General features: G+C 62.0%; 50 protein-coding genes and 3 pseudogenes (1 of these 53 running past the window's edge). 23 read left to right on the forward strand and 30 right to left on the reverse strand.

Annotation, left to right across the window (positions count from 1 at the left end; all coding sequences use genetic code 11):
• Nucleotides 1–403: 403 nt before the first annotated feature.
• From gspM to BT116_RS14605, 24 genes are all read right to left on the reverse strand, one after another.
• A complete protein-coding gene (gene gspM / locus BT116_RS14485) occupies nt 404–850 on the reverse strand; it encodes a type II secretion system protein GspM (protein WP_072344905.1) in 447 nt (148 codons plus the stop codon).
• On the reverse strand, nt 850–1,953 hold the full coding sequence (gspL, locus tag BT116_RS14490) for a type II secretion system protein GspL (protein ID WP_072344907.1): 1,104 nt from the start codon (nt 1,951–1,953) through the stop codon (nt 850–852). Before gspL ends, gspM begins: the two co-directional genes overlap by 1 nt.
• Nucleotides 1,950–2,798, reverse strand: a complete 849-nt coding sequence (locus BT116_RS14495; protein WP_072344909.1) for a type II secretion system protein GspK — start codon at nt 2,796–2,798, stop codon at nt 1,950–1,952. Before BT116_RS14495 ends, gspL begins: the two co-directional genes overlap by 4 nt.
• Nucleotides 2,795–3,328, reverse strand: a complete 534-nt coding sequence (locus tag BT116_RS14500; protein ID WP_072344912.1) for a type II secretion system protein GspJ — start codon at nt 3,326–3,328, stop codon at nt 2,795–2,797. The genes BT116_RS14495 and BT116_RS14500 overlap by 4 nt, the downstream gene beginning before the upstream one ends.
• Entirely contained in the window at nt 3,321–3,707 is a 387-nt protein-coding gene (gspI, locus tag BT116_RS14505; RefSeq protein ID WP_072344915.1) for a type II secretion system minor pseudopilin GspI, read from the reverse strand. The genes BT116_RS14500 and gspI overlap by 8 nt, the downstream gene beginning before the upstream one ends.
• Nucleotides 3,700–4,167: a type II secretion system minor pseudopilin GspH gene (gene gspH, locus BT116_RS14510; RefSeq protein ID WP_072344918.1), complete on the reverse strand. Its 468-nt coding sequence runs from the start codon at nt 4,165–4,167 to the stop codon at nt 3,700–3,702. The genes gspI and gspH overlap by 8 nt, the downstream gene beginning before the upstream one ends.
• Before the next feature lie 2 nt (nt 4,168–4,169).
• Nucleotides 4,170–4,625 (reverse strand): type II secretion system major pseudopilin GspG, encoded by a 456-nt coding sequence (gene gspG, locus BT116_RS14515; protein WP_072344921.1) that lies wholly within the window; start codon nt 4,623–4,625, stop codon nt 4,170–4,172.
• Between the two features lie 3 nt (nt 4,626–4,628).
• On the reverse strand, nt 4,629–5,837 hold the full coding sequence (gene gspF / locus BT116_RS14520) for a type II secretion system inner membrane protein GspF (protein ID WP_072344924.1): 1,209 nt from the start codon (nt 5,835–5,837) through the stop codon (nt 4,629–4,631).
• A 4-nt stretch (nt 5,838–5,841) separates the two neighbouring features.
• The gene (gene gspE / locus BT116_RS14525) at nt 5,842–7,314 is read right to left on the reverse strand and encodes a type II secretion system ATPase GspE (protein WP_072344927.1); all 1,473 of its coding nucleotides are present in this window, start codon (nt 7,312–7,314) and stop codon (nt 5,842–5,844) included.
• Complete coding sequence (gene gspD, locus BT116_RS14530; protein ID WP_072345145.1) at nt 7,311–9,233, reverse strand: type II secretion system secretin GspD; 1,923 nt, start codon at nt 9,231–9,233, stop codon at nt 7,311–7,313. The genes gspE and gspD overlap by 4 nt, the downstream gene beginning before the upstream one ends.
• A gap of 8 nt (nt 9,234–9,241) precedes the next feature.
• Nucleotides 9,242–9,766, reverse strand: coding sequence for a type II secretion system protein N (locus BT116_RS14535; protein ID WP_072344930.1), 525 nt, complete (start codon nt 9,764–9,766; stop codon nt 9,242–9,244).
• A complete protein-coding gene (locus tag BT116_RS14540) occupies nt 9,763–10,308 on the reverse strand; it encodes a cytochrome b (protein WP_072345147.1) in 546 nt (181 codons plus the stop codon). The genes BT116_RS14535 and BT116_RS14540 overlap by 4 nt, the downstream gene beginning before the upstream one ends.
• A 68-nt stretch (nt 10,309–10,376) precedes the next feature.
• Nucleotides 10,377–11,843 (reverse strand): N-acetylglucosamine-binding protein GbpA, encoded by a 1,467-nt coding sequence (gene gbpA / locus BT116_RS14545; protein ID WP_072344933.1) that lies wholly within the window; start codon nt 11,841–11,843, stop codon nt 10,377–10,379.
• 335 nt (nt 11,844–12,178) lie between these two features.
• Nucleotides 12,179–13,246: a uroporphyrinogen decarboxylase gene (hemE, locus tag BT116_RS14550; protein WP_072344936.1), complete on the reverse strand. Its 1,068-nt coding sequence runs from the start codon at nt 13,244–13,246 to the stop codon at nt 12,179–12,181.
• Nucleotides 13,247–13,466: 220 nt separating this feature from the next.
• Complete coding sequence (locus BT116_RS14555) at nt 13,467–14,885, reverse strand: FAD-dependent oxidoreductase (protein ID WP_003196992.1); 1,419 nt, start codon at nt 14,883–14,885, stop codon at nt 13,467–13,469.
• Nucleotides 14,886–14,918: 33 nt separating this feature from the next.
• On the reverse strand, nt 14,919–19,367 hold the full coding sequence (gltB, locus tag BT116_RS14560; RefSeq protein ID WP_072344939.1) for a glutamate synthase large subunit: 4,449 nt from the start codon (nt 19,365–19,367) through the stop codon (nt 14,919–14,921).
• Between the two features lie 350 nt (nt 19,368–19,717).
• On the reverse strand, nt 19,718–21,298 hold the full coding sequence (locus BT116_RS14570; protein WP_072344942.1) for an AAA family ATPase: 1,581 nt from the start codon (nt 21,296–21,298) through the stop codon (nt 19,718–19,720).
• A 9-nt stretch (nt 21,299–21,307) separates the two neighbouring features.
• Entirely contained in the window at nt 21,308–22,408 is a 1,101-nt protein-coding gene (gene aroB, locus BT116_RS14575; protein ID WP_072344945.1) for a 3-dehydroquinate synthase, read from the reverse strand.
• Between the two features lie 178 nt (nt 22,409–22,586).
• Entirely contained in the window at nt 22,587–23,105 is a 519-nt protein-coding gene (gene aroK, locus BT116_RS14580; protein ID WP_003196983.1) for a shikimate kinase AroK, read from the reverse strand.
• A 4-nt stretch (nt 23,106–23,109) separates the two neighbouring features.
• Nucleotides 23,110–25,200 carry a type IV pilus secretin PilQ gene (gene pilQ / locus BT116_RS14585; RefSeq protein ID WP_072344947.1) on the reverse strand — a complete coding sequence of 697 codons (2,091 nt, stop codon included), beginning with the start codon at nt 25,198–25,200 and terminating at the stop codon, nt 23,110–23,112.
• A 13-nt stretch (nt 25,201–25,213) separates the two neighbouring features.
• Entirely contained in the window at nt 25,214–25,741 is a 528-nt protein-coding gene (locus BT116_RS14590; RefSeq protein WP_072344950.1) for a pilus assembly protein PilP, read from the reverse strand.
• Nucleotides 25,738–26,361, reverse strand: a complete 624-nt coding sequence (gene pilO, locus BT116_RS14595; protein ID WP_003196977.1) for a type 4a pilus biogenesis protein PilO — start codon at nt 26,359–26,361, stop codon at nt 25,738–25,740. Before pilO ends, BT116_RS14590 begins: the two co-directional genes overlap by 4 nt.
• Nucleotides 26,358–26,924: a PilN domain-containing protein gene (locus BT116_RS14600; protein WP_072344953.1), complete on the reverse strand. Its 567-nt coding sequence runs from the start codon at nt 26,922–26,924 to the stop codon at nt 26,358–26,360. Before BT116_RS14600 ends, pilO begins: the two co-directional genes overlap by 4 nt.
• The gene (locus BT116_RS14605; RefSeq protein WP_072344956.1) at nt 26,924–27,988 is read right to left on the reverse strand and encodes a pilus assembly protein PilM; all 1,065 of its coding nucleotides are present in this window, start codon (nt 27,986–27,988) and stop codon (nt 26,924–26,926) included. The genes BT116_RS14600 and BT116_RS14605 overlap by 1 nt, the downstream gene beginning before the upstream one ends.
• A gap of 208 nt (nt 27,989–28,196) precedes the next feature.
• On the opposite strand from BT116_RS14605, the gene BT116_RS14610 reads away from it, so the two are divergent.
• Nucleotides 28,197–30,641, forward strand: a complete 2,445-nt coding sequence (locus BT116_RS14610) for a penicillin-binding protein 1A (RefSeq protein WP_371856173.1) — start codon at nt 28,197–28,199, stop codon at nt 30,639–30,641.
• Between the two features lie 302 nt (nt 30,642–30,943).
• On the opposite strand, the gene BT116_RS14615 is transcribed toward BT116_RS14610, so the two are convergent.
• From BT116_RS14615 to rpmE, 3 genes are all read right to left on the reverse strand, one after another.
• Entirely contained in the window at nt 30,944–32,212 is a 1,269-nt protein-coding gene (locus BT116_RS14615) for a malic enzyme-like NAD(P)-binding protein (protein WP_072344961.1), read from the reverse strand.
• Nucleotides 32,213–32,396: 184 nt separating this feature from the next.
• A complete protein-coding gene (locus BT116_RS14620; RefSeq protein WP_072344963.1) occupies nt 32,397–33,179 on the reverse strand; it encodes a thermonuclease family protein in 783 nt (260 codons plus the stop codon).
• Between the two features lie 41 nt (nt 33,180–33,220).
• Nucleotides 33,221–33,445: a 50S ribosomal protein L31 gene (gene rpmE, locus BT116_RS14625; RefSeq protein WP_053117645.1), complete on the reverse strand. Its 225-nt coding sequence runs from the start codon at nt 33,443–33,445 to the stop codon at nt 33,221–33,223.
• A 289-nt stretch (nt 33,446–33,734) separates the two neighbouring features.
• Between rpmE and BT116_RS14630 the strand changes: the two genes are divergently transcribed.
• From BT116_RS14630 to BT116_RS14675, 10 genes are all read left to right on the forward strand, one after another.
• Nucleotides 33,735–35,954, forward strand: a complete 2,220-nt coding sequence (locus tag BT116_RS14630) for a primosomal protein N' (RefSeq protein WP_072344966.1) — start codon at nt 33,735–33,737, stop codon at nt 35,952–35,954.
• 181 nt (nt 35,955–36,135) lie between these two features.
• Nucleotides 36,136–37,872 carry an arginine--tRNA ligase gene (gene argS, locus BT116_RS14635; protein WP_072344968.1) on the forward strand — a complete coding sequence of 579 codons (1,737 nt, stop codon included), beginning with the start codon at nt 36,136–36,138 and terminating at the stop codon, nt 37,870–37,872.
• A 1-nt stretch (nt 37,873) separates the two neighbouring features.
• On the forward strand, nt 37,874–38,569 hold the full coding sequence (locus tag BT116_RS14640) for an SPOR domain-containing protein (RefSeq protein ID WP_072344971.1): 696 nt from the start codon (nt 37,874–37,876) through the stop codon (nt 38,567–38,569).
• A 305-nt stretch (nt 38,570–38,874) separates the two neighbouring features.
• Nucleotides 38,875–39,405 carry an ATP-dependent protease subunit HslV gene (gene hslV, locus BT116_RS14645; RefSeq protein ID WP_003196958.1) on the forward strand — a complete coding sequence of 177 codons (531 nt, stop codon included), beginning with the start codon at nt 38,875–38,877 and terminating at the stop codon, nt 39,403–39,405.
• A 50-nt stretch (nt 39,406–39,455) separates the two neighbouring features.
• Nucleotides 39,456–40,793, forward strand: coding sequence for an ATP-dependent protease ATPase subunit HslU (gene hslU / locus BT116_RS14650; RefSeq protein ID WP_063323313.1), 1,338 nt, complete (start codon nt 39,456–39,458; stop codon nt 40,791–40,793).
• Between the two features lie 79 nt (nt 40,794–40,872).
• Complete coding sequence (locus BT116_RS14655) at nt 40,873–41,250, forward strand: gamma-butyrobetaine hydroxylase family protein (protein ID WP_072344974.1); 378 nt, start codon at nt 40,873–40,875, stop codon at nt 41,248–41,250.
• 278 nt (nt 41,251–41,528) lie between these two features.
• Nucleotides 41,529–43,208: a class II poly(R)-hydroxyalkanoic acid synthase gene (gene phaC, locus BT116_RS14660; RefSeq protein WP_072344977.1), complete on the forward strand. Its 1,680-nt coding sequence runs from the start codon at nt 41,529–41,531 to the stop codon at nt 43,206–43,208.
• A gap of 98 nt (nt 43,209–43,306) precedes the next feature.
• Nucleotides 43,307–44,161 carry a poly(3-hydroxyalkanoate) depolymerase gene (gene phaZ / locus BT116_RS14665; RefSeq protein WP_072344981.1) on the forward strand — a complete coding sequence of 285 codons (855 nt, stop codon included), beginning with the start codon at nt 43,307–43,309 and terminating at the stop codon, nt 44,159–44,161.
• A 112-nt stretch (nt 44,162–44,273) separates the two neighbouring features.
• The gene (gene phaC, locus BT116_RS14670; protein ID WP_072344984.1) at nt 44,274–45,956 is read left to right on the forward strand and encodes a class II poly(R)-hydroxyalkanoic acid synthase; all 1,683 of its coding nucleotides are present in this window, start codon (nt 44,274–44,276) and stop codon (nt 45,954–45,956) included.
• 61 nt (nt 45,957–46,017) lie between these two features.
• Nucleotides 46,018–46,638, forward strand: a complete 621-nt coding sequence (locus tag BT116_RS14675; RefSeq protein ID WP_072344986.1) for a TetR/AcrR family transcriptional regulator — start codon at nt 46,018–46,020, stop codon at nt 46,636–46,638.
• 164 nt (nt 46,639–46,802) lie between these two features.
• Here the strand turns inward: BT116_RS14675 and BT116_RS14680 are convergent, their stop codons facing one another.
• The 3 genes from BT116_RS14680 to BT116_RS14690 form a co-directional block, all read right to left on the reverse strand.
• On the reverse strand, nt 46,803–47,684 hold the full coding sequence (locus BT116_RS14680; RefSeq protein ID WP_072344989.1) for a phasin family protein: 882 nt from the start codon (nt 47,682–47,684) through the stop codon (nt 46,803–46,805).
• 10 nt (nt 47,685–47,694) lie between these two features.
• Nucleotides 47,695–48,117, reverse strand: a complete 423-nt coding sequence (locus tag BT116_RS14685) for a phasin family protein (RefSeq protein WP_003196940.1) — start codon at nt 48,115–48,117, stop codon at nt 47,695–47,697.
• Nucleotides 48,118–48,378: 261 nt separating this feature from the next.
• Entirely contained in the window at nt 48,379–48,654 is a 276-nt protein-coding gene (locus BT116_RS14690; protein ID WP_063323320.1) for a polyhydroxyalkanoic acid system family protein, read from the reverse strand.
• 155 nt (nt 48,655–48,809) lie between these two features.
• Between BT116_RS14690 and ubiE the strand changes: the two genes are divergently transcribed.
• The 12 genes and pseudogenes from ubiE to BT116_RS31835 form a co-directional block, all read left to right on the forward strand.
• A complete protein-coding gene (gene ubiE, locus BT116_RS14695) occupies nt 48,810–49,580 on the forward strand; it encodes a bifunctional demethylmenaquinone methyltransferase/2-methoxy-6-polyprenyl-1,4-benzoquinol methylase UbiE (RefSeq protein ID WP_003196937.1) in 771 nt (256 codons plus the stop codon).
• Nucleotides 49,580–50,204 (forward strand): annotated as a pseudogene (locus BT116_RS14700) (SCP2 domain-containing protein). The gene ubiE and the pseudogene BT116_RS14700 overlap by 1 nt, the downstream one beginning before the upstream one ends.
• Nucleotides 50,201–51,805 carry a ubiquinone biosynthesis regulatory protein kinase UbiB gene (gene ubiB / locus BT116_RS14705; protein ID WP_072344992.1) on the forward strand — a complete coding sequence of 535 codons (1,605 nt, stop codon included), beginning with the start codon at nt 50,201–50,203 and terminating at the stop codon, nt 51,803–51,805. Before BT116_RS14700 ends, ubiB begins: the two are co-directional and overlap by 4 nt.
• 81 nt (nt 51,806–51,886) lie before the next feature.
• A complete protein-coding gene (gene hisI, locus BT116_RS14710; protein ID WP_063323322.1) occupies nt 51,887–52,285 on the forward strand; it encodes a phosphoribosyl-AMP cyclohydrolase in 399 nt (132 codons plus the stop codon).
• On the forward strand, nt 52,278–52,610 hold the full coding sequence (locus tag BT116_RS14715) for a phosphoribosyl-ATP diphosphatase (RefSeq protein ID WP_003186671.1): 333 nt from the start codon (nt 52,278–52,280) through the stop codon (nt 52,608–52,610). Before hisI ends, BT116_RS14715 begins: the two co-directional genes overlap by 8 nt.
• Before the next feature lie 24 nt (nt 52,611–52,634).
• The gene (locus BT116_RS14720) at nt 52,635–52,922 is read left to right on the forward strand and encodes a twin-arginine translocase TatA/TatE family subunit (protein WP_072344995.1); all 288 of its coding nucleotides are present in this window, start codon (nt 52,635–52,637) and stop codon (nt 52,920–52,922) included.
• A 10-nt stretch (nt 52,923–52,932) separates the two neighbouring features.
• Nucleotides 52,933–53,352 (forward strand): Sec-independent protein translocase protein TatB, encoded by a 420-nt coding sequence (gene tatB, locus BT116_RS14725; RefSeq protein ID WP_072344997.1) that lies wholly within the window; start codon nt 52,933–52,935, stop codon nt 53,350–53,352.
• Nucleotides 53,349–54,143 (forward strand): twin-arginine translocase subunit TatC, encoded by a 795-nt coding sequence (tatC, locus tag BT116_RS14730; protein ID WP_072345000.1) that lies wholly within the window; start codon nt 53,349–53,351, stop codon nt 54,141–54,143. Before tatB ends, tatC begins: the two co-directional genes overlap by 4 nt.
• On the forward strand, nt 54,140–54,847 hold the full coding sequence (locus BT116_RS14735) for a 16S rRNA (uracil(1498)-N(3))-methyltransferase (protein WP_072345003.1): 708 nt from the start codon (nt 54,140–54,142) through the stop codon (nt 54,845–54,847). The genes tatC and BT116_RS14735 overlap by 4 nt, the downstream gene beginning before the upstream one ends.
• Before the next feature lie 238 nt (nt 54,848–55,085).
• Nucleotides 55,086–56,018: pseudogene (locus BT116_RS31825) on the forward strand (methyl-accepting chemotaxis protein); the annotation flags it as partial.
• Between the two features lie 198 nt (nt 56,019–56,216).
• Nucleotides 56,217–56,921, forward strand: a complete 705-nt coding sequence (locus tag BT116_RS31830) for a methyl-accepting chemotaxis protein (protein ID WP_371856174.1) — start codon at nt 56,217–56,219, stop codon at nt 56,919–56,921.
• Between the two features lie 150 nt (nt 56,922–57,071).
• Nucleotides 57,072–57,671, forward strand: a pseudogene (locus BT116_RS31835) (methyl-accepting chemotaxis protein) (its annotated part continues 399 nt past the right edge of the window); the annotation flags it as partial.

Here is a 57,671-nt window from a genome sequence, read left to right on the forward strand (position 1 = left end):
CTTGCCTGATCGAGCGGTTGATCGCAGAAGGCGAGCATTTTTCCCCTGAGCCAAAGGAAGAGCTCACAAAAAAACGAACGGGAGCAGGTGGATCTGCGGCGCTCTCGCTGGCGTGAGATGGCGTTTGTCCTTTGGCTGCTTTGTGGCGCAATCGGTCCATGTTTGTCGCTATTCGATTGCCTTGAGCAATGGGATTACTTTAGCAATGCTTTACGTGAGTCCCCGCGAAACACGCGGGGATACCAGCGAGACGGGCTACGGGGCGAGGGGTTTGGTTAGCGCCTATGGGATAAATCCCCTCGCCACAGGGCTTGTTTCTTGCGCGACAGCGCAGCGTCGAAGATGCGGCGGCCACTCCCTCGCCCCCCATGCTTCAGGCCAAAATGGCTGTGTACTCCATCGCTCATTGACGCAACACCACCCGCGCCTCCAACACACTATTACGTGCTTCCAGAGTCAACGACTGCAGCGTCGCACCCTCCCGCTCTTGTTGATCCAGCCACTGGAGCAATTGATTGGCATCGCCACTGACGGCCAGTCGCAACGAATCGCCATCGACCTCCATTTCAGCTATTTCCAACCCCGTCGCGGCCGCACTGTCATTGACGCGCACCGACAAGGGCCGTGTGGCGGTGGTTAGATCCCGGGCGGGCTCGGCGCGCTGGATTCGTGCGTGCAGCTCGGCCTGTTGGCGATAATGTCGCTCGGCAACATCCAGCCGTTGCCGGACAGGTTGCCAGATCGTTGTGTAGACCACGACCACCAGCAGCAGCCCGACAAGGCCCAGCAACAATTGTTGCTCACGGCGTGACAGCCTCCCCCAGGCCTGTATCAAGCTATTGAAGTTCATCAACTGTTCTCCAGGGTGAGGATGGCCTGCACGCGGTTGTCCTGCTTGCTGGCGCTGCCCAGGGTGACGGGCAGTCCGGTTTGCTGCCCCCGCTCGCGCAGTTGCTCAAGCTCGACGAAACTGGTGGCGGTGAGCTGGATTTTCCAACCTTCGTCTTCACGAAAATCGATGCGCTGCACTTCGACGCTGCTCGCACCAATGACCTGCTCCGTCAGACGGACCAGACGAGCGACCTGTGTGTCCTGGCTTCGCCCACGACGACTTTGCAGCGCCTGGAACTGCGCCGCCAGGTCGACGATCCGGGTTTGCTCGGGATACAGCGACCTGAATCGCTGCTCGCCCTGGACATACAGATGACGGCTTTCGCTTTCAAGAAATCGTATGCGACCCTCGCTGAATGCCCAGGTGAGCAATAGCAATCCCAACGCGGTAACCGCCACACCACGCCACGGCAGCGGCTGGCGGCGTCGACGGAACTCACCCTGCATCAGGTCGATGGGATGTCCGCCAGCGCAGAGCAGCCACTCATCGATGCCTTCACGATCGCGTCCCTCGTCCAGCCAGTGAATCTCTTCGGGCAAGTCCGGCTTGAGCGTTGCCAGGGCTCGGGCCGACAGCGACACTCGCGCCGGCAATGCCCCGCCCAACAGCCAGCGACCGAACCAACGCACCGCAAAAGCCTTGTCATTGGGAAGCAGGTCCGCGTCGACATGCATTGCCCGTACATCGACGCCTTGCGCAGCCAGCAGCGCCAGCAGTGCCTGGAACCGGCCTCGCTCGGTCACCATCAGCGGGTAGCGCTGTTGTCGGTCCCGCGCGCCAACGCTGATGTGCAACGTCTCCAGATTTTCACTCAGCTGTTCTTCGATGGCGAATGCGAGGGCCTGGGATCGCGGCTGGCGTCCCGAGGGCCACGGATCGCTGCGCAGCCAACTGCACATTTCCATCGGCAACAGCACGTCGACGACTCGCCCATTCAACTCGCGGGCGGCTTCATGCAAGGGCAGGCTGCGTCGTTCGCCCTTGGGCGACCACACGCAACACGGCCAGTTGACGCAAGGCGCATCCATGCCGTCGGCTGTCAGGTAAAGCCAGGTTTTCATCTCAGGGACTCGCTGGGGCTGATGGGTAAAAAACGACGCTGAGCCACCGTCCAGCGTCCGCTAACGGGGTCGCGCTCGATGTCCGAGGCCAGGCGCAGACGGCTATCGGCACGGGTCACGCTCACGGTGATTCGGAACCAGCGGCTGCTCACGCCCAGGCCATGGCTGCCGATGCCCACCCCGGATAAAAGCGGGTCATTGGTGAAGGCCTGCACACTGGCGTATGGCTGATGGCGACGCTGGTTGATCAACACCTTGGCCACCTCATCCTCCATGCCGTCCAGGCTCATCAACACTGGCAGCGGCGCGGTATTGATATTCACCAGGGCGTCCCTGGGCAACACCACCACCCAAGGCTCCAGGCGCCGCAGCGTCTGACCGTCGATGCCCGGCAACAGGCGCAGTTGACTCAACTCCTGCACCGAGCCGACCTGGGGCAATGAAAGCGCGGGTAGCTCCAGCAACGCCAACAATCGCCTCCAGCGACCGAGGGTAACTTGATCGATCTGGCCCTGAGCCAGCAGCGCATTAAGGTTCAGGCGCCCGGACAAATCCTCGATATCGATGTGAACCTCGGCGTCCTCCATCTCGAATGCAGGTTTGAGCCGAGCCCAATCCTGGCTCAGGTCTACCGGCCCGGACGAAGTTATCGCGCTACCTTCCAACACCGCCTGCGCCCAGGCTTCAGCGGCCAGCCCCAATTGACGCAGTTGGACGTGCTGCAACTGCTGAGCGCTGCTCTGCAACAACAGGCGATGACTGCGCAGCATGCCAGCGGTGAAAAGCAGCGCCAGGCTCAGGACCAACAACACACTGATCAGCGCCACGCCTCGTTGCCGGCTCACGGCAACGCCCCCGGCAACAACAGCACGCGGCGGATCTGCTGGAAACGCCCTGTGGAAATCACCAGCTCCAACGCCAGTGGCGCGTTGCCGCGCACGGTTTCGTCATGCCAGCCTCGTTGCGCATCGAATACACGCCAGCTCAGGCTGCGTACGTCCTCGAGCAGTTTCTGCTGTTGCACGATGACCGGCCCTTCACCGCGACTGTCGCGCCACAACACCGCTGCCTCTAGTCGATAGTTCACCGTTTGCCGCTCGCTGCGTGGCTGGTCCAGCGGATTGGGCCAATGGCTACGCTGCAATTGCAGGCGCCCTGACGCGAGTACGATGGAACCGGCAACGGCCTGCCACACATCCCGTTCGATCACCCCCACCGCACGCTGCAAGGCCCTGACTTCCCGCTCATGCTGGCCGGCGCCCTGCTGGGTACGCACCACGCCGTCGAACAGGCGCCAACTGGCCAAGCCGAGCAAGGCAAAAACGGCGATGGCAATCACCAGCTCCAACAAGGTGAAGCCCGATTGTCTATTCATGACGATCGCGGACCCATCCCGTGGTGCGGTGCACGACTGCTGGGCTGCCGGCCCGGCTGACCTGGATCTCGACCCGGAGCAGACGCGGGTCGCGGGCCGCGGCGACACGCTGTTGCAAAATCCAATCGCGCTGATCCAGGCGCCGGGCCAGGCGCTGTTGGCCCAGTGGCGTAGCGGCCTGCAGACGGAGCTCGCTGAGCTGGTTGTCCGCCAGCCAGGCGCCGAACAGACGGTCCTCAAGCCCGGCGCTTTGCTTGAGCACGAACTGACTGGCCGACAGCACCGCAGCCGCCAACGTGGCGAAAATAGCCAGCGCGACCATGACTTCCAACAAGGTGAACCCCTGGCAATCGGCGGCCAGCCCGCGAGCGTCAGCCATCGATCAGCGGCTGCGCCAAGCCGTCACTCACGACCTGGGAAATCGTCTGGCCAGCGACTTTGATGAGCAACCTGAACGGACTGATCTCGTCACTGCTGAGCATCAGCAACTGTGGTGGACCTCGGGCATCATCGAGCGCCACGACATGGCCGTCCTGCTCCAACCCAAGCGTCAGGCTTTCAGGCAACCGTTGCGACACCGACACCGCTGTCCACCCCTGCGACTCGAGTCGCAACGCCTGATAGCCGCGAGGCTGTACACGTACCCCATATTCCAGCCCATCCAATACCGCGCGTTCGCGTAACTGCTGCACCACGCCGATGAAGTCCTGGGCTTGCTGCCGGGCCTCACGCGTCGGGCCAGGGCCGATAGCCAGGCTGACCATGCCCATCACGCTTCCGATCAACACAATCACGACCATCAGTTCCAGCAAGGTGAAACCCCGAGAATCACGGCTCATGTTCACTCAGCCCAATTGCCAATGTCGGCGGCAAAGCCCTCGCCGCCCAGCAGGCCGTCGGCACCCAGCGAGTACAGGTCGTAACCGCCATCGAGCGCCTTGAGGCCAGGATTGAGGTACTGATAGGGCGTGCCCCAAGGGTCGACCGGCAGGCTCTTCAGATACCCCTGGGGGTTCCAGTTTTTCGCGGCTGGCGTACCGGAAGGACGCTTGCTCAACGCCTCCAGGCCCTGCTGGGTCGAAGGATATTGAGCATTGTCGAGACGGTACATTTCCAGGGCCGTGGCAATCGCCTGGATATCAGTGCGCGCGGCCGTGACCTTGGCCTGGTCAGGCCGGCTCATAAACTGCGGCACGACGATGGCACCGAGGATGCCGATAATGACCACCACCACCATGATTTCGATCAGGGTGAAACCACGCTGGAGGCGTGCCGGTCGGTTGTTTTGAAGTGTCATGGGTCAATTCACCAATTGGTTGAGGCTCAAGATAGGAAGCAGAATGGCCATGACGATCAGCAGCACGACGCCGCCCATCAGCACCAACATGGCCGGTTCGAAAAGGCTCACCACCAGCGCGATGCGTGCCGCGAGGCTGGCCTCTTGTTGTTCGGCGGCGCGGGCCAACATGCTGTCGAGTTCGCCGGCTCGTTCACCGCTGGCAATCATGTGCAGCATCAGCGGCGGGATATCCCCGCCCAGTTCCAGGCCACGGGTCAGGGTGCCACCCTCGCGGACCGAACGGGCCACGTCGGCCATGCGTGCGCGAATGGTCAGGTTGCCGATCACCTGGGCGGCGATGTGCAAGGCCTCCACCAGCGGCACCGCGCTTTTGCTCAGGATCGCCAAGGTGCTGGCGAAACGGGCCGCTTCCATGGCCCGCAGCACCTCGCCCAACAACGGCAGCCTGAGCAACAAGCGGTGCCAACGCAGGCGCCACGCCGGTTGGCGCAGGCTCCAGCGCCACAGCCCGAGCAGCCCGGCCAGGGCCCCGAGCAACAGCAGACCGTAGCGACGCAAGCCGTCGCTCATCGCAATCAGCGCCTGAGTCAGCCAAGGCAACGGCTGGCCACTGTCGACGAAAATCTTCACCACATCCGGCACCACGTAGCCCAGCAGGAACGCGACAATCGCGACGCAGGCCAGCATCAGAATCAGTGGGTACACCAACGCCAGTTGAATGCGCTGGCGCGACGCCTGGCGCGCCTGGGTGTAGGTCGCCAATTGCTCCAGCACCTGGCCCAAGTGGCCGGATTGCTCGCCGGCGGCCACGGTGGCGCAGAACAGCTCGGGGAACGCCTGGGGAAAGGCCCTCAGGGCCGTCGCCAATGCGTGGCCTTCCATCACCCGGCTGCGCACCGCCGCCAACAGGTGGGCGACACGGCGCTTCTGGCTCTGTTGCGCCACCGCTCCCAGGGATTCTTCGAGGGGCAGGCCGGCCTGGATCAAGGTGGACAACTGCAACGTCAGCAATGCCAGATCTGCCGGGCTCAACCACGTTCCGGCGTGCCACCCGCCCAGGGTTCGCGGTTCCTTCGCTGCAACCAGTTCGCAGGGCAGCAAGCCGCGCTCGCGCAGCAACTGGCGAGCATGGCGCGGGCTATCGGCTTCCACACGGCCCTTGCAGCGGCGGCCCTGGGCGTCTTCGGCCCGATAGTCGAAGGTCGGCATGGCGCTAATCCTCCTGGGTAATGCGCAGCAGTTCGTCGACGCTGGTCAGGCCTTCCAGCACCCGCTGGCGACCGTCCTGAAACAGGCTGCGGGAGGTCTTGCGCGCCTCGGCGGCCAGCGCCTGCTCGGTGGCGCCCTGATGAATCAGTTGCGACAGGGCGGCGCTGACATTCACCAACTCATAGATACCAAAGCGTCCGCGATAACCCTTCTGGCATTGCTCGCAGCCCTGGGCCTTGAACAACCGGGGCGCGGCATCGGCATCGAGGCCCAGGCGCCGACACGTAGCGGCGTCGGCCACATAAGGCGTCTTGCAGGACGGACACAAGGCCCGCAACAAGCGCTGGGCGACAATGCCGGCCAGGGACGACGCCAGCAGATACGCATCCACGCCCATGTCCACCAGCCGCGTGACCGCGCCGACGGCGGTATTGGTGTGCAGGGTCGAGAGCACCAAGTGGCCCGTCAGGGACGCCTGGACGGCGATTTCGGCGGTCTCGCGGTCGCGTATCTCGCCGACCATCACCACGTCCGGGTCCTGGCGCAAAATGGCCCGCAAGCCACGGGCGAATGTCATGTCGACCTTCGGGTTGACCGGCATCTGGCCGATGCCCGGCAGGTGATATTCGATGGGGTCTTCAACGGTGAGGATGTTGCGACTCTGGTCGTTGATGCTACTCAGGGCCGCGTACAGGCTGGTGGTCTTGCCCGACCCCGTGGGACCGGTCACCAACACAATGCCGTGGGGTTTGCCGAGCAATAGCCGCAGGTCGGCGAGGGTGTCGTCGGGCAGGCCCAGGCGATGCAGGTCCAAACGCCCGGCCTGCTTGTCGAGCAAGCGCAACACCACGCGCTCGCCATGGGCCGAAGGCAACGTTGAGACCCGTACATCGACTTCATGGCCGGCCAGGCGCAAGGCCATTCTCCCATCCTGGGGTACGCGCTTTTCGGCGATGTCCAAACGGGCCATGACCTTGATCCGCGACACCAGCAAGTTCGCCAACTCCCGGCGCGGACGGAGCATTTCCTGCAACTGCCCGTCGATGCGCATGCGCACCGACAGGTATTGCTCGAACGTTTCCAGGTGCACATCCGAAGCCTGTTCGCGGACCGCCTCGCTGAGCAGCGCGTTGATCAACCGGATAATCGGCGCATCACCTTGTTGCTCCAGCAAGTCGGTAGTCTGCGGCATTTGGTCGGCCAGGCTGAGCAGGTCCAGCTCTTCGTCCAGGCCCTGGGCCACCTGCTCGGCGGCACTCTGGCCCTGGCGATAGACGCTGGCCAGGCGCGCGGCGAACAGCGTCGGTTCCAGCACCTGGATGGGCAAATCCCGCCCGCACAGGCGCCGCACTTCGGCCACGGCGGTCAGGGGCGTATCGCCGCGCATCACCAGGCTCAAGGTCGGCCCCTCGCCTTCGAGCAGCACACCGAAACGTCTGGCGAAACCAAAGGGCAACGGGGCCTGCGGTTCAGTCACAAGGCCCCCGAACGCTGTTGCGAATCGGCCGCTGATGCAGCCTTGGATGAGTCGAACAACTGGCGGGCATCGCGGGGCAACAGCAGCGAGTTGTTTTTCCGCGAGCCGGGCTTGCTCAGCTCCCGGAGCGCGTCGTAGCGCTGGCGGCTGACCTCGGCCAGGTCTTCGTTGCTGCGCACGATGGTCGGGCGCAGGAACACCATCAGGTTGCTTTTGGTCTGGGTGTCGCGGGTCCAGCGAAACAGCGCGCCCAGGTACGGAATACTGCGCAGCAGAGGTACACCGCTTTGCTGGGTGCGGACACTGTCGCGGATCAACCCGCCGATCACGATGATCTCGCCATCGTCCGCCAGGATCGTGCTCTTCAAGGCGCGCTTGTTGGTGATCAGATCAGAGGAATCGACTCCGGAAACAGACGGTGCGATGTCCGAAACTTCCTGCTCGACTTCAAGGCGCAAGGTCGAGCCTTCGTTGATGTAGGGCTTGACCTTGAGGCTGATGCCGACGTCCTTGCGCTCCACGGTGGTGAACGGATTGTCCGCACCGTTGCCACTGGTGGCATAGGAACCCGTTTTGAACGGGACGTTCTGGCCCACGATGATTTCCGCTTCCTGGTTATCCAGGGTCAGCAGGCTGGGGGTGGAAAGCAGGTTGCTGTGGGTATCGCTCGCCAGCGCCGAAACCAGCGCACTGAAGCGGTCACCGCCCAGGCGCAGGAATGCGCCTTCAGTCTTTTTATCCAGCTTATTGAGGTCCAAACCGATGATCGGGATGTCGGTTCCCGGAAAGTTGATGGCCCCGGTCGCGCTGCCGCTCTCCAGCCCCCACTGCACCCCCAGCGCTTCGGAAATATCGCCGGTGACCTCGACGATAGCCGCATGAATGAGCACCTGGGCCCGGGGTTGGTCCAATTCACGGACGATGTTCTCGATGATGCGGACCTGAGCAGGTTCGGCGATCAGGACCAAGGCATTCTGGCTTTCATCGGCCTTGATCATGAACGGGCTGGCGGTGGCAGTTTCCCGCAGGCCGGTCAGCGCCGGCGTAGTTTTCTTATCCTGGCCGACAGCCTCCAGCACCTCGGCCAGTTGCTTGGCGTCGCTATGGCGCAGGCGAATAACCCGGGCGTTGTCCTGGGATGCCGCTGCCGGGACGTCGAGGGTCCGGGCCAGATCGACCAGGCGCTGGCGCGTCGCCGGCGCACCGATAATCACCAACCGATTGCTGCGGGCATCGGCGATCACCAGGCCCGCCGTATCGCCCTCGCGCTTGCCGCCGGAAGCCTCCATCAGTGGCGCGAGATCCCCGGCCAGGGCATGTTGCAAACGCACCACCACATGATTGCGGTTGCGCCCCGAGTCCAGTTGCCGAACCACTTCGGCGATGCGCAGGACATTGGCGGCGGTGTCGGTCACCACCAGGGCATTGGATGATACCGAAGGGCCGACGTAACCATTGGCCGACACCAGGGGGCGCACCAACCCGGCGACGTCGGCAGCGATACTCGATTGCAAGTCGAGGACCCGGGTGACGAACTGCGACGGTGTGGCGCTTTTTGCATCCGTGATCCCGGCACGCGTCTTGGCATCGCTGACCGGGGTGATCAGGATCCGCTCGCCTTCGTCGATCACGGTAAAGTTGTGTGCATCGAGTACCGAATAGAACAACCGACGTACCCCCTCGCGGTCCAGCGCTTGACGGGACATGACCGTAATGCGCCCTGACACCCGGGGATCGAGCACCACGGTCTTGCCCAGGATCGCCGAGAATTCCTCGACCACGTCGCGCAGTTCCGCGTTGTTCATCGCCAGTTGCCATTTGGCCTCCTCGGCTCGCAGCGAAACGGGGAACGTCAGTGGGCACACCACTGCAAGGCCGAACAGGACGCGTGCTACACGGCCCCGGATAAAGCTGTTCATGAATTCGATCACTCTGATTGCCCGGCCACCGGGCGTAGGTATTGCGTGGAAACAAGCGTGGCACGGTGCCCGTCTTCGGGGGTCAATCGGCGCAGCAAGGGCTTGGCGTCCTGTTGCAGGGAAAGGCGCTCTTCACGTCCGTTGCGCCACAACGTCACATGACCGGCTTCGACCCGACGCAGCACGCTGCCACCGGGCAAGCGCTCACCCACCTGGTAAATGCGCGGGCCGGCGGCGTCCGCCAACAATGCCCGCGACAACCCCTGGCCGGCGACAAAACTGGCCTGCAACGTAATCGGTTCGGCGCTTGGCGCCTGGGCACCTTCAGGCGCCAGGCCAAGCACGGTCGCCACGGCTTGCACGTTGGGCAGGTCACGAACCGGAACCGCCGGCGGGTCCGCCGGCACCGGCACATCACGACCCAAACCCTGGCGAAAGCGCCACTCTTGTCCGGCCAGCAATACCCCGTATAGCAGCGGCACGAGCACCAGCAGCAGCCTCGGCAGGCGGCGGCCAAGGAAAGACAGGTTCACCTTTGCGCTCTCCGGCTCATCGCGCCAGTTGGCTTGGCGAAAGACATTCGTCGTACCACCCTGCGCCCGGAAAACTCATGCCAGAGCACCGCGCACAGGTGCAGCGCAATCAGCATCGAAAGCACCACGCAAGACAGGCTATGGAGGGTGTTGGCCAGTTCGATCAGCGCCGGATCAGCCAATGGTTGAGGAAAGCGAACAAGGCCGAAGACACTGATGGTGCTTTTCATCATCAGTACGCCGGTCACCAGCACGACGCTGATGGTCAGGTAGATCAGCGCATGCACCACCAAGGCCAGCTTCTTGTTCAATGAAAGCGCTGCCCCACGGGGCTCCAGCTCACAAAAAAACAGCCAGGCCCGCCACACGAAAAACGGAATGAACAGCGTGGTCAACGACACATTGAGTGAGCCGATCCAGTGTTCGGTCGAAGCCGACACCGGGTTGAAAGCCACATAAAACCCGGACACCAACGTCCATAAAATAATCACCGCCGACAGCCAGTGCAGCAGCACCCGTCGCGTGGAATAGTTGATAGGCATCATTGCGCCCCTCGTCTGAAGGCCCCAGGCAACCCGTGCGGATCGCCTGGGGCCATGCCTGTCAGGACTTACAGCTTGTCCCAGGCGCTTTGCCACGCAGCACCGACACCCGGCTCAAAGCCGTTCGCCGTCGGGCTGTACTGTTTGCAGTAGCCGGACGCCGGGAACGGCTTGCACTCGAACACTTCGTCGGTCTTGGGTTGCAGCACTTTCGTGCCGGCGGTGTAGTCGGAGATGCCTTCAGGGAACACAAAGTCGTATTCGATGCCTGCGCCCTCGCCGGTCAGGGTGACAGACTGGGTGTCCTGGCGAGTGGTGCGCCCGTCTTCGGTGGTGCCCACCAGCGTCAGGGTGTGAGCGCCGGGGGCACTGCGCACGTCCAGACTCAGGCCGGTACTGCCCTCGCCCACGGTCTGGCTGACAGCACCGACCTGCTTGTTCTTCTCATCGAACAACGTGGCTTCGAGGTTCATCCGGCGGTTGGTCTGCGCGGTGAACGCCATGCTGACCCGGCCCTTGTCGAGGACGTACTCCGGTTGCAGGGAAGAAATTTCCAGGCTGGCACTGGCGTCTTCCTGCATGTCCAGTTGCACTTGATAGCCGGTCACACCGCTTTCTTTCTGTGCGTACAGCCTGTTGCTGCCCTTGACCGGCGTGATATTGCCGTCCTCATCGCGAATACCGGCACGGATCAGGGCATGGGCTTTGTTGATAGCTTCGGCCAGCTTGAACGACCAATTCTCGGGCTTGCCTTCTTCAGCGTTGTCGATGCTGATTTCTACGCTGTACTCAGCATTTTCACCGGTGGCGGAGAATGCCCGGGCCTTGACCTTGTCACCCGCCAGCAACGGGGTCGATGGGGTAATGTTGCCTACCGGCAACCACCCGCCTGGCAATGCGGCTTCGGCGAGAATGTTCACATCCACCGGGTTGTAGAAGGCGTTATCCGTGTCCCCCACAGTCCAGACAGCCAAGATGACGTGATGCCCCGATTTACTGTCAGGAATGACGCAGTTGTGTGGGGCACCGCTTACCGGAATTTGGTGACCGCCATCCACTGTACAGAACGGCGTGCTGTCGAATGAGGCGCGCTTGAGTTCCTCGTTCGGCATCCAACCGTCGCGGGTAATGAAATATTCGTGTTTGCTCGTCCGGTGGGCTGCGTCGTATTTCCATTGGAAGGTAATGTTGCGGTCCCTGATTTCGGTCAGGTGCCAGCGCGAAGCCGATTGCGCATCAAGAGCGGAGAAGTTGGCGTTGCCGCCGCTGGCGATTTTGCCGTCGATAGGGCCTTGCAGTGGCCCACCACCGGCTCCATTCGGGAAGCCCTTGAAGGTCTCCCCGGTACTGTGCGGCTCATATTGTGCGCCGCCACAGTTCTTGTTGACGCCTTTCTGGCACAACAGCGCCCGAGAAGGCGGTACTTCGACGAAGCCATGAGCCAGCGCCCCCTGGGAAGCCACCATGGCCGAAAACAGAACTAACGACGATGCACACCCTGTTAACACACGATGCTTGTTAAAGTTGTTTTTCATATAAGTTCCAGACTAGTCATCAAAATAGAACGACGTATCACCGTCTTCTTGAAAGACCTGCCAGACCGGCGCAGCGCCTGACCTTTCAAGTGTCAGGAACCTTATAGAAAGTTTAACGATCGCTATGTAGGACAAATCTCCCAACATGGAAGGAAAGATCTCCGAATCTATTTGTCTTACACAATTAGAGAAAACCCTTACAAAGAGAAATAGCTGTCAAACAGACACAAACAGACAACTACGACAACCTGGTTTCATGTAGGAGGCATTAACAATGCAAACATTAAAAAACCTGTCCGGCGCGAGTCCGGACAGGCTGGGTGACAGGTCTGCAATCAGACGTGGTATTGCGCCGACAACTCATGCACCGCCCGCAGGAAAGCACCGGCGTGTTCCGGGTCGACTTCCGGGGTGATGCCATGGCCAAGGTTGAACACGTGACCGCTGCCGCTGCCGTAGCTGGCCAGGATGCGCCCGACTTCTGCGCGGATGGCTTCAGGCTTGGCGTAGAGCACGGTCGGGTCCATGTTGCCTTGCAGGGCAACCTTGTGACCGACACGCTCGCGGGCGTTGCCGATGTCGCAGGTCCAGTCCAGGCCCAGGGCGTCGGCGCCGGCATCGGCGATGCTTTCCAGCCACAGGCCGCCGTTCTTGGTGAACAGGATCACCGGGACTTTGCGACCCTCGTGCTCGCGGATCAGGCCACTGACGATCTTGCGCATGTAGGCCAGTGAGAATTCCTGGTACGCCGCCGCCGACAGGTTGCCGCCCCAGGTATCGAAGATCTGCACCGCTTGTGCACCGGCCAGGATCTGCCCGTTGAGGTAGGCGGTGACCGACTGGGCCAGCTTGTCCAGCAACAGGTGCATGGCTTGCGGATTGTCGTAGAGCATCGCCTTGGTCTTGCGGAAGTCTTTCGACGAGCCGCCTTCGACCATGTAGGTGGCCAGGGTCCATGGGCTGCCGGAGAAACCGATCAGCGGCACGCGACCATTGAGTTCACGGCGAATGGTGCTGACCGCGTCCATGACGTAGCCCAGGTCCTTCTGCGGATCGGGAATCGGCAGGGCCTCGATGTCGGCCAGGGTGCTGATGACTTTCTTGAAGCGCGGGCCTTCGCCGGTCTCGAAGTACAAGCCCTGCCCCATGGCGTCGGGAATGGTGAGGATGTCGGAGAACAGGATCGCCGCGTCCAACTGCGGGTAGCGATCGAGCGGCTGCATCGTGACTTCGCAGGCGAACTGGGGGTTCATGCATAGGCTCATGAAGTCGCCGGCCTTGGCGCGACTGGCGCGGTACTCCGGCAGGTAGCGACCGGCCTGACGCATCATCCACACGGGGGTGACGTCCACGGGTTGCTTGAGCAGGGCGCGAAGGAAACGGTCGTTCTTCAGGGCAGTCATGTCGGCATCCGGAAAAAAAGTGCGGGCATTTTCTCAGAGCGCGACGCAAAAGGCACGGCAAGAGCCGTGCCTTTTATCTATCGGGGCAATTTGTCGCGGTTTAACTGATCGTTCCTACGCTCTGCGTGGGAATGCCTCAAGGGACGCTCCGCGTTCCAAGGGGGACGCAGAGCGTCCCGGGCTGCAGTCCCACGCAGAGCGTGGGAACGATCAACAGCGGTCAGACTTGCAGGTAATCCAGAATCCCTTCCGCCGCATTGCGGCCTTCGAAGATCGCCGTCACCACCAGGTCGGAACCACGGACCATGTCGCCACCGGCGAAGATCTTCGGATTGCTGGTCTGATGCTTGTACTGGCCCTGTTCCGGAGCCACCACGCGGCCCTGGCTGTCAGTCTGGATGCTGAACTGCTCGAACCACGGCGCCGGGCTTGGGCGGAAGCCGAAGGCGATGACCACGGCGTCGGCCGGGATGATCTCTTCGGAACCGGGGATCGGCTCGGGACTGCGACGGCCACGGGCGTCCGGCTCGCCGAGACGGGTCTCGACCACCTTCACGCCTTCGACCTTGTCTTCGCCGACAATGGCAATCGGCTGGCGGTTGTAGAGGAACTTCACGCCTTCTTCCTTGGCGTTCTTCACCTCTTTGCGCGAGCCGGGCATGTTGGCTTCGTCACGGCGGTAGGCGCAGGTCACCGACTTGGCGCCCTGACGGATCGAGGTGCGGTTGCAGTCCATCGCCGTGTCGCCACCGCCGAGCACCACCACCTTCTTGCCTTTCATGTCGACGAAATCTTCCGGCGACTTTTCAAAGCCCAGGTTGCGGTTGACGTTGGCGATCAGGAAATCCAGGGCATCGTACACGCCCGGCAAGTCCTCACCGGCAAAGCCGCCCTTCATGTAGGTGTAGGTGCCCATGCCCATGAACACGGCATCGTATTCTTCGAGCAGTTGCTCCATGGTCACGTCCTTGCCCACCTCGGTGTTCAAGCGGAACTCGATGCCCATGCCGGTGAAGACTTCGCGACGATTGCTCAGCACGGTCTTTTCCAGCTTGAACTCGGGGATGCCAAAGGTCAGCAGGCCGCCGATTTCCGGGTTCTTGTCGAACACCACCGGGGTCACGCCACCACGCACCAGCACATCGGCACAGCCAAGGCCCGCCGGGCCGGCACCGATGATCGCCACGCGCTTGCCGGTCGGCTTGACCTTGGACATGTCCGGACGCCAGCCCATGGCGAACGCGGTGTCGGTGATGTACTTCTCCACCGAACCGATGGTCACCGCGCCAAAACCGTCGTTGAGGGTGCAGGCACCTTCGCACAAGCGATCCTGCGGGCACACCCGGCCGCAGACTTCCGGCAGGGTGTTGGTCTGGTGGGACAGCTCGGCGGCCTGGAGGATGTTGCCCTCGGCCACCAGCTTCAGCCAGTTGGGAATGAAGTTGTGCACCGGGCACTTCCATTCGCAGTACGGGTTACCGCACCCCAGGCAGCGGTGGGCCTGGTCGGCCGACTGCTGGGGTTTGAAAGGCTCGTAGATTTCCACGAACTCTTTCTTGCGTTGACGCAACAGTTTCTTCTTCGGATCCTTGCGCCCGACATCGATGAACTGGAAGTCGTTATTCAGACGTTCAGCCATTGTTAAAACCTCATCAAACTCTTCAGGCGCATATCACTGCGGGTTGGCACGAGTGCTGGAAAGCAACGACTTCAGGTTGGCAGCCTTGGGCTTGACCAGCCAGAAACGGCGCAAGTAGTCATCGAGGTTCTCGGCGAGTTCACGACCCCACTCGCTGTCGGTTTCCGCGACGTACTCGTTCAGCACGTTTTGCAGGTGGCTGCGATAGGCTTCCATCGCCTCGCCGCTGATCCGCTGGATTTCCACCAATTCGTGGTTGACCCGGTCAACGAAGGTGTTGTCCTGGTCGAGCACGTAGGCGAAACCGCCGGTCATGCCAGAGCCGAAGTTATAACCGGTCTTGCCCAGCACGCAGACAAAACCACCGGTCATGTACTCACAGCAGTGATCGCCGGTGCCTTCCACCACAGTGTGGGCCCCGGAGTTACGCACGGCAAAACGCTCGCCCGCGGTGCCGGCGGCGAACAGCTTGCCGCCCGTGGCGCCGTAGAGGCAGGTGTTGCCGATGATGGCACTGTCCTGGGTCTTGTAGACGCTGCCCTTGGGCGGAACGATGACCAGTTTGCCACCGGTCATGCCCTTGCCCACGTAGTCGTTGGCGTCGCCTTCCAGGTACAGGTTCAGGCCACCGGCGTTCCACACGCCAAAGCTCTGGCCTGCGGTGCCCTTGAAGCGGAACGTGATCGGCGCCTGGGCCATGCCCTGGTTGCCGTGCCTACGTGCGATTTCGCCGGAGATCCGTGCGCCGATGGAGCGGTCGCAGTTGCAAATATCCAGTTCGAATTCGGCACCGCTCAGGTCATTGATCGCCGCAGCGGCCATGTCGACCATCTTCTCGGCCAGCTCACCCTTGTCGAATGGTGGGTTGCGATCAACCTGGCAGAACTGTGGTTTGTCTGCCGGAATGTAATCGCTGCCCAGCAATGGGGTCAGGTCCAGGTGATGCTGCTTGGCGGTCTGGCCTTCGATCACTTCCAGCAGATCGGTACGGCCGATCAGCTCTTCGAGCGAGCGCACGCCCAGCTTCGCCAGCCACTCACGGGTTTCTTCGGCCACGTAGGTGAAGAAGTTCACCACCATGTCGACGGTACCGATGTAGTGGTCCTTGCGCAGCTTGTCGTTCTGGGTCGCCACGCCCGTGGCGCAGTTGTTCAGGTGGCAGATGCGCAAGTATTTGCAGCCCAGGGCGATCATCGGCGCGGTGCCGAAGCCGAAGCTCTCGGCGCCGAGGATGGCGGCCTTGATCACGTCCAGGCCGGTTTTCAGGCCGCCGTCAGTCTGCACCCGGACCTTGCCGCGCAAATCGTTGCCGCGCAGGGTCTGGTGGGTTTCGGCCAGGCCCAGTTCCCACGGTGCGCCAGCGTACTTGATCGAAGTCAGCGGCGATGCGCCGGTGCCGCCATCGTAGCCGGAAATGGTGATCAGGTCGGCATAGGCCTTGGCCACGCCCGCCGCGATGGTGCCAACGCCGGCTTCCGCCACCAGTTTCACCGAGACCAGCGCCTTGGGGTTCACCTGCTTGAGGTCGAAGATCAGTTGCGACAAATCTTCGATCGAGTAGATGTCGTGGTGCGGCGGCGGCGAGATCAGGGTCACGCCAGGCACCGCGTAGCGCAGCTTGGCGATCAGGCCGTTGACCTTGCCGCCAGGCAGCTGGCCGCCTTCGCCGGGCTTGGCGCCCTGGGCAACCTTGATCTGCAGCACTTCAGCGTTGACCAGGTATTCCGGCGTCACACCGAAGCGGCCAGTGGCTACCTGCTTGATTTTCGAGCTCTTGATGGTGCCGTAGCGCGCCGGGTCTTCGCCGCCTTCGCCGGAGTTGGAACGCGCACCGAGGCGGTTCATGGCTTCGGCCAGGGCTTCGTGGGCTTCCGGGGACAAGGCACCCAGGGAAATACCGGCCGAATCGAAGCGCTTGAGCACCGACTCCAGCGGTTCCACTTCACTGATGTCCAGCGGCGTATCGAGGGTCTTGACCTTGAGCAGGTCGCGAATCATCGACACCGGACGGTTGTCCACCAGCGAGGTGTATTCCTTGAACTTGCTGTAGTCGCCCTGTTGCACGGCGGCTTGCAAGGTGTTGACCACGTCCGGGTTGTAGGCGTGGTACTCGCCACCATGGACGAACTTCAGCAGGCCGCCTTGCTGGATCGGCTTGCGCGGGCTCCAGGCTTCGGCCGCCAGGGCTTTCTGTTCGGCTTCGATGTCGACGAAACGCGCGCCCTTGATGCGGCTCGGCACGCCACGGAAGCTAAGCTCGCAGACTTCTTCCGACAGGCCGATGGCCTCGAACAGTTGCGCGCCACGGTACGAGGCGATGGTCGAGATGCCCATCTTCGACAGGATCTTGAGCAGGCCCTTGGTGATGCCCTTGCGGTAGTTCTTGAACACCTCATAGAGGTCGCCCAGTACTTCACCGGTACGGATCAGGTCGCCCAGCACTTCATAGGCCAGGAACGGATACACCGCCGAGGCACCGAAACCGATCAGCACCGCAAAGTGATGCGGATCGCGGGCGGTGGCGGTCTCTACCAGGATGTTGGAGTCGCAGCGCAGGCCTTTTTCGGTCAGGCGATGGTGCACCGCGCCGGTGGCCAGCGAGGCGTGGATCGGCAGCTTGCCCGGCGCGATGTGGCGGTCGCTCAGCACGATCTGGGTACGCCCGGCGCGCGCGGCTTCTTCCGCCTGGTCGGCGACGTTGCGGATCGCCGCTTCCAGGCCGACGCTTTCGTCGTAGTTCAGGTCAATGACCTGGCGCGCAAAGCCCGGGCGATCGAGGTTGGTCAACGAGCGCCACTTGGCCGGGGAAATGACCGGCGAGCTGAGGATCACCCGCGAGGCGTGCTCCGGCGACTCCTGGAAAATGTTGCGCTCGGCACCGAGGCAGATTTCCAGGGACATCACGATCGCTTCGCGCAGCGGGTCGATCGGCGGGTTGGTCACCTGGGCGAACTGCTGGCGGAAATAGTCGTAAGGCGTGCGCACGCGCTGCGACAGCACGGCCATCGGCGTGTCGTCCCCCATGGAGCCGACCGCTTCGTAGCCCTGCTCGCCCAGCGGACGCAGCACCTGGTCACGCTCCTCGAACGTCACCTGGTACATTTTCATGTACTGCTTGAGCTGGTCGACGTCATAGAAAGCCGAGCCGTGGTCATTGTCTTCCATGGTCGCCTGGATGCGCAGGGCATTCTTGCGCAGCCATTGCTTGTACGGATGACGGGACTTGAGGCGGTTGTCGATGGCGTCGGTGTCGAGGATCTGGCCGGTCTCGGTGTCCACGGCAAAGATCTGGCCCGGGCCTACGCGGCCCTTGGCGATGACGTCTTCGGGCTGGTAGTTCCAGACGCCGATTTCCGACGCCAGGGTGATGAACCCGTTGGTGGTGGTGACCCAGCGCGCCGGCCGCAGACCGTTACGGTCCAGCAGGCACACGGCGTAGCGACCGTCGGTCATGACGATACCGGCCGGGCCATCCCACGGCTCCATGTGCATGGAGTTGTATTCGTAGAAGGCACGCAGGTCCGGGTCCATGGTCTCGACGTTCTGCCACGCCGGCGGCACCAACATGCGCACGCCACGGAACAGGTCGATGCCACCGGTCACCATCAGTTCCAGCATGTTGTCCATGCTCGAGGAGTCCGAACCCACGCGGTTGACCAGCGGGCCGAGCTCTTCGAGGTCGGGCATCAGGTCGTTGGCGAACTTGGTGCGACGGGCCACGGCCCAGTTGCGGTTGCCGGTGATGGTGTTGATCTCGCCGTTGTGGGCGAGGAAGCGGAATGGCTGGGCCAGCGGCCATTTCGGCAGGGTGTTGGTGGAAAAGCGCTGGTGGAACACGCAGATCGCGGTTTTCAGGCGCTCGTCGCTCAGGTCCGGATAGAAGGCGGTGAGGTCCGCCGGCATCATCAGGCCTTTGTAGATAATGGTCTTGTGGGAAAAGCTGCAGATGTAGTGATCGGTGTCGGCGGCATTGGCCACGGACGAACGACGACGGGAGCTGAACAGCTTGATCGACATGTCCTGGTCGCTCAGGCCATCGCCGGCAATGAACACCTGTTCGATCTGCGGCAGGCGCTCGAGCGCCAGGCGGCCAAGGACGCTGGTGTCGATCGGCACTTTGCGCCAGCCGACCAGTTGCAGGCCGGCGGCCAGGATCTCGCGATTCATGTTTTCGCGAGCCGCCTCGGCCTTCACCGGGTCTTGGTTGAAGAACACCATGCCCACGGCGTACTGCTTGGGCAGGGTCACGCCAAACGTTTCCTGGGCAACGGCACGCAGGAACTCGTCGGGCTTTTGAATCAGCAAGCCACAACCGTCACCGGTCTTGCCGTCGGCGTTGATCCCACCACGGTGGGTCATGCAGGTCAGGGCCTCAATGGCCGTTTGCAAAAGGGTGTGGCTGGGCTCGCCCTGCATATGAGCTATCAGGCCGAAACCGCAGTTATCCTTGAATTCATCTGGTTGGTACAGACCTGCTTTCATAGACACTTTCTCACCAGGCTGCCTCTAATCGAGGCAAATTTCTTTTCAATTCAACCAGTTGCATACCGCGCCGAACGTACGCCAGCTTTGCGGGGGCAAAAGGGAGGTCATTGTACACACCGACACAGGGGCTCACAAATTTGACGACGAACCGTCGCAAATCCATGTCGCATTTGTGAAAGGTTTAAAGCTATATGCTGTGCTAGTCAAAACTTTTTTGGGTTTGACCGCTACGACTCAAACGCTACTGTGACGCAGACACCACAAGGCGCGCGGCCTTAAAGGTCGCCCGCCCCTGCGGAAATTTTGAGGTTGCCGGGAGAGGCGGCCTGGGTAAGGCCGCCGAATCTTCAGCGAGTTGCTGCCAGTTCCTGTTGGACGCTGGCGACAGTGCGAGGCCAAGGTTTACCAGCCTGAACCTTCGCTGGCAAGGCCTTGATGGCGGAAACGGCTGCATCACGGTTGGCAAAGCTGCCGTAGGTGATGACATACAGTGGCTTGCCGTTGAGGACTTTCTTGAAATAGCGGTACTCGCCGCCCTGCTCCTTGACGAAGTTCTGTGCCGCGGCTTCGGAGCTGGTGCCGAGGATCTGCACTACGTAGTTGCCCGGGGCCTGGCCAGCGTACCAGCTACCGCCCGCGGCCTTGGCCGGGGCAGCAGCAGGCTTGGCTGCGGGCGCGGGCGCCGCAGGCTTGGCGGCAGGCGCTGGAACCGGTGCAGGCTTGGCGGTGGCCACCTGGGTGGGCGCCGGAGTCGGCTTGGCGGCCGGGGCAGGCGTCGGGGCAGGGCCGGCTGGCACGCCCACAGGCGGTGCGGTGGTGGTCACGGTCGGCGGCACGTCGCTGCTGTCGTCGACCGGTGGCGCTGCGCCGTCGTCGCCTTCGGTGATGCCACCGGCCGCTTCAGCCAACGGGCCGCGCATGACCGGTTGCGACTGGCCGACCAGCGGCAGTGGCATCGGCTGGGTGTTGCCGGCGAACTCCACTGCCGGCGCACCACCGTTGGGTTGCGGCGTCCCTTGGCCGAGAGGCAGTTGCGCCTGTTCGTTGGCAGGGGCACCCGTGGTGGGCGCCTTGGTGCGACCCGGCATCAGCCAGGCGGCGGCAACCGCGACCACGACGACGGCGGAAATTGCCAATACGTGTTTCTTCGGCATGTTGAACCCCATACTTGGACGCTTCACCGCTGAGCGGCTGGCAATCATGACTTCGATCAGAGCATCGCGGGCGACCTGGTTGATGTTGCCAGGCCAACCGTCGGAGCTTTCGTGAATCTCAGAGATCTGATCGGCGGTGAAAAGTTCGATACCCCGGCCCGCCCCCTCAAGACGCTGGGCCAGGTATTCACGCGTTTCTTCCTCGGTGTAGGGTGCCAACTCGATGACGTGGAAGCGCTCTTCCTCAAGGTTCAATTGCTCCAGATCAGCGATCAGCGACGACTCACCGAACAGGAACACATGAGGGCGACCCTCCGGCGCTCCGGCCGCCAAGGCCAGCAGGGCCTCGAGGGCCGACTCGTCGAGTTGCTCGGCATCGTCCACCAGCAGATAGACTTCCTGCCCGGTCAGCGCCAGTTGCACGATTTGATCGAGAACTGCACCGATTTCAGCCTGGGCGACGTTCAGCGCCTGGGCCACCTGACGCAATATACCGGCTGCATCACCGGCGCCACGGGCCGATACCACCACGCTTTGCACGGACTGCTTGTTGGTGCTGGCCACCAGGGCCTGGCGCAGCAAGGTCTTGCCGCTACCCTGGGGACCGGTGACCACCAGCAGCAACTGGCTGTAGCGCGCCAGGTGATGCAGCTGGCCCAGTACCGGCTTGCGCTGTGCAGGAAAGAACTTGAAGCCCGGGACCCGCGGTGCGAACGGGTCATGACTCAATTGGAAATGGCCGAGGAAAGCCTCGTCGGCATGCAAACTAGTCATCGGATCTTATTAACCTTTAAGCTGAGCCAGGGCGCGGTAGTCCGCTCCCAGCGTGGCCTGTAGAACTTCTTTCGGATAATCGTCGGTCACCACCGCTTCGCCCATGTGGCGCAGCAGCACCAGACGCAGACGACCGTCGATCACTTTTTTGTCGATTGCCATGTGTTCAAGAAAATCCGCCTCGGTCATTTCTTCAGGCGGAACCACCGGCAGCCCGGCGCGCTGGAACAGACGGATACCGCGATCGCGCTCCTGTTCGCTGATCCAGCCCAGGCGCGCAGACATCTCCAGGGCCATGACCGTACCGGCCGCAACGGCCTCGCCATGCAGCCAGACACCATAGCCCATGTGGGTTTCGATGGCATGGCCAAAGGTGTGGCCCAGGTTGAGCGTGGCACGCACTCCCGATTCACGCTCATCGGCCCCCACCACGGCGGCCTTGGCGGCGCAGGAGCGTTCGATGGCGTAGGTCAGGGCTGCTTGATCGAGTGCGCGCAGGCGGTCGACGTTCTCTTCGAGCCAGCCCAGGAACGGCTCGTCGCAGATCAGCCCGTACTTGATGACTTCCGCCAACCCGGCAGACAGTTCGCGGGCCGGCAGGGTATTGAGGGTGGCGGTGTCGATCAGCACCACATTGGGCTGATAGAAAGCACCGACCATGTTCTTGCCCAGCGGATGGTTGATCCCGGTCTTGCCACCCACTGACGAGTCGACCTGCGACAGCAGCGTGGTGGGGATCTGGATGAAATCGACGCCGCGTTGATAGCAGGCAGCTGCAAACCCGGCCATGTCGCCGATCACACCGCCACCCAAGGCAACCACCGTGGTGCGGCGATCGTGGCGCGCAGTCAGCAGGCCATCGAAAATAAGTTGCAGGGTTTCCCAGTTCTTGAAGGCTTCGCCGTCGGGCAGTACCACGGAAATGACGGAGAAGGCCGACAGGCTGCGGGTCAGACGTTCCAGATACAGGGGCGCGACGGTTTCATTGGAAATGATCGCTACTTGCCGCCCGGCGATATGCGGCGCCAGCAGTTCGGGCTGGTCCAGCAGGCCCTCGCCAATATGAATCGGGTAGCTGCGCTCGCCCAGGTCGACCTTAAGTGTCTGCATGTGTCCCCACAGTGAAGATGGAATCAGGCGTCCTGCCTGCGATTAACGAAATGCCCAACGGGGATAAATCCCCTCGCCACAGGTCCCGAGAGCTTGGCTTGCCGTCATTAATGGCTATCCGCCACGCCTCGGGAGGGTTCCGACGGGACGTCGAGGATAGCGCATTTCGCCAAGCGCATTAACGGGGAGGCAGTTGCTGAAGGCGATCGAGAATGTCCAGCACCACCATCCGCGGCGGCCGCTCGTCGGTTTCCACCACCAGGTCGGCGATCTCCCGATACAGCGGATCACGCAGCTCCAGAAGGTCCCGCAGGGTCTTGGCCGGGTCGGCGGTGCGCAACAGCGGGCGGTTGCGATCCCGAGCGGTGCGCCCCACCTGCTGCTCGACAGAAGCATGCAGATAGACCACTCGTCCGCCCGCATGCAGCGCCCGACGGTTGGCTTCGCGCATCACCGCGCCGCCACCGGTGGCGAGCACCACGCCATCGAACGCGCACAGCTCGGCGATCATCGCCTGCTCACGGTCACGAAAGCCCGGCTCGCCTTCCTTGTCGAAAATCCATGGGATATTGGCGCCCGTGCGCAATTCAATTTCCTTGTCGGAATCTTTGAACGGCAGGCGCAGCTCTTTGGCCAGCAAACGACCGATGGTGCTTTTTCCAGCGCCCATCGGCCCAACAAGAATCAAATTTCGCACAGAATCAACGACTCACAGCAATCGCCTGGTTATTCATGATACGCGGAGTGAGAAACACCAGCAGCTCGGATTTGCTATCCGAAACCACATCACGCCGGAAAAGGCGGCCAAGATACGGCACATCGCCAAGAAATGGCACCTTATCTACAACCTTGCTCTGAGTATTTGAGAAAACCCCGCCAATCACAATGGTCTCGCCATCATTGACCAGGACCTTGGCATTGACCTCGTTTTTCTTGATCGGCGGCACATCATTCACCTTGTTCAGGTAGTCCGGCTCATCCTTGGTGACCTTGACCTCCATGATGATCCGGTTGTCTGGCGTGATCTGCGGGGTTACCTCCAGCGACAGCGAAGCCTCCTTGAACGACACCGACGTAGCGCCACTGGAGCTGGCTTCCTGATAAGGAATTTCCGTGCCCTTGAGGATCTTTGCCGTCTCCTTGTCGGACGTCACCACCTTGGGCTGGGAGACGATCTCCCCGTTGCCGGTCTTCTCCATGGCCGTCAGTTCAAGGTCCAGCAATACGTTGTCGGTGATGAAGGCAATGCCAATGCCCGAGGTATTGCCCGAGGCGCCCAGGTCGACGAACGGCTGGTTGGTGCTGGTGCTACCCGGCGTGCCGATAGTGGTTGAATCGCCCGTGGTAACCCCCGAGGAACTCCAGTTGCCCTTGTTTTGAATCGAACCGCCCCAACGCACGCCCAGGCTTTTGTCGTAGTCGACGTTAGCCTCGACAATCCGCGCCTCGATCATCACCTGGCGCACCGGAATATCCAGTTGCGCCACGATCCGGCGCAGTTCGTCGAGACGGTCCTGGGTCTGGTAGGCAATGATGTTGTTGGTTCGCTCATCGACTGTGATCGTGCCGCGCTCATCGGCTTTCGCCTCGGCACTGGTCACCGACTGGAACAGCTTGGCGATGTCCGTCGCCTTCGCATAGTTGACCTGCAACAGCTCACGCCGCAGCGGCGCCAGGTCGGCAATCTGCTTCTGCGACTCCAGTTCCTGGCGCTCACGGGCGGCAATTTCATCGGCCGGAGCCACCAACAGCACGTTGCCGACCTTGCGTTTGTCCAACCCCTTGGTCTTGAGCACCAGGTCGAGCGCCTGGTCCCAGGGCACATTCTGCAACCGCAGGGTGATGCCCCCCTGCACCGTGTCGCTGGCCACGAGGTTCAGGTTGGTAAAATCGGCAATCAGTTGCAGGACCGAACGCACGTCGATGTCCTGGAAGTTGAGCGAGAGCTTCTCGCCACTGTAGGCCGCCCGGTCGGCGTTACGTTTTTGCAGGTCGTCGACGGTCATGGGCCGGACGCTGACGGTGAGCTTGTTGTCGGTCTGGTAGGTGGAGTAGTCGAAAGTCCCGCTGGGTTCGATGCTGATGGTCGCCCGGTCGCTGCCGGCGCTGGCATTGACGAATTGCACCGGGGTGGCGAAGTCCTTGACGTCCAGGCGCACCCGCAGCGGCTCGGGCAACTGCGTCCTGGCGAAATCGAGGATGATCTTGCCTTCGCGCTCCTGGATGTCCGGGGCGATGGACGGATCAGACAGATCGATCACCACGTTGCCTTCGCCCTGGGTCCCGCGTTGGAAGTCCACCCCACGGATCGCCTTGCCCACCGGCCCACTGGCCCTCGCAGGCGCAGCGCTGGCAACCGCCGGGCGCGGGGGCTGAGTGGTGGAGTTCTTCGGGGCAGTGCTCTTCGGGGCGGCGCCCTTGCCAACCACCACGAACAGGTTGTTACCTTCGATCCGGGTGTCATACGGCGCCAGTTGGGTAAGGCCGATGATCAACCGAGTACGATCCCCAGCCTCGACCACAGTGGCGCTGCGTGCATTGCCCCCGCCCAGGTCGTGGCGCTTGCTGGAAAGTTGATTGGTCACGCCCGGCAGGTCCAGTGCAATCCGTGCCGGTTGTTCGGTGGTGTAGCCCCGGGGCGGTGGCGGCGGCCCGTCGAAGGTGAGCTTCAACTCGACACGGTCCCCCGGCAACGCCGCCACATCCAGCGTCTTCAGGCTGGCCCCAAGAACCATCGGCGACAACAGCGCTATCCATAGCGAAATACCGAGGGCTGAAAAAAACCTGTTCATTGTTCGAATTCCACTATGAATGCTCTTTCAAAGGAATGGTCCGTGGTCGCTCCAACCAGGCACCCTCGCCATCGGGAACGATTTCGACCACATCGACCTGGGTGGCACTGATGTTGACGATCCGCCCGTCGTTGCGCCCCAGATAGTCACCGACCTTGAGCCGATGCACCCCGCCCGCGCCCCGCAGGAGCGCGAAGGAGCCACTGACATTGGAGATCGTACCGACCATTTCGAATTGCTCGATGTTGAAGCCTTCCAGGTACTGCTTGACCCGGTTCGGGTCGGGCCGGACATTGCGCGAGCCCCGCTGCCGTTCAGCCTGGTCCACGCGGACCTGCCGGGAAAACGGGCTGCGCAGGTTGGCGGCACTGTAGGTAAAGGTTTCGTAGGGCCTGAACGTCGGCGTCGGCTCGATCTTGCCGGGTGGCCGCAGACGCACTTCGTTCATGTAGGCGTCCAGGTCGCTGAAACCGTTGTCGCTGTCGCAGCCCGCCAGCGCAACCAGGCCTGCCAGCAGGCAGATACGCCACAGCGGCCTCATGGTTGCGCCTCCTGCTCGTTGTACCGGTAGGTCTTGGCCTGGATACTCATGCGCAGCTTCGCGCCGGCCTCGGGCTCCATCGGTGCGATCTCGAAATCGTGCAGCGTGACAATCCGGGGCAGCCCCGCCACCCCACTGACGAACGTCGCCAGGTCGTGGTAGCCGCCGGTCACGGTGATCTGGATCGGCAACTCGATGTAGAACGGCTGGGTGACCTCCGGCAGCAGCTTGATTTCCTCGAACTCCAGGCCACTGCCCAGGCCGGTGCGAGTAATGTCTTCCAGCAGGCCCGGCACTTCGGTATCGCTGGGCAATTGCCGCAACAGCACACCAAAAGACGTTTCCATCTGCTTCATCTGCTCGGTGTAGCGCTCCAGGTTCGCAGCCATGTGGGCCTTGCCCGCGAATTGCGCCTTGAGGGTGTTTTCTTCCTCGCGCACCTGCTGCAACTGGTTCTCCAAGTCGCTCAAGGCAAAGTTATAGCCCAGCCCCAGCACCAGGACCACCAGCAGGACACCCGCCAGCCACTTGATCGGCGCGGGCCAGGAACCGATGTTGTTGGTGTCCAGGTCACTGAGATCGATCTTGCGCAGTGCGTCGAACCACTCCCCAGGCTTCATTGGGCGTCCTCCGCATCGGCCGGGCGAGTCTGGCGAACCGTCAGCTGGAAGACGTTGGCCTGGTCGAGCTGCCCAGCGGTGGTGGCCTTGACCTCCGTCAGGCTGGGCGTGTCGAACAGGTCCGACGAGTCCAGGTTGCGCATCAGGTCCGAGACCCGGTTGTTCGACTCCGCGGCCCCCTTGATCAAGAGCATCCGGTCTTCCATCTTCACTTCAGTGAAATACACCCCTTCCGGCAGGGTCCGCACCAGCTGGTCGAAGATGCGCCCGCTGACCGGCCGGTTACCTTGCAAGTCCTGGATGATGCGCATGCGCTCCACCAATTGCTGGCGACGGGCCTTCAATTCGCTGATCTGCTTGATGCGTTCGTCCAGCACGGCGATCTGCTCGGAGAGATGGCTATTGCGAGCGACCTGATGGTCGATGGCGCTGTCGAAGTACCGGACCGCGACCAGGACCACGCCGACCGCACCGACCAGCGCCCCCACCAAGGCCAGCAAAAAGCGTTTACGTCGTTCTTCACGCAGCTCTTCGCGCCATGGAAGCAGGTTGATCCGCGCCATCAGTCGAAACTCCTGAGGGCCAGCCCACAGGCAATCATCAGTGCCGGCGCATCACCGGCCAGGGCGCCGGCATTGACCTTGCTGCTCAGGGCCATGTTGGTAAACGGGTTGGCCACCTGGGTCGGCGTGCCCAGGCGCTGCTCGATCAGCCGATCCAGGCCGGCGACCGAAGCCGTGCCCCCGGCCAGCAAAATGTGGTCCACCGCACTGTACTGGCCCGAGGCGAAGAAGAACTGCAAGGACCGCGAGACCTGCTGTACCAGGGCCTCGCGAAAAGGTTGCAGCACTTCGCTGAGATAGTCGTCCGGCAGGCCACCCTGCTTCTTTGCCAGGCCGGCCTGTTCGGGTGTCAGGCCATAGCGACGCTGAATTTCCTCGGTCAGTTGGCGACCGCCGAACAATTGTTCGCGGGTATAGATGATGCGCCCGTTGTGCAGCACGCTAAGGGTGGTCATGGTGGCGCCGATGTCGACAACCGCCACAGTCAGCCGCTCCTGAGAGGCAGCCAGTTGCTTGGCGAGCAGGCCGAAAGCACGCTCCAGCGCATAAGCCTCCACATCGACCACCCGGGCCGTCAGCCCGGCGAGCGCCAACGCGGCCTCGCGGACCTCGACGTTTTCCTTGCGGCACGCCGCCAGCAGCACTTCGACGCGATCGGCACTGCGTGGCGAAACACCCATGACTTCGAAATCAATGGCCACCTCATCCAGGGGATAGGGGATGTATTGATCGGCCTCGATCTTGAGCTGGTTTTCCATGTCATCGTCGGACAGCCCGGCGTCCATCTCGATGGTCTTGGTGATCACCGCCGAACCCGCAACGGCCACGGCCACGCCACGCAAGGGCGTCCTGGCCTTGGCCAACAGGCGCGACAACGCCTGCCCCACCCCTTCGAGCTCGGCGATGTTCTTCTCGACCACGGCGTTGGCTGGCAACGGTTCGACCGCGTAGGACTCGACGCGGTATCGGTCGCCCTGGCGGCTCAACTCCAGCAGCTTCACCGACGTCGAACTGATGTCGATCCCCAGAAGCGCATGGGTTTTTTTATTGAAGAGTCGTAGCACTACCAATTCCCTATGACTATCCGTGAGTTACGGACTCTCTAATATGCATTGCGTTCAATCACACCGGTCCGACGGACGTCCGGATGGCATTCCCGACGAAAAAAAATGCTTATAATGCCCAGCGTTTTTTTTCGCTTTGTTGCAAGCACGGGTCCATCCCAGCACCTGGCGCCTTTTTCATTCTCTGCCTGGATATCCAAAAGCCTTGATTCGTCTGCTGAAATTTTTCGGATGGTCCATCGTCGCCGTTTTCTGCGGACTGCTCTTGGGCCTGAGCGGTGCCTTTCTTTACCTTAGTCCGGGATTGCCGTCCGTGGAGGCGCTGAGAAGTATTCAGTTGCAGATTCCTTTGCGGGTGTACAGCAGCGACAACAAATTGATCGCCGAATTTGGCGAAATGCGCCGCACGCCGATCCGTTTCGCCGACATTCCCCCCAATTTCATCAATGCGTTACTAAGTGCTGAAGACGATAACTTCGCCAATCACTACGGCGTCGACCCGGGCAGCCTGATGCGCGCCGCCAGCCAGTTGATCAAGAGCGGCCACATCCAGTCCGGCGGCAGCACCATCACCATGCAGGTGGCCAAGAACTTCTTCCTGACCAGCGAGCGCAGCTTCTCGCGCAAGACCACCGAGATCCTCCTGGCCCTGCAAATCGAACGGCAGCTGACCAAGGATGAAATCCTCGAGCTGTACGTGAACAAGATTTACCTGGGCAACCGCGCCTACGGCATCGAGGCGGCGGCGCAGGTGTATTACGGCAAGTCGATCCGCGACGTGAGCCTGGCACAGATGGCGATGATCGCCGGCCTGCCCAAGGCACCCTCGCGCTTCAACCCGCTGGCCAACCCGGCACGCAGCAAGGAACGTCGCGACTGGATCCTGGGGCGCATGTACAAGCTCGGCAAGATCAGCGAGGCCGACTACACCGCCGCGATCAATGAACCGCTGAACGCCAGCTATCACGTACCGACACCGGAAGTGAACGCCCCGTATATCGCCGAGATGGCCCGTGCCGAGATGGTTGGGCGCTATGGCAGCGACGCCTACACCGAAGGTTTCCGCGTGACCACCACGGTGCCGAGCAACTTGCAGGAAATGGCCAACACCGCGCTGCACGAAGGCTTGATGACCTACGACCAGCGCCACGGCTACCGTGGCCCTGAATCGCGCCTGCCGGGCAAGACCAAGGAAGCCTGGGCCCTGGAGCTGACCAAGCAGCGCACCATCAGCAGCCTGGAGCCGGCGATTGTCACGTCGGTGGACAAGGACGGCATCAAGGTGCTGACCCGTAACGGCGAGCAAGAGGAACACGTGGCCTGGGACACCATGAAATGGGCTCGTCCGTTCCTCAATACCAACAGCATGGGCGCCAACCCACGGCAACCGTCGGACGTTGCCCAGGTCGGTGACCTGATCCGCGTCCAGCGCCAGGCGGACAACACGCTCAAGTTCAGCCAGATCCCGGCGGCTCAGGGCGCCCTGGTGTCCCTCGACCCGCAGAACGGCGCCATCCGCTCCCTGGTGGGTGGCTTCGCCTTCGAGCAAAGCAATTACAACCGTGCACTTCAGGCCAAGCGCCAGCCGGGCTCGAGCTTCAAGCCGTTCGTCTACAGCGCCGCCCTGGATAACGGCTACACCGCCGCCAGCCTGGTGAACGATGCGCCGATCGTGTTCGTCGATGAGTACCTGGACAAGGTCTGGCGACCGAAGAACGACACCAATACGTTCCTCGGTCCGATTCGCCTGCGCGAGGCGCTGTACAAATCCCGCAACCTGGTATCGATCCGCCTGTTGCAGGCGCTGGGCGTGGATCGCACCATCGACTACATCAGCAAGTTCGGCTTCAACAAGCAGGACCTGCCGCGCAACCTGTCCCTGGCCCTGGGCACCGCGACCCTGACGCCGATGGAAATCGCCACGGGTTGGAGCACGTTCGCCAACGGCGGCTACAAGATCACCCCGTACATCATCGACAAGATCGAAAGCCGCAACGGCGAGACATTGTTCGTCGCCAACCCGCCACGGGTCCCCACGGGCGAGCAGGCCAGCGATGGCGTCGCCGCACCGTCCACCGACACGTTCACGGTCAATGCGACGCCAGGCGAAGCCACCACGGCCCCAGGCCTGCCGCAAGCACCCGCCGTCGCGGAACGCATTGTCGATGGCCGTACCACCTTCATTCTCAACAGCATGCTGCAGGACGTGATCAAGCTCGGCACCGGCCGTCGCGCCCTGGCCCTGGGCCGCACCGACCTGGCGGGCAAGACCGGTACCACCAACGAATCCAAGGACGCCTGGTTCTCCGGCTACAACGCCGATTACGTGACCACGGTCTGGACCGGTTTCGACCAGCCCGAAAGCCTGGGTCGCCGCGAGTTCGGCGGCACGGTGGCGCTACCGATCTGGATGACCTACATGGGCGCCGCCCTCAAGGACAAGCCGCCGCACACCCAGCCGGAACCGGAAGGCATCCTCAGCCTTCGGGTCGACCCGGTCAGCGGCCGAGCGGCCACGCCGGGCACCCCGGGTGCGTACTTCGAACTATTCAAAAGCGAAGACACGCCACCGTCGGTCAACGAGCTGGGCAATGGCGTCGCACCGGGCAGCCCGCTGCCAGCGGACGAAGCGGCGCCAATCGATCTGTTCTGACCGGTCTCATCCAAAAGCCCCGCCTTCGAAAGAAGTGCGGGGCTTTTTTTATGCCGCGCAAGGCCCCTGTGGCGAGGGGATTTATCCCCGCTGGGCTGCGCAGCAGCCCCAAATCCAGACTGCGCGGAACAATACATGAAACCGCGCCAGCCAAATTACGACTGCTACGCAGCCGAGCGGGGATAAATCCCCTCGCCACAGGTTGTCGGCTTGCCCAGCAACGGGTTTCCATCCATAAAATCCAGACAAAAAAAGCCCCGACTCTCAGGAGCCGGGGCTTTTTGTTGAAGCGCTACAACGGCTTAGCCGTTGAACACGTCATCCACGCTCTTGAGCGGGTAGTTCTTCGGATACGGCAGGGTCGCCACGCCGGTCTCGATCGCAGCCTTGGCCACGGCGTCGGAGATCAGGGTGATCAGGCGGGCGTCCATTGGTTTCGGGATGATGTACTCACGACCGAATTCCAGCTTGATACCGCCGTAGGCGTCGCAGACTTCCTGAGGCACCGGCAGCTTGGCCAGTTCGCGCAGGGCGTTGGCGGCCGCGACTTTCATTTCTTCGTTGATGCGCTTGGCGCGAACGTCCAGGGCACCGCGGAAGATGAACGGGAAGCCCAGTACGTTGTTGACCTGGTTCGGGTAGTCCGAACGGCCGGTGGCCATGATCACGTCGCTGCGAGTTGCATGAGCCAGTTCCGGGGCGATTTCCGGGTCCGGGTTCGAACACGCGAACACGATTGGGTTCGGCGCCATGCGCAGCAGGTTTTCCGGGCTCAGCAGGTTCGGACCCGACAGGCCGACGAACACGTCGGCACCGTCCAGAGCGTCCGCCAGGGAGCGCTTGTCGGTCGCGTGGGCAAACACGGCCTTGTACTGGTTCAGGTCGTCACGGCCGGAGTGGATCACGCCGGTACGGTCGACCATGAAGATGTTTTCGATCTTGGCGCCCATGCTCACCAGCAACTTCATGCAGGAGATGGCCGCAGCGCCAGCGCCGAGGCAGACGATCTTGGCTTCCGGCAGGGTCTTGCCGGCGATTTCCAGGGCGTTGATCATGCCGGCCGCAGTAACGATCGCGGTGCCGTGCTGGTCATCGTGGAATACCGGAATGTCGCACTGTTCGATCAGGGCGCGCTCGATCTCGAAGCACTCAGGTGCCTTGATGTCTTCCAGGTTGATGCCGCCGAAGGTGATGGAGATGCGCTTGACGGTGTCGATGAAGGCTTGCGGGCTCTCGGAATCGACTTCGATGTCGAATACGTCGATACCGGCGAAGCGCTTGAACAGCACGCCCTTGCCTTCCATGACTGGCTTGGAAGCCAATGGGCCGAGGTTACCCAGGCCGAGAATCGCGGTGCCATCGGAAATGACTGCAACCAGGTTGCCTTTACCGGTGTATTTGTAGGCCAGTTCAGGGTCGCGAGCGATTTCGCGGACTGGTTCGGCTACGCCGGGGCTGTAGGCCAGCGACAAGTCGCGAGCAGTAGCGGTGGCCTTGGTGAGCTCGACACTCAGCTTCCCTGGACGAGGATTAGCGTGATATTCGAGAGCGGCAGTTTTCAGATCAGACATGTGGGCATTCCGCTTTTTACTGTGTTGGACAGACGGACCGCCGAGGATACGCGCCTCGCAAAGTCCCCACAAGACTGACCAGTCACTGCTGTCAAGCGCCCTGCCCTACGACTTTGGGCCAAGAGCCACAAAACACAAGGGCCACATGCATACAATCCACTGACAAAATGTCTACAATTTTCTCTTACAAGACCGCTTGCAGCATGGCAGGATCGGTCAGTGGCAACATCCATCGCGCCTGCCCGGCCTTGTGGCCGCCGCGTCGGGCGCGATCGACGATCCAGCCACGGGCCTCGATTTTTCGGCCCTTTAGCCGCTTCAGGGCCGAGGCGTCGAAGCGTCTTTGCACACCGGGCGCAATGTGCAGGACAACTGACCCCTGCAATTCAATCCAGATGCCACCGCGATTGCGCTGCACGTTTTCGACACGTGCGCTCATCAGCACAAAACCGGGCGCATTGATTTGCTCCGCTGGCACGACGGGCGATTTTTTCCAGAGGCCGGAGCCGGCTTGCCGCGCATGACGTTCGGCCATTTGCTGGCATCTGACCAGGTCGACGTTCGGCGCGACCGCCACCACAAACCCCAACCCCTCGGCAATCAACCGCTCTTCGAGGTTCTCGCCCTGGGCGTTGTAGACATGGGCCAGGGTGCGGCCGTAATCATCGCGGTTATCCTTGCCAGGCAACACGCCCACCCGGCCATCACTGGCGGCCACCAGGGCTTCGAGTCGCTGACGCGCCGCCACGGCGAACGGTTCGTCGGCGCGGCCTCGCTTGCCCAGTTCAGGGCTGTTGAGACCGATCATCCGAATGCGCCGGCCATCCTCCAGGTACAAGGTATCGCCATCCACCACCCGCTGCACCGCCACTTGGGGCAGGTTGCCTGGCGAAGGACAGGACGCCTGGGCACCACCGAGGCAAATCGCAGACACAAAAAAGGCGCCCGCAAGGGACGCCTTTTTCATCAGTCTGGAGCGGTCGAGACGACCATCCAAAATGATCAGCCTCAGGCTTTTGGAGTAACTTTGCCGAAAGCACCGAAACGATCGGCGAACTTCTGAACACGACCGCCGGTATCCAGAGTCTTTTGCTTGCCGGTGTAGAACGGGTGGCATTCGTTGCAAACGTCGATCGCCAGGGCTTTGCCGTAGGTCGAACGCGTTTCGAACTTGTTGCCGCAGCTGCAGGTTACGGCAATTTCTGGGTATTCCGGATGGATATCGGTTTTCATGCTGTTTTCCTCAGGCTAGCGTGCCGCCACCCAACACTATTGTTGAATACCGCACGTAATTAGGCCGCGGATTCTACCAGACATCGTCATTCGCGCAAGCTGTCGCTTATACCAACCGTCTGCTAGGCTCGCGCCCTCAAGCCCAATCCCTGTGGGAGAGAGCTTGCTCGCGATAGCGGTGGGTCAGTTGCGGTGATGCTGGCTGTGCCGCAGCCGTCGTGAGCAAGCTCGCTCCCTCATTGAATCGTGCTCAGCCTTGCGAACTTGTCCGCCTATCGAGATCCCCCGCGTGCCCGACGCCATCCTGCGCCTCGCCTTGCCTTCGCCCCTGCGCCGCCTGTTCGACTACCGCGCCCCCGCCGGGGTCCTGCGCGCGCAGTTGCAGCCGGGCATGCGCCTGCGGGTGCCGTTCGGTCGGCGGGAGATGATCGGCATCCTGGTGGAGGTCAGCGACCACAGCGAGGTCCCGGTCGACAAGCTCAAACCAGCCCTGGCCCTGCTCGATGCCACGCCACCGCTGCCCGCCGCGCTGTTCAAGTTGTGCCTGTGGACGTCCCAGTATTACCAGCACAGCCTCGGCGACACCCTGAGCTGGGCGCTGCCGGTGCTGCTGCGCCAGGGCGAACCGGCCGAGGCGCGCCAGGAGCGGTTCTGGTCGGTGGCGCCCGGTGCCTCGCTGGACGATCCACGCATCGCCCGCGCCCCGCGCCAGCGCGAGGCCTTGGCGACCCTGGCCCAACATCCCCACGGCGTGGCGCACCAATTGTTGAGCAAACTGATGCTCAGCAAGGACAGCCTCGACCTCTTGCTGGCCAAGGACCTGGTCCAGGTGGAAGTCCGCAGGCACGTCCCCGGCGCCCGCCATGAACATTGGCTGGCCCAGCCGGAACTGCCGCTCAACGCCGAACAGCGGGCCGCTTGCGAAGCGATTCGCGCAGGTTTCGACAGTTATCACGCCTTTCTGCTGGCGGGTGTCACCGGCAGCGGCAAGACCGAGGTCTACCTGCAACTGATCCGCCAGACCCTGGAGGCCGGCAAGCAGGCGTTGGTGCTGATTCCGGAAATCAACCTCGGCCCGCAAACCCTGGCGCGCTTCGAACAGCGCTTCAACGCCCGGATCGCCCTGGTGCACTCGGCGGTCAACGACCGCGACCGCCTGGAGGCCTGGCTCGCCGCCCGGGACGGCGAGGCCGATATCATCATCGGCACCCGTTCGGCCCTGTTCACACCGATGAAGAACCCTGGCCTGATCATCATCGACGAAGAACACGACGGCTCGTATAAACAGCAAGAAGGCCTGCGCTACCACGCCCGCGACCTGGCGCTGGTGCGCGCCCGCCAGGAAAACATCCCCATCGTGCTCGGCTCGGCCACGCCATCGCTGGAAAGCTTGCACAACGCCTACACCGGCCGCTACGGCCTGCTGCGCCTCAATGAGCGGGCCGGCGGCGCCAAGCAACCGCGCTTCCTGCGCCTGGACGTGAAAAGCCGCCCACTGGACAGCGGTATTTCCGGGCCGATGCAGCAAGCCATCGGCCAGACCCTGGCTGCCGGGCAACAGGTCCTGGTGTTCCTCAATCGCCGCGGTTTTGCCCCGACGCTGTTGTGCCACGACTGCGGCTGGATGTCTGGTTGTGAGCGCTGCGATGCGCGGATGACCGTGCATCAACGCCATGGCGAGTTGCGTTGCCACCATTGCGGCCACGTCGAGCGCGTGCCAAGGCATTGCCCGCAGTGCGGCAAAGTGGACTTGCGCCCAGTCGGCGCCGGCACCGAACGCGCCGAAGAACGGCTGGGCATCCTGTTCCCCGATTACCCGGTACTGCGGGTGGATCGCGACAGCACTTCGCGCAAAGATGCGATGAACCAGTTGTTCGCAACGATCCAGAAGGGCCAGCCGTGCATCCTGGTGGGCACGCAAATGCTCGCCAAGGGGCACCACTTCCCACGGGTCACGCTGGTGTCGATCCTAGACGCCGATGGCGGACTGTTTTCCGGTGATTTCCGCGCCAGCGAGCGCATGGCACAGTTGATCGTCCAGGTCGCAGGCCGGGCCGGGCGGGCCGAGGAGCCGGGCAAAGTGATCATCCAGACCCACCTGGCCGATCATCCGTTGCTGATCCAACTGACCGAGCAAGGTTATTTCGCCTTCGCCGAACAGGCCTTGAGTGAACGGCGCAGCGCCGGCCTGCCGCCGTTTGCCCATCTGGCGCTGTTGCGCGCTGAAGCTCACAAGCCGGGGCAGGCCGAAGCGTTCCTTGATGAAGCCTGCAGCGAGGCCGAGCGTTTGCTGGCGCAGCAGAACCTTACCGGTATCGAACTGCTCGGCCCGGTACCGGCGCCGATGGAGCGGCGGGCGGGGCGCTATCGAGCCCAGCTTTTACTACAGGCCAATGCCCGGGCGCCGTTGCATCGGCTACTGAGTGCCTGGCTACTGGTGCTGGAGCAGATGCCCAGTGGACGGGCAGTGCGTTGGTCGCTGGATGTGGATCCGGTGGATTTGTACTGAATAAGCAGATTGCAAGCTTTGTCCCCTGTGGGACCGAGTGCATCCAGGCCAGCAAGAATAATCACCACTGAGCCCCAACCGACCCGCTACAGTTGGCAAGCTCGTCCGGGCCACGGATAATGCCCAGTTTTTCCACCAGCGCATCGAAGCGCCGCCGCGCCTGCGGTTGAAAGAGAAGACCATGAAAGACACCATTCGCCAGCTCATCCAGCAAGCCATCGCCCAACTCGTCACTGAAGGTGTGCTGCCAGAAGGCCTGTCGCCGGCGATTCAGGTCGAAAATACCCGCGACAAGACCCACGGCGACTTCGCCAGCAACATCGCGATGATGCTCGCCAAGCCGGCCGGCATGAAACCGCGGGACCTGGCGGAGAAAATCATCGCCGCGCTGCCGGCCGACGAGAACGTCAGCAAGGCCGACATTGCCGGCCCCGGGTTCATCAATTTCTTCCAGAACACCCAGGCCCTGGCCTCGCGCCTGGACGCGGCCCTGGCCGACGAGCGCATTGGCGTGCGCAAGGCCGGTCCGTTGCAGCGCACCGTGGTCGACCTCTCGGCGCCCAACCTGGCCAAGGAAATGCACGTCGGCCACCTGCGCTCGACCATCATCGGCGACGGCGTGGCGCGGGTCCTGGAGTTTCTCGGCGACACCGTGATCCGTCAGAACCACGTTGGCGACTGGGGCACCCAGTTCGGCATGCTGATGGCCTACCTTCAGGAAAACCCCATTACCAGCGATGAACTGTCGGACCTGGAGAATTTCTACCGCGCCGCCAAGCAACGCTTCGACGAGTCGCCCGAGTTCGCCGACCGTGCCCGGGGCCTGGTGGTCAAGCTGCAAGCCGGCGATGCCGAGTGCCTGGCGCTGTGGAGCAAGTTCAAGGACATCTCCCTGTCCCACTGCCAGAAAATCTACGAGTTGCTGAACGTCAAATTGACCATGGCCGACGTGATGGGCGAAAGCGCCTACAACGACGACCTGATCAACGTGGTCAACGACCTCAAGGCCAAGGGCATGCTGGTGGAAAGCAACGGCGCCCAGTGCGTGTTCCTCGACCAGTTCAAGACCGCCGATGGCGAGCCGTTGCCGGTGATCATCGTCAAGGCCGATGGTGGCTATCTCTACGCCACCACCGACCTGGCAGCCGTGCGCTACCGTAACAGCGTGCTCAAGGCCGATCGGGTGCTGTACTTCGTCGACCAGCGCCAGGCCCTGCACTTCCAGCAAGTGTTCGAAGTCGCACGCCTGGCCGGTTTCGTGACCCATCCCATGGAGATGGAGCACATGGGCTTCGGCACCATGAACGGCGCTGACGGCCGCCCATTCAAGACTCGCGACGGCGGCACGGTGAAGCTGATCGACCTGCTGACCGAAGCCCAGGACCGCGCCTACACCCTGGTCAAGGGCAAGAACCCCGAGCTGGCCGAAGACGAACTGCGCAAGATCGCCAAGGTGGTGGGCATCGACGCGGTGAAATACGCCGACCTGTCCAAGCACCGCACCAGCGACTACAGCTTCAACTTCGACCTGATGCTCAACTTCGAAGGCAACACCGCGCCGTACCTGCTGTACGCCTACACCCGCGTGGCGGGGGTGTTCCGCAAGCTCGGCAAGAGCTTCAATGAAGTGGACGGCCAGATTGTGCTCCAGGCCCCTCAGGAACAGGAGCTGGCGGCGAAGCTGGCGCAGTTCGGTGAAGTGTTGAATAACGTCGCCGACAAAGGCACGCCGCACACCCTGTGCGCCTACCTGTACGATGTCGCCGGCCTGTTCTCCAGTTTCTACGAGAACTGTCCGATCCTCAACGCGCAAACCCCAGAGCAAATGCAGAGCCGCCTGCGCCTCGCCGCGCTGACCGGGCGTACGCTCAAGCAAGGCCTGGAGCTGCTGGGCCTGGAAACCCTGGAGCGCATGTAAGTTGGCAGCCAAGAAAAAACCTGCACCCAAACGCGGCGCCAGTCGTTACCAGCCTCCAGCCAAAAAACCGATTCCGGGCTGGTTGTGGATGGCCATCGGCCTGACCGTCGGCGCTTTCATTGTGTTTCTGATGAAGCTGGAGCCGGGCCAGGGCGATGACGTCAAGCGCGTCCGGCAAGAGCAGCAGAAAGCCACGCGGATCGCCGAGGCCAACAAGACTCCGCCGAGCCCAACGCAACCGGTGAAGCCGAAGTACGACTTCTACACCTTGCTGCCGGAATCGGAAGTCATCGTGCCGCCCGAAGCCGTACCGGAGAAAACCCTGCCGACGCCGCAAGTGCCCACCACGCCTGTGACCCCGGCCGAAGCGGCGAAGATCGACACCGCCCGCGCCCAGGCGGCCCTGGCCGGCATCACGCCGCCACCCGCCCCACCGGTGCAGAAAGCCGCGCCGGTGACCAAGTTCTTCCTGCAAGCCGGTTCGTTCCGCAAGGAAGCCGACGCCGACAAGGTTCGCGCGCAGATCATTCTGCTGGGTCAGTCCGTGTCGGTGGAGTCCGGCACCGTGAAGGACGAAACCTGGTACCGGGTACTGGTCGGGCCGTTCAGCAACCGCGAAGAACTGACCAAGGCCCAGAAACAATTGGCCGGCAGCGGTTTCAGCAACCTGTTGTTACAACAACGCCAGAGCCGCTGATCGCACACGGTGTCCAGCCGAGCGACCCACTGTGGCGAGGGGATTTATCCCCGCTGGGCTGCGCAGCAGCCCCAAAAGCAGCGACCAGATCAATCTGACACACCGCATTTAAGGTTTTAGGGCTGCTACGCAGCCCAGCGGGGATAAATCCCCTCGCCACAGATAATCATTGCCACAGGTATGATTGGCCTGTGAGGCAAGACAAACCGCTCATCCCCTCCTCCACCCCACAGTTGAAAAACCCCGCGTCACCCCCATATGAGTTCCATCCGGGCATTTTCGCCCCGCTGCGTGGAGACTCTCCCTTGACCACCATCGTTTCAGTCCGCCGTCATGGCAAAGTCGTCATGGGCGGCGACGGCCAGGTTTCACTGGGCAACACCGTGATGAAAGGCAACGCGAAGAAAGTCCGCCGCCTGTATCACGGCGAAGTCATCGCCGGTTTCGCCGGGGCCACTGCCGACGCCTTCACCCTGTTCGAGCGTTTCGAAGGCCAGCTCGAGAAACACCAGGGCCATCTGGTCCGAGCCGCCGTGGAACTGGCCAAGGAATGGCGCACCGACCGTTCCCTGAGCCGCCTCGAAGCCATGCTCGCGGTCGCCAACAAGGACGCCTCCCTGATCATCACCGGCAACGGCGACGTCGTTGAGCCCGAAGACGGCCTGATCGCCATGGGTTCCGGCGGTGCCTACGCCCAGGCTGCGGCCAGTGCCCTGCTGAAAAAAACCGACCTGTCGGCTCGTGAGATCGTCGAGACTGCCTTGGGCATTGCCGGCGACATCTGTGTCTTCACCAACCACACCCAGACCATTGAGGAGCAGGACCTCGCGGAATAAGCCCAGGCCCAGCGCCACGGCTCATTCCTGCTTGAGGACCACCTATTATTATGTCCATGACTCCCCGCGAAATCGTCCACGAACTCAACCGCCATATCATCGGCCAGGACGATGCCAAGCGCGCCGTCGCCATCGCCCTGCGTAACCGCTGGCGCCGGATGCAATTGCCCGAAGAACTGCGCGTCGAAGTGACCCCCAAGAACATCCTGATGATCGGCCCGACCGGTGTTGGTAAAACCGAAATCGCCCGGCGCCTGGCCAAACTCGCCAACGCGCCGTTCATCAAGGTCGAAGCCACCAAATTCACCGAAGTCGGCTATGTCGGTCGCGACGTCGAGTCGATCATCCGTGACCTGGCCGATGCCGCCATCAAGCTGCTGCGCGAACAGGAAATCACCAAGGTCCGCCACCGCGCCGAAGACGCCGCCGAAGAGCGCATCCTCGACGCCCTGCTGCCGCCGGCGCGCATGGGCTTCAACGCCGACGCCGCCGCGACCCAGGACTCCAACACCCGCCAACTGTTCCGCAAGCGCCTGCGCGAAGGCCAGCTGGACGACAAGGAAATCGAGATCGAAGTGGCCGAAATGGCCGGCGTCGATATTTCCGCGCCGCCAGGCATGGAAGAGATGACCAACCAGTTGCAGAGCCTGTTCGCCAACATGGGCAAGGGCAAGAAGAAAAACCGCAAGCTCAAGGTCAAGGAAGCGCTGAAACTGGTGCGCGACGAAGAAGCCAGCCGCCTGGTCAACGAAGAAGAGTTGAAGGCCAAGGCGCTGGAGGCGGTCGAGCAGCATGGCATTGTGTTCATCGATGAAATCGACAAGGTCGCCAAGCGCGGCAATGTCGGCGGTGCCGATGTGTCCCGCGAAGGTGTACAACGCGACCTGCTGCCGCTGATCGAAGGCTGCACGGTCAACACCAAGCTGGGCATGGTCAAGACTGACCATATCCTGTTCATCGCCTCCGGTGCGTTCCACCTGAGCAAGCCGAGCGACCTGGTGCCAGAGCTGCAGGGTCGCCTGCCGATCCGTGTCGAGCTCAAGGCGCTGACGCCGGAAGACTTCGAACGCATCCTCAGCGAGCCCCACGCGTCCCTGACCGAACAGTATTGCGCGCTGCTCAAGACCGAAGGCCTGAACATCGAGTTCACCCCGGAAGGCATCAAGCGCCTGGCCCAGATCGCCTGGCAGGTCAACGAGAAGACCGAGAACATCGGTGCCCGTCGCCTGCACACGTTGCTCGAACGCCTGCTCGAGGAAGTCTCGTTCAGCGCCGGCGACCTGGCGAGCGCCCACAACGAAGCGCCTATCCTCATCGACGCCGAGTACGTCAACAGCCACCTGGGTGAATTGGCACAGAACGAAGACCTGTCGCGGTATATTCTTTGAGCTGCAAGTTGTAAGCCTCAAGCTACAAGCTGATCGGCTCAGCTTGTAGCTTGTAGCTTGTAGCTTGTAAGCTGCCTTTATGACCAAACTCCCCACCGCCATCAACCTGCACAAAGCCTCCAGGACCCTGACGCTCAAATACGCGCCGGACGAGGAGTATCACTTGCCCGCCGAGTTCCTGCGGGTGCACTCGCCTTCCGCCGAGGTCCAGGGCCACGGCAAACCCATCCTGCAATACGGCAAGCTCAACGTTGCACTGATCAAGGTCGAACCGGCCGGCCAGTACGCACTGAAACTGACCTTCGACGACGGCCACGACAGCGGGCTGTTCACCTGGGACTATCTCTACCAGTTGGCGGTGCGTCAGCAAGACTTGTGGAACGATTATCTTGGCGAACTCAAGGCCGCCGGAAAAACCCGCGACCCGGACGAGTCCGTCGTCAAGCTGATGCTCTAACTCAGGGGCTGGCGCTTTAGGGCGATTTTTCTAGACTCATCTGCTTGAATGCCCGCGCAGCAACGTCAATGACTGGCCTGCTTGCGAAAAAAATTAAACTCGGGTAACCAATGGAGCTGGCAAGTTACCTGCAAAGGAACCGCCGAGTTCCTGGCATACGTTTCCTCATTGGCCCTCGATGCGGAATTAATGGTCACCCGAGCAGCGTACCTGGTATTGGCTGTGTGGCTTCATGGCACGATCCGGGTACTCGTCTGAAGGACAATGGAGCGTCGTAGATGAGCAACAAGAACAACGATGACCTGAAGTATCAAGCCTCGGAAAATACCCTGGGGTTGAATCCCGTCGTCGGCTTGCGCAGGAAAGATCTGCTGGCCTCTGCCCGCATGGTGCTGACCCAGGCCATCAAACAACCGCTGCACAGCGTCAAGCACGTCGCCCATTTCGGCGTCGAACTCAAGAATGTCCTGTTCGGCAAATCCGAACTGCAACCGGCCGGCGACGACCGTCGCTTCGCTGACCCGGCGTGGAGCCAGAACCCACTCTACAAACGCTACTTGCAAACCTACCTGGCGTGGCGCAAGGAGCTGCACGCCTGGATCGACGACAGCAACCTCTCGCCCGCGGACATCAGCCGCGGGCATTTCGTGATCAACCTGATGACCGAAGCCATGGCCCCGACCAACTCGGCGGCCAACCCGGCAGCAGTCAAGCGCTTCTTCGAAACCGGCGGCAAGAGCCTGCTCGATGGCCTGTCCCACCTGGCCAAGGACCTGGTGCACAACGGCGGGATGCCGAGCCAGGTCGACATGGGCGCGTTCGAGGTCGGCAAGAGCCTGGGCGTGACCGAAGGCGCCGTGGTGTTTCGCAACGACGTGCTGGAGCTGATCCAGTACCGCCCCATCACCGAGCAGGTCCACGAGCGACCGCTGCTGGTGGTACCGCCACAAATCAACAAGTTCTATGTATTCGACCTGAGCCCGGACAAGAGCCTGGCGCGCTTCTGCCTGCGCAGCAACGTGCAGACCTTCATCGTCAGTTGGCGCAACCCCACCAAGGAACAGCGCGAGTGGGGCCTGTCGACCTACATCGAGGCGCTCAAGGAAGCGGTGGACGTGGTCACGGCCATCACCGGCAGCAAGGACGTGAACATGCTCGGCGCCTGCTCGGGCGGCATCACCTGCACCGCGCTGCTGGGCCATTACGCCGCCCTCGGCGAGAAAAAGGTCAATGCGCTGACCCTGCTGGTCAGCGTACTCGACACCACCCTGGACACCGACGTGGCGTTGTTCGTCGACGAACAGACACTGGAAGCGGCCAAGCGTCATTCCTACCAGGCCGGTGTACTCGAAGGTCGCGACATGGCCAAGGTGTTCGCCTGGATGCGCCCCAACGACTTGATCTGGAACTACTGGGTCAACAATTATCTGTTGGGCAACGAGCCGCCCGTGTTCGACATCCTGTTCTGGAACAACGACACCACGAGGCTGCCAGCGGCGTTCCACGGCGACCTCATCGAAATGTTCAAGAACAATCCACTGACCCGTCCCAATGCACTGGAAGTGTGCGGCACGCCCATCGATCTCAAGCAGGTCACCGCCGACATCTTCTCCCTGGCCGGCACCAACGACCACATCACGCCGTGGAAGTCCTGCTACAAGTCGGCACAGCTGTTTGGTGGCAAGGTCGAGTTCGTGCTGTCGAGCAGCGGCCATATCCAGAGCATCCTCAACCCGCCAGGCAACCCCAAGTCGCGCTACATGACCAGTGATGACATGCCAGCCAAGGCCGAGGACTGGCAGGAGAATTCAACCAAGCACACCGATTCCTGGTGGCTGCACTGGCAGGCCTGGCAGGCCGAGCGCTCGGGCAAACTGAAAAAAGCCCCGACCGTGCTGGGCAACAAGGCCTACCCAGCCGGTGAAGCGGCGCCCGGCACTTATGTGCATGAAAGATAGCTGTAAGCTGCAAGCTGCAAGCTTCAAGCGCCTTAACTTGCAGCTTGAAACTTGAAGCTTGAAGCTGCTTTCCCACTTCTCCACCCCAGGGCTTGAGCATGCCGCAACCGTACATCTTCCGTACCGTCGATCTGGATGGCCAGACCTTGCGCACCGCGGTACGTCCCGGCAAGCCTCACTTGACGCCACTGCTGATTTTCAACGGCATCGGCGCCAACCTCGAGCTGGTGTTCCCGTTCATCCAGGCCCTGGACCCGGACCTGGAAGTCATCGCCTTTGACGTCCCCGGTGTCGGCGGCTCATCGACGCCCAACCGGCCGTATCGCTTTCCTGGCCTGGCCAAACTCACCGCGCGAATGCTCGATTACCTGGACTACGGACAGGTCAATGTGATCGGCGTGTCCTGGGGGGGCGCCCTGGCCCAGCAGTTCGCCCATGACTACCCCGAGCGCTGCAAGAAGCTGGTACTGGCGGCCACGGCGGCCGGGGCGGTGATGGTGCCGGGCAAACCGAAGGTGCTGTGGATGATGGCCAGCCCCCGGCGCTACGTTCAACCTTCTCATGTGATGCGTATCGCCCCACTGATCTACGGCGGTTCGTTCCGTCGCGACCCGAGCCTGGCGGCCAGCCATGCGGCCAAGGTTCGTTCGGCGGGCAAGCTCGGTTATTACTGGCAACTGTTCGCCGGCCTGGGCTGGACCAGCATCCACTGGCTGCACAAGATCCACCAGCCGACCCTGGTGCTGGCTGGCGACGATGACCCGCTGATCCCGCTGATCAACATGCGCATGCTGGCCTGGCGCATTCCCAACGCCCAATTGCACATCATCGATGACGGCCATCTGTTCCTGATCACCCGGGCCGAGGCGGTGGCGCCGATCATCATGAAATTCCTGGAGGAAGAACGTCAGCGTGCGGTGATGCATCCGCACCCCTCACCACTGGGCGGCTGAAACCGCCCATTAGCGCCTGGCAGGACGCCGGACCGCGCAGCGACCCGAAACAGCGACTATGTTGTCTGGTTCGGTGTGTTTGTTTTTAGCCTGATGACGAAGGAGTTGACTCATGCGCGACAAACCGGCGAAGGGTTCCATGCCCGCCCCTGCCAGCTTCATCAACGCACAAAGTGCGGTCACCGGCCTGCGTGGCAGGGACCTGCTGTCCACCTTGCGCAGCGTTGCCGTACACGGCTTGCGCAACCCGGTGCACAGTGCCCGGCATGCGCTGAAGCTGGGCGGTCAACTGGGCCGAGTGCTGCTGGGGGAGACCCTGCACCCCACCAACCCCAACGACCAGCGTTTCGCCGACCCCACCTGGCAGCTCAATCCGTTCTACCGCCGCAGCCTGCAGGCCTACCTGAGCTGGCAGAAACAGGTGACGAGCTGGATCGACGAAAGCACCATGAGCCAGGATGACCGCGCCCGTGCCCACTTCGCCTTTGCCCTGCTCAACGACGCCGTTTCGCCGTCCAACACCTTGCTCAACCCGCTGGCGGTCAAGGAGCTGTTCAACTCCGGCGGCACCAGCCTGGTTCGAGGCCTCAGCCATCTGGTGGATGACCTGCTGCACAACGACGGGTTGCCGCGACAAACCACACCCCATGCCTTTGAAGTCGGCAAGACCCTGGCAACCACCCCTGGCGCGGTGGTGTTTCGCAACGAATTGCTCGAGCTGATCCAGTACCGGTCCATGAGCGAAAAGCAATACGCCAAGCCGTTGCTGATCGTGCCGCCGCAGATCAACAAGTTCTATATTTTCGACCTGAGCCCTTCCAACAGCTTCGTCCAGTACGCCCTGAAAAACGGTTTGCAAGTTTTCATCATCAGTTGGCGCAACCCTGACGTACGCCACCGCGAATGGGGCCTGTCCAGCTACGTCGAGGCCGTGGAGGAGGCCATGAACGTCTGCCGGGCGATCACCGGCGCCCGCGAGGTCAACCTGATGGGCGCCTGCGCCGGAGGCATGACCATCGCCGCCCTGCAAGGCCACCTGCAAGCCAAGCGCCAGTTGCGTCGGGTCGCCAGTGCCACGTACCTGGTGAGCCTGCTGGACAGCCAGATCGACAGCCCGGCCACGCTGTTCATCGACGAGCAGACTCTCGAAGCCGCCAAGCGCCGTTCCTACCAGAAAGGCATCCTCGATGGCCGCGACCTGGCCCGGGTGTTTGCCTGGATGCGCCCCAACGATCTGATCTGGACTTACTTCATCAACAACTATCTGCTGGGCAAGGAGCCGCCGGCCTTCGACATCCTCTACTGGAACAACGACTGCACCCGCCTGCCGGCGGCTTACCACGGCGACCTGCTGGACTTCTTCAAGCACAACCCACTGACCCATCCCGGCGGTCTGGAAGTGTGCGGCACACCTATCGACCTGCAGAAAGTGACGGTGGACAGCTTCAGTGTGGGCGGCATAAATGACCACATCACACCGTGGGACGCGGTGTATCGCTCGACCCTGTTGCTCGGTGGCGAAAAACGCTTCGTGCTCTCCAACAGCGGCCACGTCCAGAGCATCCTCAACCCGCCGGGCAACCCCAAGGCCAACTACATCGAAAGCGCAAAAATGAGCAGCGACCCACGGGCCTGGTACTACGACGCCAAGCACGTCGAAGGCAGCTGGTGGACCCAATGGCTGGGCTGGATCCAGGAGCGTTCCGGCGCCCAGCACGAAACCCAGATGACCTTGGGCAACGCGAACTACCCGCCTCTGGACGCAGCTCCCGGTACCTATGTTCGCGTGCGCTGAAGCACCTTACCCCACGGCCAGGCGATTGGCCGTGGCATGACTTGATCATTAAGAAGACCGGATGAAAACCCGCGACCGCATCCTTGAATGTGCCCTGCAATTGTTCAACGAAAAGGGCGAGCCGAACGTCTCCACCATGGAAGTTGCCAACGAAATGGGCATCAGCCCGGGCAACCTCTATTACCACTTTCATGGCAAGGAACCGCTGATCCTCGGGCTATTCGAGCGATTCCAGGGCGAACTGGCGCCGCTGCTGGACCCTCCGGCGGACGTGCAGTTGGCGCCGGAAGACTACTGGCTGTTCCTGCACTTGATCGTCGAGCGCCTGGCCCAGTACCGCTTTCTGTTCCAGGACCTGTCGAACCTGGCCGGGCGCCTGCCGAAGCTGGCCAAGGGTATCCGCCAGTTGCTCAATGCCCTGAAGCGCACCCTCGCCTCACTGCTGGCGCAGCTCAAGGCCCAGGGTTTGCTGATCAGCGATACCCAGGCTTTGGGGCAACTGGTGGAGCAGATCACCATGACCTTGCTGTTCTCTCTGGACTACCAGCGGATCCTCAACCGTGAAGGCGAGGTTCGGTTGGTGGTCTACCAGATCATGATGCTGGTGGCCCCGCACCTGCCACCCGCGACCAAGGTGGCGACTGAGCAACTGGCGTTGCGCTACCTGGAAGAACACGAGTAACGCCAGTGTGACGCTCGTCCCTACGCTTTGCTGGGGATGCAGCCCGGGACGCTCCGCGTCTCAAACAGCGGAACGCAGAGCGTCCCTGGAGGCATTCCCACGCGGGAGCGTGGGAACGAGCGCCCGGCCTACACAGGCCGGGCGTTTTTGCATGTCCCGCAGAATCAGGACTGGGTGGGAGGCGTCGTTGGAGCCGGCGCCGGAGTTGGCGTGGCGACCGGGGTCGGAGCGGCGGCGGAGTTCGCCGTGCTCGTCGGGGTCGCCGGTTTGGCGGCCGCGGTTGGCGCCTTCGGTGCAGCGGCTTTCGGCGCGGCCGGTTTTTTCACGGCCGGTTTTTTCGCCGCAGCAGGTTTGGCCGCTTTTGCCGCAGGCTTGGCGGCGGGTTTCGCTGCTGGTTTGGCCGCTGCCGTTTTAGCCGCGGGTTTGGCCGCAGGCTTGGCTGCCGCTTTGGCCGCTACCGGTTTGGCCGCCGCCTTGGCAGCAGGCTTGGCCGCAGCAGTTTTAGCCGCGGGCTTGGCTGCTGCTTTCGCCGCAGGTTTGGCGGCGGTTTTTGCCGCCGCCTTGACCAGAGGCTTGGCCGCCGTTTTAGCGGCCGGCTTGGCCGCTGCAGTCTTGGTCGCCACAGGTGCGACTTTGGCGCCGGTGAGTTTTTCGATCTGCTTGGTCAGGGTGTCGACCTTGCTGTGCAGTGCCTTGACTTCATTACGGCTCGGCACACCCAGGCGCGAGATCGCACTGTTCAGGCGCTTGTCGAAAGCCCCCTCCAGTTCGTCCCATTTGCCCAGCGCACGATCCTTCACGCCACCGATTCGCGATTTGGCGGACTCGGCAGAGCCCTTGGCTGCATCGACTTGTTTGCCGACGGCCGTCTTGGTGAGTTTTTCGGCCTTTTCGCCGTCCTTAACCAGGGACTCGAAGAGCTTGCTGCCGTCAGTGTCGATCTTCGAGTACACGCCTAAACCAGCAAGCCAGATTTTGCGGGAATACTTTTCAATTTTCCCGGCCCACGAGCTGCCCTCTTTTTCTGTGATTTTTTTGCCAGCCATCCCGTTCTCCTTAATGTTTACGCGCGACACGTTCGAGCAATGCTGTCAGCTCATCGAGCTTAGCAGAGAGTGTCTCAACGTCATGTTTAGACGGAATGCCGATACGATTCAAGGCACTTGCAACACGGGCATCGAATACCTTCTCGACTTTATCGAGTTGTACTTCAACCCGGGCCTTGAAAGTATTGACGTCGCTCTTGGCTTCAATCAATTCGCTGTTGGCCGCTTCAAGTTTTCCGGCAATTTTCTTTTTGCCTTTGGTTTCAATAACTTCGCCAGCCTTTACCAACTCCTGAAAGTACTCGCTGCCTTCCTGGCCGACCTTCGTGTAGGCGCCCAGGCCCGCCAGCCAGATCTTGCGCGCGTACGTTTTCACGTCGCTGAGCGTGGAAGATTCAACGTCGGTTTTTTTCTTCAGAATAACTTTGGCCATGGTGCACCTCACTCGAAAATGGTTTGAGGAACTGCCCGCACACGGTCGGGCTCAGGCACAAAGTAGTGACAATAATTAGAAAGGGCACCCTAACAACTGACACAAACCTGAGGGCGATGACTTTCCCTGTGGGAGCTTGTTGCTCGCGATTGCATTGGATCAGTCACATCGACGTTGACTGATACTGCGTAATCACGAGCAAAGTCGCTCCCACAAGGAAAGGTGGTGATCTTGAGTGCTGTACTTCCCTTCTTTCGTCGATCAAGCCAACGCTTTATCCAGCGCCTTTTCAATTTCCGTCTTGATCGTGCCGCTCATGGCCGACATCAACATGCCCAGCTCCACATCGACGCGGATCGAGTCCTCGCCAACATGCACTTCGCCCTTGACCCCGGAACGCTTGAGTTTCAGGGTGTCGCCCTCCCACTGCGGCTCCAGGCCATAGCTGTCGGACAACTTCTGCGCCAGCTTGTCGGCTTTCTCTCGTGCCGCTTCCTTGCCCAGGCCATGGGCACGCTCAACCGTTATACGGGCCATCGGGTGACTCCTGTTTTATCGGGACTTGCCTGAACGTTTCAGACCCTGCCTGCGTCAAAACGTCCCGGCGGTCGCCCATCTTACCTTCAGCCTTGCCAAGACAAAGCCCTCCACCGGGATTAGAATGTCCCGCATTCTTTTTTGGTGACCGCGATATGACTGATCAGCGCAAAGGCAGCGATGCCGAACCCACCACTCACTTCGGCTTCAAGAACGTGCCGGAAAGCCAGAAAGCGGAAAAAGTCGCTGAGGTTTTCCACTCCGTAGCCGCCAAGTATGACTTGATGAACGACCTGCTCTCGGGCGGCATGCACCGCCTGTGGAAGCGTTTCGCGATCGAACTGTCGGGCGTGCGCAGTGGTAATCGCGTACTGGACATCGCCGGCGGCACGGGCGACCTGACGAAGAAGTTTTCCCACATCGTCGGGCCGACTGGCCAAGTCGTCCTGGCCGACATCAACGAATCCATGCTCAAGGTCGGTCGCGACCGCCTGCTGGACCTGGGTGTGGCCGGCAACGTCGAGTTCGTCCAGGCCGACGCTGAAAAGCTGCCGTTCCCCGACAACCATTTCGACTGCGTAACCATCGCCTTCGGCCTGCGCAACGTCACCCACAAGGAAGATGCCCTGCGCTCGATGCTGCGCGTGCTCAAGCCCGGTGGCCGCCTGCTGGTGCTGGAGTTCTCCAAGCCGACCAACGCGCTGATGTCCAAGGCCTATGACGCCTACTCGTTCGCCTTCATGCCGCTGATGGGCAAGCTGATCACCAACGACTCGGAAAGCTATCGCTACCTGGCCGAATCGATCCGCATGCACCCGAACCAGGAAACCCTGAAGTCGATGATGGTCGAGGCCGGTTTCGACCGCGTGACCTACCACAACATGACCGCAGGCATTGTCGCCCTGCATCGCGGCATCAAGCCCTGATGCTGCTCATCGGCCTGCTCGCCAGCGTCGAACTCGGTATCAACCGGGTACTGCGCCTGGACAGCACCGCACTTGCGCGCCTGGCGCACTTGAGCGGCAAGGTGATTGCCGTGGACTGCCGCAGCCCGGCGTTGCGGTTGTTCATCCTGCCCAGCGACGAAGGCCTGATGCTCGCTGCGCACTGGGAGGCCGAGGCCGACTGCACGCTGCGCGCACCGGCGTCGAGCCTGCTGAACCTGGCCCTGGGCAAGGACAAGACCGCGGTGCTGCACAGCCCCGACGTGGAGCTCGACGGCGACAGCGGCGTGCTGCTGGAGCTGGCGGCGATTCTCCAGGACCTGGAGCTGGACTGGGAATACGAAGTGTCTCGCTGGATCGGTCCGGTGGCGACCCAATTGCTCAGCGGCCATTTGCGCAGCCGCAGCCGCTGGTATCGGCAAGGGTTCGCCAGCCTGGGGCAGAATCTGAGTGAATACCTGGCTGAAGAATCGCGTACCCTCGTAGGCCAACGCGAAGCACAAGCCCGTTTTAATGAACTGGACCAGATCAAACTTGACCTGGAACGTCTCGAGGCGCGTTTCGAGCGCCTTTCCCGATCCCTTGAAACCAAGCGATAACGCATGAAGCTGCTTGCCGTCCGCCGTTTGTTGCGCATCCAGCGCGTCGTGATCCGCTACCGCCTCGATGACCTGCTGTTCGCCCTGCCGCTGCCCTGGTTTCTCCTGGCCCTGCGCTTCGTGCTGCCGTGGCGCTGGTTTCCCCGGCGAACGCTGGACCTGAGTCGCGGTGCGCGCTTGCGCCTGGCATTGCAGGACCTGGGGCCGATTTTCATCAAGTTCGGGCAGATCCTTTCGACCCGTCGCGACCTGTTGCCCGAAGATATCGCCGATGAACTGATGCGCCTGCAAGACCGCGTGCCGCCGTTCGATTCCAAGGTGTCGGTGGCGCTGATCGAGGAACAACTGGGCAAGAAGATCAGCGAAGTCTTCAGCCGTTTTGACGTCGAACCCCTGGCCTCGGCCTCCGTCGCCCAGGTTCACGCCGCACAACTCAAGAGCGGCGAGGAAGTGGTGGTCAAGGTAATCCGCCCGGGCCTCAAGCCGATCATTGCCCAGGATCTGGCGTGGCTGTTCATCCTCGCCCGCGCCGCCGAGCGGCTGTCGGCCGATGCCCGCCTGCTGCACCCGGTGGACGTGGTCCAGGACTACGAAAAAACCATCTACGATGAACTTGACCTGCTGCGAGAGGCCGCCAACGCCAGCCAGTTGCGTCGCAACTTCGAAGGCTCGCCGCTGCTCTATGTGCCGCAAGTCTATTGGGACTGGTGCCGGCCGAAAGTATTGGTGATGGAGCGCATCTACGGCATCCAGGTCACCGACCTGGCGACCCTGGCCGACCAGCGCACCGACATGAAGATGCTCGCCGAACGCGGCGTGGAAATCTTCTTCACCCAGGTGTTTCGCGACAGCTTCTTCCACGCCGACATGCACCCAGGCAACATCTTCGTCAGCACGGTGCAACCGTGGAGCCCGCAGTACATTGCCATCGACTGCGGCATCGTCGGTAGCCTGACCCCTGAAGACCAGGACTACCTGGCGCGCAACCTGTTCGCCTTCTTCAAGCGTGACTACCGTCGCGTCGCCCAGCTGCACATCGATTCGGGCTGGGTGCCGGCCGAGACCAAGCTCAACGAATTCGAAGCGGCGATCCGTACCGTGTGCGAACCGATCTTCGAAAAACCGTTAAAAGACATTTCCTTTGGCCAGGTACTGATGCGCCTGTTCCAGACGGCGCGACGCTTCAACATGGAAGTCCAGCCACAGTTGGTGCTGTTGCAGAAAACCCTGTTGAACATCGAAGGCCTCGGCCGCCAGTTGTACCCGGACCTCGACTTGTGGAATACCGCCCAGCCATTCCTCGAACGCTGGATGCGCGAGCGCGTCAGCCCCAGAACCTTGCTGGGCAACGTGCAAAGCCAGTTCGAGCAGCTCCCGCACCTGGCCAACATGACCCGCGACCTGCTCGAACGCATGTCCCAACCCCACGCCCACGACCCGGCGCCACCGTGGCAACGACGCAAGGACGATTGGCTGTTGCGCCTGCTGGGCGCGGCTCACCTGGGTGGCGGCGCGGTGCTGGCGACCGGCGGGCCGCTGAGCCAGCTGGGTCACTGGCCCGCCGGTATCATGATGGTGGTCGGTCTGTATCTGGTCGTTCGCCGATAGCCAGCACCGGTTCGCGCTGGCACACTGTTTCAACGCTGGGCCCGCCTACGTCAGGTGCGCGGCCCATGGTCGGAGTCAAAGATGAAAAACTGGCAGGACGAGATCAAATGGGACGCTGACGGCCTGGTGCCGGCCATCGCCCAGGATCACAAGACCGGGCGTGTGCTGATGATGGCCTGGATGAACCGCGAAGCGCTGGCCCTGACCGCCGCCGAGAACCGCGCCATCTATTGGTCACGTTCCCGTGGCAAGCTGTGGCGCAAAGGTGAAGAGTCCGGGCACGTGCAGCACCTGCATGAAATGCGCCTGGACTGCGACGGCGACGTCATCATCCTGATGGTCGAGCAAGTCGGTGAGATTGCCTGCCACACCGGCCGTCAAAGCTGCTTCTATCGCGTCTTCGAGAACGGCGACTGGAAAATCGTCGACCCGGTGCTCAAGGACCCGCACGCCATTTATTCAGGACATACGCATGAGTGACACCCTGACCCGCCTGGCCCAGGTGCTGGAAGAGCGCAAGGGCGCCGCGGCCGACAGTTCCTATGTCGCCAGCCTGTACCACAAGGGCTTGAACAAGATTCTGGAGAAAGTCGGCGAAGAGTCGGTCGAGACCATCATCGCCGCCAAGGACGCCGCCATCAGTGGCGATTGCAGCGACGTGATCTATGAGACCGCCGACCTGTGGTTCCACAGCCTGGTCATGCTGGCCCAACTGGGGCAGCATCCGCAGGCCGTACTGGATGAACTGGACCGTCGCTTCGGTCTGTCCGGGCACGTCGAGAAAGCCTCGCGCCCGTCCGCCTGATCAACTTTTGAGAGGAATAGCTCCATGGGTATTTTTGACTGGAAACACTGGATCGTCATCCTGGTCGTCGTGGTGCTGGTGTTCGGTACCAAGAAACTGAAAAACCTCGGCACCGATGTCGGCGAGTCGATCAAGGGCTTTCGCAAGGCCATGAACGACGACGAAAAACCGGCCGACCCGTCGGCGGCTGCTGGCCAACCGGCGCAGCCGACCCAACCGGTACACCCCCAGGCCAGCCAGCCTGTGAACGCACCGCACACCATCGACGTGCAGGCACAGAAAGTCGAAGAGCCCGTCCGCAAAGACTCGTGAGCACTGACTAATGTTTGGGATCAGCTTCACTGAACTGCTGCTCGTCGGCCTCGTCGCCCTGCTGGTACTGGGCCCCGAGCGTCTGCCGGGGGCTGCGCGCACCGCCGGCCTGTGGATCGGCCGCCTGAAGCGCAGCTTCAATGCGATCAAACAGGAAGTTGAACGTGAAATCGGTGCCGACGACATCCGTCGGCAACTGCACAACGAACACATTCTGTCCCTTGAGCAGGAGGCGCGGAAAATCTTCACGCCCACCCAGCAGGAACCGACGCCAGTTCAGCCTGTGACCGAGCCGACGGCGGCTTCCCAAGCACCAGAAGGTGGCGCTCCGGTGGCTGAACCGGCGCCAGTGACACCGACGGTAACGGATACAGCGCCCCCTGCTGTCCCTGCGCCTAACGACCCTACTTTGCCGCCGCGAGCCCCATGAGCGATATCCCTGAAAACGACCAGCCGATGCCGCTGGTATCGCACCTCACCGAGTTGCGCACCCGCCTGCTGCGTTGCGTCGCGGCGGTTTTCATCATCTTCGCCGGGCTGTTTTCTTTCACCCAGCAGATCTACACCTTCGTCTCCACGCCGCTGCGCCAGTACCTGCCGGTAGGGGCGACAATGATCGCCACCGACGTGTCGTCGCCGTTCCTGACACCGCTGAAGCTGACGATGATGGTCTCGCTGTTCCTGGCGATCCCGGTGATCCTGCACCAGATCTGGGGCTTCATCGCACCGGGCCTGTACAAGCACGAAAAACGCATCGCCGTGCCGCTGTTGGTGTCCAGCATCCTGTTGTTCTACACCGGCATGGCCTTCGCCTATTACCTGGTGTTCCCGCTGATCTTCAAATTCTTCGCCGCCGCCACCCCGGCGGGCGTGGAAATGATGACCGACATCAGCAGCTACCTGGATTTCGTCATGACGCTGTTCTTCGCCTTCGGCGTGGCGTTCGAAATCCCCGTGGCCGTGGTGCTGCTGGTGTGGATCGGCGTGGTCGACGTGGCCTACCTGAAGAAGATCCGCCCCTACGTGATCATCGGCTGCTTCGTGGTCGGCATGATCCTGACCCCGCCGGACATCTTCTCCCAGACCCTGCTGGCCGTGCCGATGTGGCTGTTGTTCGAGATCGGCATCCTGTTCGGCGCCCTGGTGCGCAAGCGCAGCGAAGAGCCGGAAGAACAACCGGCCGACGACCACAACGACCAGCCGCCAGCGACCCAAGCGTGAACCTGCTGCTGCTCGAAGAGGCCGACTTCATTGGGCCTGACCGGGTGATCCTGAGCGATCGCCGGTTGACCCATATGCAGGAAGTCCATCGCAGCGCCGTTGGCGACAGCCTGCGGGTCGGGCGCATCGGCGGGCTGATGGGCAGCGCCCAGGTGCTGCGCCTGGAAGCTCGCGAGGCCGAACTGCAAGTGACCCTCGACCAGCCGCCGCCGGCCAAGTTGCCGCTGACCCTGGTGCTGGCCTTGCCTCGCCCGAAAATGCTCCGTCGCGTGTTCCAGACCATCGCCACCATGGGCGTGCCGCGCGTGGTGCTGGTCAACAGTTATCGCGTGGAAAAGAGCTTTTGGCAGACGCCCTTCCTGGAGCCCGAGGCGATTCGCGAGCAACTGATCCTCGGCCTGGAGCAGGCCCGGGACAGCGTGCTGCCGGAAATCATCATCGAAAAACGCTTCAAGCCCTTCGTCGAAGACCGCTTGCCGGCCATGGCGGATGGCACCCTCGGACTGGTCGGCCATCCTGGCAACCACCCGCCCTGCCCGCGAGCGCTATCAGAACCGGTGACCTTGGCCATCGGCCCCGAAGGCGGTTGGATTCCCTACGAGATCGACCTGCTGGGCAAGGCCGGCCTGCAACCGGTTCAACTGGGCGAGCGAATCCTGCGGGTCGAGACTGCGGTAACTGCCTTGCTCGCGCGACTGTTCTGATTCTCGTAGCTTGCAACGTGACCACAGGCGATTCATCCTCGCTGGCTGCAACGCTTGTGCTCTCCACCGCTAGACTCCCTGACGATTTCTACAGATCCCCGTCATATGGTCGATACTCTCTTCATAAGGCCTATAACAGGTTTGAGGGAGTATCAGCATGTTCAGTTGGCTAACCGATAAGCTGGGAAACGTAAGTGTCAATCGCAAACTGGGCTTCGGTTTTGGCCTGGTCCTGCTCATGACCCTCCTGAGCACCTTCGCCGGCTGGAACAGCCTGAGCAGTGTGATCAGCCGCTCGGACAAACAAGCGTCCATCGCCAGCCTCAACGAGGCCGCCAAGGATTTGCGAGTCGCACGTCTCGACTACGAGATGCGGCGCGGCGAACAAGGACCGACAGCCGTCAACGAGCTCCTGGGCAAGCTTCAAGAAAGCATCCAAGCGGCCCTCAAACGATTTGTGCGCCCGGCAGACCAGGAGTTGCTCAATCAGCAATTGGCTAACGTGGATGAATACAAGCGCGCCTTTGTCGACCTGACCCAAGCGACGCAGAACCGCGAATCGGCCCGATCCAAGCTTGGCGCCAACGCCGACAACGCCGTGGCCAAGGTGGCAGACGTCGAAAATGCCTTGCGACAAGGCGACAGCGTCCCGCAATTCAACAACGTGGTCGAGCTGAGCAAACTGCTCCAGCAAGCGCGTTACCAAGTTCGCGGCTACACCTACAGCGGTAAGGCCGACGCCGAGCAGCCGGCGCTGGATGCCATCGAAAACGTCCTGAAAAACCTTGAAACCTTGCCGGGCAAGCTGCCGGAACAGCATGCAGCCAACCTGCAGCAAGCCGCCGAATCCATGAAAGCCTATCGTGCCGCGGTCAGCCAGTTCCGCGATTCGCAGGTCGCCAGCGCCTCAGCTCTCAAGAGAATGGTTGACCAAGACACCCGCTTGCATGAGCTGAACAAAAACCTGACGGCCTCGCAGATCGAGAAGCGTGACCAAGAGACGGCTCAAGCGAAAGAAACGCTGATCATCGTCACCATCCTGGCGTTAACGTTTGGCTTGCTGGCCGCATGGATCATTACCCGCCAGATCGTCGTGCCTCTGCAACAGACCCTGGTTGCCCTCGAACGTGTCGCCTCGGGCGATCTGAGCCATAACCTGGTGGTTACCCGCCGTGACGACATGGGCCAATTGCAAGCCAGCCTGCAGCGAATGGTGATCAGCCTGCGGCAACTGATCGGGGGTATCAGCGACGGCGTCACGCAGATCGCCAGCGCCGCCGAACAGCTCTCGGCCGTCACCGAACAGACCAGCGCCGGGGTCAACAGCCAGAAAACGGAGACCGACCAGGTCGCCACTGCCATGCACGAAATGACCGCCACCGTGCAGGAAGTGGCGCGCAATGCCGAGGAAGCCTCCGAAGCGGCAGTTGCCGCTGACCAGCAGGCTCGCGAAGGCGAAAAAGTGGTCGGCGAAGCCATCGCCCAGATCGAACGCCTGTCCAAGGAAGTGGGCAATTCCACCGAAGCCATGGGCCATCTCAAGCGCGAGAGCGACAAGATCGGCAGCGTGCTGGACGTGATCAAGTCTGTCGCCCAGCAAACCAACCTGCTGGCCCTCAACGCCGCCATCGAAGCAGCCCGGGCCGGTGAAGCCGGACGTGGTTTTGCGGTGGTGGCCGACGAGGTGCGCAGCCTGGCCCAGCGCACCCAGAAGTCCACCGAAGAAATCGAAGAACTGATCCTCGGCCTGCAATCGGGCACCGAACAGGTCGCGACCACCCTGGACAACAGCCGCAACCTGACCGACAGCAGCGTCGAACTGACCCGCCGTGCCGGTGGCTCACTGGAAAACATCACCCGCACGGTCTCGGCGATCCAGTCGATGAACCAACAGATCGCCGCCGCCGCCGAGCAGCAGAGCGCCGTGGCCGAAGAGATCAACCGCAGCGTCGTGAACGTTCGCGATGTCTCCGAACAAACCGCCTCCTCCAGTGAGGAAACCGCCGCCTCCAGCGCCGAACTGGCGCGGTTGGGGGTTCATTTGCAGACGCTGGTAGGTCGCTTCAAGGTCTAACCAGAAGGCAGGTATTAAAACCCGTGGCCGGAGATTGCTCGCGCTTGGGCGCAAAGCGGCCACTACTGTGACATCTATTCTCTACAGATCCCTTCCAACCGGTCGATATAGCTCCCAGCACATAAACTCAGCGCTGCAGGGAGTAACAGCATGTTCCGATGGCTAGGTAATGTAGGCGTTAATCGCAAACTCGGTTTCGGCTTCGGCCTGGTGCTGTTCCTGACCGTGATAATCGCCTTCACGGGCTGGACCGGCCTGGGTAACGTCATCAGCCGTGGCGACAAGCTGGGGTTCATCGCCAGCCTGAACGATTTGACCAAGGACTTGCGCCTGGCACGCATGAACTACGACACCTCGCGGGGCGAGAACGGCCCCCAGCAAGTCAACGACCTGATTGGCAAACTCGACGCCGGGCTGAAAACCGCCCGCCAACTGATCGAACAACCGGCCGATGCCGCACTGATCGATAAACAATTGGCCGCCGTGGCCGAGTACAAAAAAGCCTTCGCCGAGATGACCCGCGCTACCGCCAGCCGAGAAGATGCCCGCAGCAAACTCGGTGCCAGTGCAGACAATGCCGTGGCTCGCGTCGCTGAAGTAGAGAAGTCGTTGCTGCAAGGCGACAGCGTCGCCCAGTTCAACAACGCTGTGACCCTGAGCAAGGCGATCCAGCAAGCACGCTATCAAGTTCGCGGCTACACCTACAGCGGCAAGAGCGAGGCCCAGCAACCAGCCCTCGAGGCTGTCGAC

Origin of the sequence: Pseudomonas sp. NFACC16-2 (assembly GCF_900119205.1) — a bacterium.
Classification (GTDB): domain Bacteria; phylum Pseudomonadota; class Gammaproteobacteria; order Pseudomonadales; family Pseudomonadaceae; genus Aquipseudomonas; species Aquipseudomonas fluorescens_Q.

Excerpts from the sequence above, each read along its gene's own strand:
- gspM (WP_072344905.1), bottom strand. The coding sequence starts at position 850 with ATGAACTTCAATAGCTTGATACAGGCCTGGGGGAGGCTGTCACGCCGT.
- gspL (WP_072344907.1), bottom strand. The coding sequence starts at position 1,953 with ATGAAAACCTGGCTTTACCTGACAGCCGACGGCATGGATGCGCCTTGC.
- BT116_RS14500 (WP_072344912.1), bottom strand. The coding sequence starts at position 3,328 with ATGAATAGACAATCGGGCTTCACCTTGTTGGAGCTGGTGATTGCCATC.
- gspI (WP_072344915.1), bottom strand. The coding sequence starts at position 3,707 with ATGGCTGACGCTCGCGGGCTGGCCGCCGATTGCCAGGGGTTCACCTTG.
- gspH (WP_072344918.1), bottom strand. The coding sequence starts at position 4,167 with ATGAGCCGTGATTCTCGGGGTTTCACCTTGCTGGAACTGATGGTCGTG.
- gspG (WP_072344921.1), bottom strand. The coding sequence starts at position 4,625 with ATGACACTTCAAAACAACCGACCGGCACGCCTCCAGCGTGGTTTCACC.
- gspF (WP_072344924.1), bottom strand. The coding sequence starts at position 5,837 with ATGCCGACCTTCGACTATCGGGCCGAAGACGCCCAGGGCCGCCGCTGC.
- gspD (WP_072345145.1), bottom strand. The coding sequence starts at position 9,233 with ATGAACAGCTTTATCCGGGGCCGTGTAGCACGCGTCCTGTTCGGCCTT.
- BT116_RS14540 (WP_072345147.1), bottom strand. The coding sequence starts at position 10,308 with ATGCCTATCAACTATTCCACGCGACGGGTGCTGCTGCACTGGCTGTCG.
- gbpA (WP_072344933.1), bottom strand. The coding sequence starts at position 11,843 with ATGAAAAACAACTTTAACAAGCATCGTGTGTTAACAGGGTGTGCATCG.
- hemE (WP_072344936.1), bottom strand. The coding sequence starts at position 13,246 with ATGACTGCCCTGAAGAACGACCGTTTCCTTCGCGCCCTGCTCAAGCAA.
- BT116_RS14555 (WP_003196992.1), bottom strand. The coding sequence starts at position 14,885 with ATGGCTGAACGTCTGAATAACGACTTCCAGTTCATCGATGTCGGGCGC.
- gltB (WP_072344939.1), bottom strand. The coding sequence starts at position 19,367 with ATGAAAGCAGGTCTGTACCAACCAGATGAATTCAAGGATAACTGCGGT.
- BT116_RS14570 (WP_072344942.1), bottom strand. The coding sequence starts at position 21,298 with ATGACTAGTTTGCATGCCGACGAGGCTTTCCTCGGCCATTTCCAATTG.
- aroB (WP_072344945.1), bottom strand. The coding sequence starts at position 22,408 with ATGCAGACACTTAAGGTCGACCTGGGCGAGCGCAGCTACCCGATTCAT.
- pilQ (WP_072344947.1), bottom strand. The coding sequence starts at position 25,200 with ATGAACAGGTTTTTTTCAGCCCTCGGTATTTCGCTATGGATAGCGCTG.
- BT116_RS14590 (WP_072344950.1), bottom strand. The coding sequence starts at position 25,741 with ATGAGGCCGCTGTGGCGTATCTGCCTGCTGGCAGGCCTGGTTGCGCTG.
- pilO (WP_003196977.1), bottom strand. The coding sequence starts at position 26,361 with ATGAAGCCTGGGGAGTGGTTCGACGCACTGCGCAAGATCGATCTCAGT.
- BT116_RS14600 (WP_072344953.1), bottom strand. The coding sequence starts at position 26,924 with ATGGCGCGGATCAACCTGCTTCCATGGCGCGAAGAGCTGCGTGAAGAA.
- BT116_RS14615 (WP_072344961.1), bottom strand. The coding sequence starts at position 32,212 with ATGTCTGATCTGAAAACTGCCGCTCTCGAATATCACGCTAATCCTCGT.
- BT116_RS14620 (WP_072344963.1), bottom strand. The coding sequence starts at position 33,179 with ATGAAAAAGGCGTCCCTTGCGGGCGCCTTTTTTGTGTCTGCGATTTGC.
- rpmE (WP_053117645.1), bottom strand. The coding sequence starts at position 33,445 with ATGAAAACCGATATCCATCCGGAATACCCAGAAATTGCCGTAACCTGC.
- argS (WP_072344968.1), top strand. The coding sequence starts at position 36,136 with ATGAAAGACACCATTCGCCAGCTCATCCAGCAAGCCATCGCCCAACTC.
- hslU (WP_063323313.1), top strand. The coding sequence starts at position 39,456 with ATGTCCATGACTCCCCGCGAAATCGTCCACGAACTCAACCGCCATATC.
- BT116_RS14655 (WP_072344974.1), top strand. The coding sequence starts at position 40,873 with ATGACCAAACTCCCCACCGCCATCAACCTGCACAAAGCCTCCAGGACC.
- phaC (WP_072344977.1), top strand. The coding sequence starts at position 41,529 with ATGAGCAACAAGAACAACGATGACCTGAAGTATCAAGCCTCGGAAAAT.
- phaZ (WP_072344981.1), top strand. The coding sequence starts at position 43,307 with ATGCCGCAACCGTACATCTTCCGTACCGTCGATCTGGATGGCCAGACC.
- phaC (WP_072344984.1), top strand. The coding sequence starts at position 44,274 with ATGCGCGACAAACCGGCGAAGGGTTCCATGCCCGCCCCTGCCAGCTTC.
- BT116_RS14675 (WP_072344986.1), top strand. The coding sequence starts at position 46,018 with ATGAAAACCCGCGACCGCATCCTTGAATGTGCCCTGCAATTGTTCAAC.
- BT116_RS14680 (WP_072344989.1), bottom strand. The coding sequence starts at position 47,684 with ATGGCTGGCAAAAAAATCACAGAAAAAGAGGGCAGCTCGTGGGCCGGG.
- BT116_RS14685 (WP_003196940.1), bottom strand. The coding sequence starts at position 48,117 with ATGGCCAAAGTTATTCTGAAGAAAAAAACCGACGTTGAATCTTCCACG.
- BT116_RS14690 (WP_063323320.1), bottom strand. The coding sequence starts at position 48,654 with ATGGCCCGTATAACGGTTGAGCGTGCCCATGGCCTGGGCAAGGAAGCG.
- ubiE (WP_003196937.1), top strand. The coding sequence starts at position 48,810 with ATGACTGATCAGCGCAAAGGCAGCGATGCCGAACCCACCACTCACTTC.
- ubiB (WP_072344992.1), top strand. The coding sequence starts at position 50,201 with ATGAAGCTGCTTGCCGTCCGCCGTTTGTTGCGCATCCAGCGCGTCGTG.
- hisI (WP_063323322.1), top strand. The coding sequence starts at position 51,887 with ATGAAAAACTGGCAGGACGAGATCAAATGGGACGCTGACGGCCTGGTG.
- BT116_RS14715 (WP_003186671.1), top strand. The coding sequence starts at position 52,278 with ATGAGTGACACCCTGACCCGCCTGGCCCAGGTGCTGGAAGAGCGCAAG.
- BT116_RS14720 (WP_072344995.1), top strand. The coding sequence starts at position 52,635 with ATGGGTATTTTTGACTGGAAACACTGGATCGTCATCCTGGTCGTCGTG.
- tatB (WP_072344997.1), top strand. The coding sequence starts at position 52,933 with ATGTTTGGGATCAGCTTCACTGAACTGCTGCTCGTCGGCCTCGTCGCC.
- tatC (WP_072345000.1), top strand. The coding sequence starts at position 53,349 with ATGAGCGATATCCCTGAAAACGACCAGCCGATGCCGCTGGTATCGCAC.
- BT116_RS31830 (WP_371856174.1), top strand. The coding sequence starts at position 56,217 with ATGACCGCCACCGTGCAGGAAGTGGCGCGCAATGCCGAGGAAGCCTCC.